Source organism: Nocardioides aurantiacus, from assembly GCF_003752505.1.
GTDB classification, from domain to species: Bacteria; Actinomycetota; Actinomycetes; order Propionibacteriales; family Nocardioidaceae; genus Marmoricola; species Marmoricola aurantiacus.
The window spans coordinates 2,216,044-2,272,857 of sequence record NZ_RKHO01000001.1; the positions used below are offsets into that span (position 1 = coordinate 2,216,044).

Genomic DNA, 56,814 nt, shown 5'->3' on the forward strand with positions numbered 1-56,814 from the left:
CCCCCCGCGGGATCACCGTGTCGGCCAGGCCCATCCCGACCAGCTCGACGGCGCTCTCGACGTCCTCGACCTCGATCCGGCTCTGCGGGTTGCGGCCGGTCTCGTGGAGCATCTGCCGCAGGATGATCCGCACCGAGTCGACCGCCCGGAAGGTCGTCTCGGGCATCACCAGGGTCGCCTCGGACAGGCGCTTGGCGGTCACGGGCTGGCGCAGCCGCTCGGGGTCGTTGCTGATGTAGACGAGCTCGTCCCTGGCCACCGGCGTGATGGTCAGCCCCTCGCTCTCCAGCTGCGGGACCGCGATCATCGCCGCCTCGAGCCGGCCGCGCCGCAGCTCGTCGGTCACCTCGGTGCTGTTGGTGCCGATCAGCTCCACACGTACGCCGGGGTGGCGGCGCAGCACGTCGGCGACCAGGTCCGCACCGGCGTACAGGCGCGCGATGCCGAACATCCCGAACCGGATCGTGCCGGTCTCCAGCCGCACCTGGCTGGCCACCGAGGACTGCGCGTCCTCGACCGCGGCCAGCACGCGCTCGGCGTGCGGACGCAGGTCGTCGGCCACCGTGGTGGCCACGACGCCGCGCCCCACGCGACGGAACAGCGGGGCGCCCAGCGTCTTCTCCAGGTTGCGGATCTGCTCGGAGACCGAGGGCTGGGCGTAGCCGAGCCGCTCGGCGGCGGCGGTCAGCGACCCCTCCTCGTAGGCGGCGAGGAAGCAGCGGAGCTGGTGCAGCGTCATCACAGGCTGAGCCTATAGGAAGTGAAGGAAAGCGAGGCTACCTCTATCAGTTGAATGTCGTCATACTGGGGGAACGAGCTCGATCCGCCGAGTCCCTGAGAGGGAGGCCCCCATGTTCGACCACTACTGCAGCGCCTGCGAGCAGCGTCAGCTCATCGCCCCCAGCCAGGTGACCTCGATCGACAACACCGACCAAGGCATCTTCGTCAGCTTCCGCTGCTGGTGCGGCGCCGAGGGCCACGTCCTCACCGGTCGCAAGGCCCACGACCTCGTCGCTGCCTGACCGGACCTAGCGCGCCTCGAGCACCCGCCGCAGGAACTGTCGGGTGCGTTCGTGCTGCGGGTCGCTGAGCACGGCGGGTCCGCCCTGCTCGGCGATCACGCCGCCGTCGAGGAAGAGCACCTGGTCGGCGACGTCGCGCGCGAACCGCACCTCGTGGGTGACGATGACGAGCGTCCACCCCTCCCCCGCCAGGTCTCGTACGACGGCCAGCACCTCGCCGACGAGCTCGGGGTCGAGCGCCGAGGTGGGCTCGTCGAGCAGCACCACCTGGGGGTTCAGCGCCAGGGCGCGGGCGATCCCCACGCGCTGCTGCTGACCGCCCGAGAGCTGTGAGGGGTACGCCGAGGCGCGGTCGCCCAGCCCCACCTGCTCGAGCAGCCGGTGGGCGTCGGCCTCCGCCTCGTCGGCGGGGCGCCCCTGCACCCGGACCGGGCCCTCGGTGAGGTTCTGCAGCACGGTCATGTGCGGGAACAGGTGGTGGGACTGGAAGACCATGCCGCTGCGACCCCGCAGCGCTGCCAGCTCGCGCTTCTGCTCGCCCTTGCCGAGGTCGTCGAAGGTCGCGAAGTCGATGCTCGCGTCGGCGATCCGGACCACGCCCGCGTCGGGCTGCTCGAGCACGTTGAGCGAGCGCAGCAGCGTCGACTTGCCCGACCCCGACGGGCCGAGCACGGCGGTGACCGTGCCCTCGTCGGCGGCGAAGGAGACGTCGCGCAGCACCTCGGTGCCGTCGAAGGCCTTGCGCAGGCCCTGGACCTCGATCAGTGGACCGGTCATGCGACGTACCTCCCGAGTCGGCGTTCGAGCGGCTCCTGCGCCAGGGAGACGAGGAAGCAGATGATCCAGTAGTAGAGCGCGGCCAGCAGGTAGAGCGGGAGGTACTCGAAGCTGGTCGAGGCCGCGGACACCGCCGCGCGGAAGAGGTCGGGGACGAGCACGACCGCGGCGAGCGAGGTGTCCTTGACCAACGACAGCAGCGTGTTGCCCAGCGGCGGCACCGCGATCCGGGCCGCCTGCGGGAGCACGACCCGGCGCATCGTCAGCCGGCGGTCCATGCCGATGGAGCTCGCGGCCTCGAACTGGCCGCGCGGCACCGAGAGGATCGCGCCCCGGATGATCTCGGCGGCGTAGCCCGCGACGTTGAGGGTGAAGGCCACCGTGGCCGCCACGAACGGGTCGAGCTTGAGCCCGATCTGGCCGAGGCCGAAGAAGACGATGAACAGCTGCACCAGTAGCGGCGTGCCCCGGATGACCGAGACGAAGACCCGGGCCGGGACGCTGGCCAGCGGCGAGGACGAGAGCCGGCCGAGGGCCACCACGAGCGCGAGGGCCAGGCCCAGCACGAAGCTGATCGCCGTCAGCGGGATGGTGCCCTTGACCGCGCCCCAGAGCATCGGCCCGGCCGCGCCGCGCACGACCTCCCACCGGCTCTGCCGGCGGTCGCCCTGCAGGTCGACCTCGGTCGAGGCCTCCGAGGAGACGTCGGTGCCGAAGTACTTCTCGGAGAGCCGCTCCAGGGTGCCGTCCTCCCGCAGCGTCTCCAGCGCCCGGTCGGCCTCGCGCTGCAGCTGGGCGCCGTCCTTGCGGAAGGTGAGGGCCTGCTCGCCGACGTCCTCGCCGGCGTACCCCGCGATCTTGACCTCGTCCGAGCCGCTGGTCTCGAGGTAGTCGAGCACCGCGATGTTGTCGTTGACGATCGCGTCGACGCGGCCCTGCGCGAGCAGGGTGGCGGCCTGGGAGAACTGCTCGACGTTCTCGACCTTCGCGCCCGCGTCCTTGGCGACCTGCGACCAGTTGCTGGTCTCGGACTGTGCGGTGGTCCTGCCCTCCAGGTCGGCCAGCGTGGTGATGCTGTCGTCGTCCGCGGCGGTGACGATGACGCCGCGGGAGTAGGTGTAGGGCTCGGAGAAGCGGTAACGCGCCTCGCGCTCGGGGTTGATGGTGATCTGGTTGGCGACGACGTCGATGCGGCCGCTGTCGAGGGAGCCGAAGATCGCGTCGAACGGCGAGGTCGCGAACTCCAGCCGCCAGCCGGCCTCCTGGGCCACCGCCTTGACGACGTCGACGTCGTAGCCGGTGAGGTCGCCGGTGTCCGGGTCCTCGAAGGTGAACGGCGGGTAGGTGCCCTCGGTGCCGACACGCACCACCCGGCCCTCGCCGGACCCGTCGGCGGCCGACGCGGGGCCGGAGCCGACCAGCACCGCCAGGGGGGCCAGCACCGCCATCGCGACCAGCAGCAGGACGAACCGGAGTTTGTGCACCCGGCAACCGTACTTTGCCCCACCGACCGGGAGCCCCGGCGTCCGTCGGCGACGCCGCTCAGACCGCCTGCGCCGGGGCGTCGGTCTCCTCGAGCTCGTCGTCGCGCTGGCCCCACGGGGCGCCGTACTCGGTGAGCAGGTCGAGGAACGGCACCGCGTCGAAGGCCTCGGGACCGAGCACCCCGGTGCCCTGCCAGGTGCCGCGGCTGAGCAGCTCGAGCGCCACCACGGGGTTGACCGCGGTCTGCCAGACCACGCACTGGTGGCCGTACTCCTGCATCGACCAGGCGTTGTCCACGACCTGGTAGAGGTACGTCGACCGCGGCCGGCCGTCGAGACCGGTGCCGGTCACGTGCAGCCCGGCGCAGGTCTTGCCGGTCATCCGGGGCCCGATCGTGGCCGGGTCGGGCAGCACCGCGGCCACGACGTCGCGCGGGGAGACCGTGACGCCCTTGACCCGGACCGGCTCGGTGCGGTCCAGCCCGAGGGTGTGCAGCGCGCGCAGGATCGAGATGAACTCCTCGCCGAGGCCGTACTTGAACGTCACCCGCTGGGCCTCGACCCAGCGCGGCATCAGCAGCACCTCCTCGTGCTCGACGTTGACGCACTCGACGGGACCGATGCCCTCGGGGAAGTCGAAGACCTCCGGCTCGCTGAACGGCGGCGTGGTGAACCAGCCGCGGTCGCGCTCCCACACCACCGGCGGGTTGAGGCACTCCTCGATCGTGGTCCACATCGAGAACGACGGCGCGAAGACCTCCCGACCCTCGTCGTCGGTCACCACCAGGTTGGCGCCGTCGCGGGTGCCGAGCTCGTCGATCTCGCGGAACAGGTGGTCCGCGGCGTAGCGCGCGAACACGTCGGAGAGACCGGGCTCGACCCCGATCCCGACCAGGGCCAGCCGGCCGTCGCGCTCCCACTGGTCGGCCACGGCGAACTGCTCGTCGCCGAGCTTGATCCCGGTCTGCTCGTGGGGGTGCTGCGGATGGGGGCGCGACAGGCTCATCGCCATGTCGAGGTAGTCGGCGCCGGCGGCGGCCGCCCCCTCGAAGACCGGCATGGTGAAGACCGGGTCGACGGCGTTCATCACGTGGGTGATCGCGTGCCGGCGTACGAGCTCGGCGACCTCGGCGGGGTCCGAGGCGTCCACCCGGTCGGCCACGAAGCGCGCGTCCCCCAGCGCGGCCACCGCCTTCTCGGCCCGCTCGGCGGCGTGGTCGCTGACCACGCACAGCTCGAAGAAGTCGCGCCGGGCCGCGATCGCGGTGAACGCCGACCCCACTCCCCCCGCTCCGACGAGCAGGATCCGCATCGGCGCGCGCTCACTCACCGGTGTAGCTCATGACGTGCTTGATCCGGGTGTAGTCCTCGAAGCCGTACATCGAGAGGTCCTTGCCGTAGCCGGAGTGCTTGAAGCCGCCGTGCGGCATCTCGCTGACGAACGGGATGTGGGTGTTGATCCAGACCGCCCCGAAGTCGAGGCGGCGCGAGACGCGCAGCGCGCGGGCGTGGTCGCGGGTCCAGACCGAGGAGGCCAGGCCGTACTTCACGTCGTTGGCCCACCGCAGCGCCTCGGCCTCGTCGGAGAACCGCTGCACGGTCATCACGGGCCCGAAGATCTCGCTCTGCACCTGCTCGTCGGTCTGTTGCAGCCCCGAGAGCACGGTCGGGTCGTAGAAGTAGCCGCGGTCGCCGTGGCGGGTGCCGCCGGTGACGACGCGGGCGTGGTCGGGCAGCCGGTCGACCATGCCGGTGACGTGGGCCAGCTGGTTCTCGTTGTTGAGCGGGCCGTAGTAGGTGCCCTCGGCGTCGGGCTGACCGGTCGGCATCCCCTGCGCGGCCTCGGCCAGCGCGGCCACGAACTCGTCGTGGATGCCGGCCTGCACCAGCACGCGGGTGGCGGCGGTGCAGTCCTGGCCGGCGTTGAAGAGTCCGGCGCCGGCGATGCCCTCGGCGGCCGCGGTGACGTCGGCGTCGTCGAAGACCACGACCGGGGCCTTGCCGCCGAGCTCGAGGTGCACCCGCTTGAGGTCGCGCGAGGCGGACTCCGCGACCTGCATGCCGGCTCGCACGGAGCCGGTGATGGCGACCATCTGCGGGGTCGGGTGCTCCACCAGCGCGCGGCCGGTGTCGCGGTCGCCGCAGACCACGTTGAGGACGCCGGGCGGCAGGATCCCGGCCGCGATCTCGGCGAGCAGCGTGGAGGAGGCCGGGGTGGTGTCCGAGGGCTTGAGCACGACGGTGTTGCCGGCGGCCAGCGCGGGGGCGACCTTCCAGATCATCATCAGCAGCGGGTAGTTCCACGGGGTGACCTGGCCGACGACGCCGATCGGCTCGCGGCGCACCCAGGAGGTGTGGTCGGGGAGGTACTCGCCGGCGGAGATGCCGTTGAGCGTCCGCGCGGCCCCGGCGAAGAACTTGAAGTGGTCCGAGGCGTAGGGCATCTCCTCCTCCATCGTGACCTGGAGCGGCTTGCCGGTGTCCTTGCACTCGACGGCGTTGATCTCCTCGATCCGGTCCTCGATGGCGCGGGCGAGGTCGAGCAGCCGGTGGGAGCGCTCCTGCGGGGTGGCGTACCCCCAGCCCTCGAAGGCCGCGTCCGCCGCGGCGTACGCCCGGTCGAGGTCCTCCGCACCCGACCTCGGTGCGGTCGCGTAGGTCTCGCCCGTGGTCGGGTCGACGACGTCGTAGGTCTCGCCGGACGCGGCGTCGACGAGCTCGCCGTTCACGACGTTGCGGAATCGGGTGCCGGGGTGGGTGTCAGCCATGGAGGCAGAGTAGTGACGGGACAACGGATTCGGTAGGTCTGGAGGCATCTTGGGCATGGATCCGGTCGAAAATACAGGCGTTCACCGTGATTTCGATTGCCAGCACCGGCGTACGGGAGGCAGACTGGAGCGATGGACCAGCCCCTGACCGACGCGGCGCGCCAGCAGGCTGCCAAGGACCACCTGTGGATGCACTTCACGCGCCACTCGACCTACGACACCCACGAGGTGCCGACGATCGTCCGCGGTGACGGCGCCTACGTCTGGGACGCCCACGGCAAGAAGTACCTCGACGGCCTCGCCGGCCTCTTCGTCGTGCAGGCCGGCCACGGCCGCACCGAGCTCGCGGAGGCCGCGGCCAAGCAGGCGGCCGAGCTGGCCTTCTTCCCGCTCTGGTCCTACGCCCACCCCAGCGCCATCGACCTGGCGGCGCGCGTGGCGGCGTACGCCCCGGGCGACCTCAACCGCGTCTTCTTCACCACCGGCGGCGGCGAAGCCGTGGAGTCGGCGTGGAAGCTGGCCAAGCAGTACTTCAAGCTGACCGGCAAGCCCACCAAGCACAAGGTGATCAGCCGGGCCATCGCCTACCACGGCACCCCGCAGGGCGCGCTGTCGATCACCGGCCTGCCGGGCATGAAGGCGCCCTTCGAGCCGCTGGTGCCCTCGACCTTCCGGGTGCCCAACACCAACCTCTACCGCGCCGAGGAGACCTCCTACCTCGGCGACCCGCACGACGCCGAGCGGTTCGGCCGCTGGTGCGCCGACCGGATCGCCGAGGCGATCGAGTTCGAGGGCCCCGACACCGTGGCCGCGGTGTTCCTGGAGCCGGTGCAGAACTCCGGCGGCTGCTTCCCGCCCCCGCCCGGCTACTTCCAGCGGGTGCGCGAGATCTGCGACGAGTACGACGTGCTGCTGGTCAGCGACGAGGTGATCTGCGCCTTCGGCCGCCTCGGCCACATGTTCGCGGCCGAGCGCTACGGCTACCAGCCCGACATCATCACCTGCGCCAAGGGCCTCACCTCGGGCTACTCCCCGCTCGGCGCGATGATCGCCACCGACCGGCTGTTCGAGCCGTTCGGCAAGGGCGACACCTCCTTCGCCCACGGCTACACCTTCGGGGGCCACCCCGTCTCGACCGCGGTCGCGATGGCCAACCTCGACATCTTCGAGCGCGAGCAGCTCAACGAGCACGTCCTCGCCACCGAGGGCGACCTGCGCGCGACGCTGGAGAAGCTGAACGACCTGCCGATCGTGGGCGACGTCCGCGGCGACGGGTTCTTCTACGGCATCGAGCTGGTCAAGGACAAGGCGACCAAGGAGACCTTCACCGACGCCGAGTCCGAGCGCCTGCTCCGCGGGTTCCTCTCCGGAGCGCTGTTCGAGGCCGGGCTCTACTGCCGCGCCGACGACCGCGGCGACCCGGTCGTGCAGCTCGCTCCCCCGCTGGTCTGCGACCAGTCGCACTTCGACGAGATCGAGTCGACGCTGCGCTCGGTGCTGACCGAGGCCTGGAGCCGGCTCTAGGTCTCGGTCGCCCAACGATCCGGCCGCCCCGGCCGGCGTACGACGTGACGACGGTCACCCGGCGTTACCCTGGCCCCGCTCACAGCGGTCCGCCACCGGGAGGCACCCCATGTCCACGTCCACCACCACGCGTCGCGCCGACGGGCCACCGCCCGAGCGCAGCCGCCGACCCTCGCCCAAGTCGATCGCGATCTGGACGGTCGTCGCCCTCGTCGGCGCCACCTGCTGGGCGGTCCTGGCCCTGAGCCGGGGCGAGGAGGTGTCGGCGCTCTGGATCCTGTTCGCGGCCCTGTCGTCGTACGCCATCGCCTACCGCTTCTACTCGCGGTTCATCGCCCGCCGGGTGCTGCGGCTCGACGACACCCGCGCCACGCCGGCCGAGCGGCTCGAGAACGGCACCGACTTCGAGGTGACCGACCGTCGGGTGCTCTACGGCCACCACTTCGCGGCCATCGCCGGCGCCGGTCCGCTCGTCGGCCCGGTCCTCGCGGCGCAGATGGGCTACCTGCCCGGCACGGTGTGGATCATCGTCGGCGTCATCTTCGCCGGCTGCGTCCAGGACATGGTCACGATGTTCTTCTCGATGCGTCGCGACGCCAAGAGCCTGGGTCAGATGATCCGCGAGGAGATCGGCCTGGTCGGCGGCGTCGCCGCCCTGATCGCGGTCTTCGCGATCATGATCATCCTGCTGGCGGTGCTCGCCCTGGTCGTGGTCAACGCGATGGCCGAGTCGCCCTGGGCGGTCACCTCGATCGGCCTCACCATCCCGATCGCGCTGTTCATGGGCTTCTACCTGCGCTTCATCCGCCCCGGCCGCGTCATGGAGGTCACCGCCGTCGGCGTCGTGCTGCTCCTGGCCGCGATCATCCTGGGCGGCGTCGTCGACGGCTCCGCGCTGGGCGAGACCCTGACGCTGTCCAAGGAGACCCTGACGATCCTGCTGGTGGCCTACGGCTTCGTCGCCTCGATCCTGCCCGTGTGGATGCTGCTCACCCCGCGTGACTACCTCTCGACCTTCATGAAGGTCGGCGTCATCGTGCTGCTCGCCGTGGGCATGATCCTGGCCCGCCCGGTGCTGCAGACCGACGCCGTGACGTCGTTCGCGATCGAGGGCAACGGCCCGGTCTTCGCCGGCTCGCTGTTCCCGTTCCTGTTCATCACCATCGCCTGCGGCGCGCTGTCGGGCTTCCACGCGCTGATCTCCTCGGGCACCACGCCCAAGATGCTGGCCAAGGAGAGCCACGTCCGGATGGTCGGCTACGGCGGCATGCTGATGGAGTCGTTCGTCGCCATCTCCGCGCTGATCGCGGCCTGCGTCATCGACCAGGGCCTCTACTTCGCGATGAACTCCCCCGCCGGCGTCACCGGCGGCACCGTCGAGGGCGCAGCCGAGTTCGTCGGCACCCTCGGCTACTCGATCACCCCCGACCAGCTCACCGCCTTCTCGGCGAGCGTCGAGGAGGAGCTGGTCTCGCGCACCGGTGGCGCCCCGACCCTGGCCTTCGGCATCTCGCAGATCTTCAGCAGCGCCTTCGGCGGCGGCCTGGCAGCGTTCTGGTACCACTTCGCGATCATGTTCGAGGCGCTGTTCATCCTCACCGCCGTCGACGCCGGCACCCGCGTGGGCCGCTTCATGCTGCAGGACACCATCGGCAACGTGTGGCCCAAGTTCGGTGACACCTCGTGGCGTCCCGCCGCCTGGATCGCCTCGGCCATCACGGTCGGCGCCTGGGGCTACATGCTCTACGTCGGCGTCACCGACCCGCTCGGCGGCATCAACCAGCTGTTCCCGCTGTTCGGCATCGCCAACCAGCTGCTCGCGGCGATCGCGCTGATCCTGTGCGTGACGCTGTTCTGCAAGCACGGCTGGTGGAAGTACGTCTGGGTTCCGGCCGTCCCGCTGGCCTGGGACCTCGTGGTCACGATGACCGCGAGCTACCAGAAGGTGTTCTCCGACAACCCCGCCATCGGCTACTTCGCCCAGGCCGACCGCTACCGCACCGCCCGCGAGGCGGGCGAGGTCCTGGCCCCGGCCACCGACGTCGCGCAGATGAACACCGTCATCACCAACTCCACGGTCAACGGCGTCCTGCAGGCGAGCTTCGCCCTGCTGGTGCTGGTGATCCTGGCCAACGCGGTCGTCATCTGGGTCAAGGCGGCCCGGGCCGGCACGCTGCCGACCACCGAGGTGCCGCACACGCCCTCCGAGGTCGTCGCGCCCGCCGACTTCTTCGCCACGGCGGAGGAGAAGAAGGCCGTCGCCGACTGGGAGGCCTCCCGCGGCGAGCCGGTCGGCGGAGGCCACCACCGGTGACCGCACCCCTCGCACCGTCCGGTCAGGGTCCGCTCCGGCGGGCCCTGGCCGGGGTGCGGTGGTACGCCCGCGAGCTCAGCGGCGAGGCCAAGTGGGACCAGTACGTCGCCCGCTGCGCCCGCGAGGGCACCGAGCCGATGAGCCGCCGGGCCTTCGAGCGTCACCGCGACGACCACCGCGAGAACGGCACGCAGCAGCGCTGCTGCTGAGGGGCGACGAGGGGCCCCTCAGCCTGGGTCGACGCCGCGGTAGGCGACGTCCTTCGGCCGCGACCCCGGACGGTCGCTCCCGTAGCACAGGCGCACCACGCCCTCGAGGTCCTCGGCGGACCCGCCCGCCTCCACGACCGGCCAGTAGCGGCAGTCCCCGTCGGCCGCGTCCCGCGTCGAGTCCTCCTCGCCGAGCGCCTCAGCCGCCCGGGCGTCGTAGCGGCGGACGATGGGGGCGAGGTCGTCGTTGCCGACGCCGTAGCGCTGGTCTGCCTCCCGGCGGGTGGGGGCCTCGCCCCCGACCCACCGGTCCGCTCGGGCCGGGCTGACCCAGACCGTCTCGCGGTCCTCGTCCTGGTTGGTGCTGATCACCTGGACCACCTCGTCCCCGATGTCCAGGTCGTCGTCAGGGGCGACCAGCCCGAAGACGAGGCTCCCGGCGCCGAGCGCCACGAACAGGGCGAGGGTGGACACGGCGAGTCGGCGCACCTCGGGATGCTCCCACGGAAGAGCGGTCAGGGGGCAGACTCGCGCCATGATCCGGGACGTCGTCGTCGGGTGGTCCGTGAAGGTGTCTCCCCGGAGCAGGTGGAGGCGACGCTCGGCGCGCTGCGCTCCTTCGAGATCGACGGTCGTCGGGTCGGCGTCGTGGCGGGGCAGGACCTCGGGCTGCTCGAGCGGTTCGCCCCGATCCCCACCTCGATCCAGCGGATCCAGTTCGAGCTGCCGGGTTGAGCCCGTACGCCGTAAGCCCTGCACGATGCGGTGTGACAGGCGTCCGACCCGCATACTGGAGGGGATGTCTCCTTCGCCCGCACGTCGCCGCCACCTGCCCAACAGCCCCTTCGCCGCTCCCGTGGAGCCGGTGATCGAGGTCTTCGAGCTCGACGACCGGGTCACCCACGACACCTACGGCCTGGGTCGCATCGTGAGCGTCGAGGCGGAGGCCGTCACGGTCGACTTCGCGGGGCGTCGGCTGCGGATCACCAGCCCGTACCCCAAGCTGACGGGTCTGTAGGCCCGACTCCGGCTCAGCCCTGAGGGCTGACCACTGCCCCGGTTCGCCGGTGTTGTCCCGGCCCCCTCCTGTGGACGAAACCGCAGGTCAGGGCGGTTCCTGACCTCCGCGGGTTGTCGGTGGTCGGTGCTTGGATGGATCCATGAGCACCTCCGGCGGCGAGACGACGACGGCCCACCCGGTCGCCGACTTCGTCGACCGGTTGCGCTCGCGGCTCGACGACCTCGACCGGCCCACCGCCCGGCCGGTGTGGGCAATGACCCCGGTCGAGCAGCGCAACGTCCTCACCGAGCTCGCCGTCGCCCAGGCCCAGCTCGACTCGCTGCGGCTGGCCGTCCTGGCCGAGGCCGACCGCTCCGGCGTCACCGCGGACACCGGCGCCCGCTCGGCCGCCGACTGGGTCGCGACCGAGACCCGGCAGACCCGCGCCGGGGCACGCTCCGAGCTGCGGCTCGCCCGCGCGCTGGAGGAGCACGGCCCGCTGCGCGACGCCTACGGCCACGGCTGGGTCACCACCGAGCAGGCCCGCGTCATCGTCGCGGCGGTGGACCTGCTGCCCACCACCGGCGACCTCGCCGTGACCGTCGAGGACCGCATCGACGCCGAGGTGTGGTTGATCATGCAGGCCCAGGAGCACGACGCCACGATGCTGCGGGTGCTCGGGCGGCGGCTGTTCGAGGTCGTCGCGCCCGACCGGGCCGAGGAGATCGAGGGCCGGCTGCTCGAGGCCGAGGAGCAGGCTGCGGCCCGGCGTACGACGTTGACGATGCGCGAGGACGACCAGGGCACCTGCCACGGCCGGTTCCGCATCCCCGCCCGTCACGGCCAGATGCTCGCCAAGATGATCCACACCCTCGCCTCGCCGGTCCGGCCCGACCCACCCGCAGCCGACGTCGACGACGCCCCGCTGTCGGTCCGCCACGGCGTGGCGTTCACCGAGCTGATCGAGCGCATCCCCGCCGACTCCCTGCCCACCGCCGGCGGGGTCGGCGCCACCGTCGTGGTGACGATGACGCTGGACCAGCTGCTGGGTCGCCTCGAGGACGCCGGCGTCGCCACCCTGGACACCGGTGGCCGCATCACCGCCGCCGAGGCCCGCCGCCTGGCCTGTGGCGCGGGCATCGTCCCGGCGGTGCTGGGCGGCACCTCGGTCCCGCTCGACCTCGGCCGCGAGCGCCGCTACGCCAGCAAGCACCAGCGCATCGCCGCCCAGCTGCGCGACGGCCACTGCACCGCCCAGGGCTGCGACGCCCCACCTGCGCTGTGCCACCTCCACCACGACGTCCCCTGGTCCGAGGGCGGCGCCACCGACCAGCACAACCTCCGCCTCCTCTGCGGCCACCACCACCGTCGCGTCCACGACCCGGCATTCCGTCACGAACGGATGCCCGACGGGTCGGTCAGGTTCCACCGGCGGGAGTGAGAGGCGCAGGGCAGTGCACGGCACTTAGGTGCGCTGCGGACAGTAGGACGGCACGAACGGGGCCCCCCGGGCAGAGCGAGAGGGACCAGCCCGCATCGGGACGGGTCCGTTCAGCAAAGCCCACGCACCCAGCGAGGAGGACACGTGTGGGATCGATGGTGCGCGACATCAGGAACACCGTGGAACGGACGCCGACCTGGAACGTCGCGCCGCCCGGGGTATCGGTGTGCCGCGTCGGTAGGTGATCGAACGCCTAGACCCAATACACCGGACGGGGCCCTAGCCGTCTTCCCCAGCAGTTCAGAGGGAAATTCATCTCGTGTATCTACTGGTAAGGCGCCTCTGGCCCGTGCGGAACTTCGTGTCTTGCCAAGTAGGACGGCCCACCAGGCCCAGGAGTGCCAGCCGAGTCAAAGACTCGACCCCGCAGGTCGGTGAGCAAGGGATGCCACCCAAACCCGACGAACCACAAGCCTGTCTTGTCGCTGGACCGGCATCGTCGCGCCGGGTGGGGCCCCATCGCACCCCACCCGTGCTCCTACGTCGTACGCGCGGGCCCCTGCGACCCGAGAAGCGGCCCCCCTCCCCGGCGCGACAACACCTCGCCCGACAGGCCCCTCACCCGAGTACGTTGCCATTTCAAGTCAAGACTGCGGCAGGAGCGACAGCAACTCATCGAACCGATCCAGCACCCGAGCAAGGCTGGCACTGCGCTCCCTTGCAAGCGCGAGGTCGATACGACTTGCCAACCGCGGCTGCCATGTTGGCTTTACGTACTTTTGCGGCTTGAGGGCACCCTTGATAGCGCCCTGCCCATTGACACCCTCAGAATACGTTAGGTCTAGTTGCAACGATTCAGCTGACGCATAGATCCACGACTCAAAATCGACGTCAGCGAGAGCGATTCTCACAGGCTTGCCGATCACCTCGGCCGCTCGGCTGAGCAAATTGGGGCCCAATTCGGCAACGCAATCACCCTCACCATCGAGAACCACCAGCACGCCGACGCAACCTGGCCGCAGCCCGGCCGTGACAACGTATCCTTCTAACCCACCTTCAGCGATCGCCTTCTCGCGTCCGTGAGCCGGAACAGGCTTCCCAAGGATGTCTCGGAAATCTGCGGCGCTAGCCAGATGCATACGCAGCAACACCGGCAGTGCGCCACGATCACCCGCCCCTTCCACGACCAGCCCAATGTGCGGGTCAGTAGGTTTCGCGGTCACGAGGTTTCCGCGACATCGAGCGAGTCGGTTCGAAGCAACTCCCCCTGCGTTATCAGCCCACTGCGGACCGTTGTCACTGAGTGATCCGCAACATGCCCGACATGGGACTCGCCGTTCTCACTCCAAACCACCCGTAGCGATTCAATGGGTACTGCGTCGACAATATCGGCGCTATGGGTTGTGATTACAATTTGTGATCCCTCACTCTCCTGGGTGAAGATATCGATCATGGTACGTAGAGCGCCGAGATGAATTGCTACCTCCGGCTCCTCGATCACAAAGAGGGCGGGATGTCGCGGCTGCTTAAGCGCAAGCAAGATGCTGAATGCACGCAGAGTCCCGTCTGACATCTGCTTGGCCGAGAACAGGCGGTCCTTGCCCTGACTGGTCTGAGCGAAGCGGAAGGTTTGTTTATCCGCCAGACGCTGAACGTCAATTTTGGCGATCCCAGGAACGATTGCTGCCAGCTCGTCGACCAGGTCGGAACGAACCGCTGGCGTCAGCAGTTCAAACACGCTGGTCGCGTTCGAACCATCAGGCTCGAACTCAGCGGTTGACGAAGGATCTTGCAGATCGCCGACTACGGCTGGGTTTATCTCAACCGTTTGCATACGCTGCAGCGTTTCGTACACGATGTAGCCCGCGTACCCGCCTGACGCTAGTGCGCTTTGACCAGGCGGGACAGGAAACTCTCTCACATTGGATGGACCATCGAGCAAGAATTCAGGCTCGGTGAACAAGACACGTTTGCCGTCGCTCTCGAAAGAGTACTTGCCGCCATCCACGCCGTAGAGTTCCGCCGATTCTTTCTTCACCCTATATGAACGAGGACTGACGGCTCCAAGGCGAATTTCGTAGAAAGATACTTCCGACTTGTCGGTTAAGCGGAATTCAACGCGGAGCGACGGATCGTTAGGTCGCCCCTGGCTACGGTGACGCAGTTGATCGAACCCGCCTCGACGCACTAGCGCGATGGGAAGACCATGAATCGGGATCTCCCGCAGCAGTTTGATCGCCGACACAAGGTTGGACTTTCCGCTTGCGTTCGGCCCAACCAGCGCGACCAACTCGCCAAACTCAAATCGGGCGTGCTTGTACGACAAGAAGTTCGTGATTTCTAGCGCTACGAAAGTCAGACGTGGCTCGCGATGCTCGATGGGTGCGTTACTCACGAAGGCAGCCTACGGCGAGGACTTGCGATTCCGCTGACCGTAACCCGCCCGTGAGGGCGGACTATCAACTGCAGAGGTTCCTCGCGCCCGTGCGACCTCAGCTGTCGAAGCCCAGCCCCAACGCCCCCGTGGCCCTGAGCCACAGGTTCTCCCGGCCGCCGTTGGCGTCGGCGGCAGCGAGCGAGCGGCGGGTGGCCTCGATGCCGGCCCAGCGGATGGGCTCTGGAGGGAACGGGACGGGCTTGGTGCGGACCATCTCGAGGCGGGTGCGGGGGGTGTCGAGGTCGCCGAGGAGGTCGAGGACGACGTCGCCGGCGAAGCGGGTGGCACCGACGCCGAGTCCGGTGAAGCCGGCGGCGTACGCGACCCGGCCCTTCATCGCGGTGCCGTAGAACGCCGCGAAGCGGGTGCAGGTGTCGATGACGCCGCCCCAGCGGTGGCTGAAGCGCACTCCCCCGTCGACGGCGTCGCGGCCGGCGAGCTGGGGGAAGACGGTGAAGAACCGCTCCGCGAGGGTCTCGTACGTCGCCGCGCGGTGCTCGTACGCCGGCCGGATGCCGCTCCCGTAGTGGTAGACCGCGTCGTAGCCGCCCCACAGGATCCGGCCGTCGCGGGTGGTGCGGGCGTAGATGAACTGGTTGCCCGCGTCGGAGTAGCCCTCGCGCCCGTGCCAGCCGATGGCGTCGCGCTGGGCGGTCGTGAGCGGCTCGGTCATCAGCACGTAGTCGTAGACCGGCACCGTCATCAGCCGCAGCCGCCGCAGCAGCGACGGGTAGGCGTTGGTCGCCAGCACCACGTGGCGCGCCGCGACCGGGCCGGCGGCGGTCGTCAGGGTGACGCCGGAGCCGGCGGAGGCGATGCCGTCGACGCGGGTGCCCTCGCAGATGCGTACGCCGCGCGCCAGGCAGGCCGCGCGCAGGCCCCACGCCAGCCGGGCCGGCTCGAGCATGGCCGACCCCGGGTCGTGGAAGGCCGCCAGGCCGGTGGCCGTGGCCACCCGGGCCCGCAGGGCGTCCTGGTCGAGCCAGGCGACGTCGAGTCCCATCGACTGCATCGCGGCGTGCTCGCCCTGCGCCCACTCCACCTGGTGGGGCTCGTTCGCGATGGCGAGCGAGCCGGTGCGGACGAAGTCGCAGTCGATGCCGTACGCCGCCACGGTGCGCTCGATGCCGTCGAGGTTCTCGTGGCCCAGCTCGAGCAGCTCCGACATCTCCCCGGGCCACCGCGACGTGCCGTTGCCGAAGCCGTGGGTCAGGCTGGCCTCGCAGAAGCCGCCGTTGCGGCCGCTCGCCGCGTGGCCGCAGGTCTCGGCCTCCAGCACCAGCACCGAGCGGCCCGGGTCGCGCTCGACGGCCCGCAGCGCGGTCCACAGGCCGAGGTAGCCGCCGCCGACGACGACGAGGTCGGCCGCCGCCGGGCCGTCGAGGCCGGGCAGCTGCTCGGGGCGGGCGGGGTCGTCGAGCCAGTAGGCCCCCGGCCGCGCGTCCCGCAGCGCGTCGGTGATCACCGCGTGGTGGGTCACCCGGCGAGCACCCGCTCCTGGCGGCGGCGGCGTACCTCCACCGCCACGACGATGACGACCGAGACCAGGAACATCACCGTGCCCACCACGTTGACCTGCATCGGTACGCCGCGCTGCGCCACGCCCCAGACGTACATCGGGAACGTGGTCGTGTTGCCGGCGTTGAGGTTGGTGATGATGAAGTCGTCGAAGGACAGCGAGAACGACAGCAGCGCGGCGCCCAGGATGCCCGGGAACACCAGCGGCAGCGTCACCCGCCGGAAGGTCTGCACCTCGGTGGCGTAGAGGTCCATCGCCGCCTGCTCGAGGTTGTCGTCGAGCCCGGCCAGCCGGGCTCGCACGGTGACCACCACGAAGGACAGGCAGAACATGATGTGGGCGATCAGGATCGTCCAGAAGCCGAGCCGGCCGCCGAAGCCCGCCGCGACGAACAGCGCCAGCAGCGAGGAGCCCATCACGATCTCGGGCGAGGCCATCGGCAGGAAGATGCCGAGGTTGGCGGCGCTGCGGCCGTGGAAGCGGTGGCGCACCAGGGCGAAGGCCATCAGCGTGCCGAGCAGCGTCGCCACGACGGTGGCCAGCAACCCGATCTGGATGCTGCGGCTCAGCGCGCCGCACATGCCGTCGGGAGCGCACGGGTCGGCCCAGTTCTTCAGCGTGAAGCCGTCGAAGCGGTAGATCAGCCGGCTGTCGGGGTCGTTGAAGCTCATCAGGACCACGACGAAGATCGGGACGAACATGTAGAGCAGCACGAGCAGGCCGCCGGCGAGCACGAGGTGCGAGCCGACCCACCGACCGAGTCGCTGGAGGGGTCCGTTCACAGCAGCTCCTCCGTCCCCGCGCGGCGTACGTAGACCAGGACCAGCACCAGGATGAGCAGCATCAGCATCACCGACAGCGCCCCCGCGACGGGGTAGTCACCGGCGTCGGTGAACAGGTTCTGGATGACGTTGCCGATCATCCGCTGGCCGGGGCTGCCGAGCAGCTGGGCGTTGATGTAGTCGCCCACCGCCGGGATGAAGGTGAGCAGCGTGCCCGACACGACGCCGGGCAGCGACAGCGGCCAGGTGACCTTGAAGAAGCCGACGAACGGGCGGGCGTAGAGGTCGCCGGCCGCCTCCACCAGGCGCGGGTCGATCTTGTCGATGCTGGCGTAGAGCGGCAGCACCATGAAGGGCAGGAAGTTGTAGACCAGGCCGGCGATGACCGCGACCGGGGTGGCGAGCAGCCGGCCGTCGGCGCCCAGCACGTGCAGGAACTGGAGCGTGTCCACCACGAAGCCGTCGTCGCGCAGCAGCAGCTTCCACGACAGCGTCCGCACCAGGAAGCTGGTGAAGAACGGCGCGATCACCAGGATCAGCATCAGGTTCTTCCAGCGGCCCGCCTTGAAGGCGATGGCGTAGGCCAGGACGTAGCCGAGCACGAGGCAGATGGCGGTCGCCACCGCGCCGTACCAGAGCGAGCGGACCAGCGGGCGCCAGTACTCCTGGACGGCGGTGACGTAGTTGCCGAACGCCCACGACATGTCGTAGCCCTCGAGCACCGAGCCGCCGGGGTCGTAGAGGCTGGTGGCGAGCAGCGAGTAGAACGGCACCACGAAGAAGACGGCGAGCCACAGCGCGCCCGGCAGCAGCAGCCAGTAGCCGGTCAGGTTGCGGCGGGGCGGCTTGGCGGGCGGGGCCGGCTCGGGGGCGGCGGCCGACGACCCGGCGGGCCGCGTCGCGGTCGCGGTCACGACGGCAGGTCCGACCGGTCGATCCCCGCCGAGGCGTCCTGCTCGTGGTCGAGCAGGAAGGCGTAGTCGGGTCGCCACGAGACGTCGACCGACTCACCGGTGCGGAACAGCCGGCGGCGGCCGGTGTTCTGCTCGAAGACCTGCAGCTCCTGGCCCCAGGGCATCCGGACGAGGTACTGCGTGGAGACGCCCACGAAGCTGACGTCACTGATCACGCCGCCCGGGATGCTGTTGCCCGGGGCGTCGATGACCTCGCCGACCTCGGCGATCAGCACCTTCTCGGGCCGGATGCCGACCCACGCGCGGTGGCCGGCGGTGGTCTCGAGGTGCGCCCGTGCGGTCGGCACCGAGACGACGGTGCCCTGCATGTCGACCGTGACCACGTCGCCCTCGCGGCCGACCACGGTGCCCTCGATGAGGTTGGACTGGCCCAGGAAGTTGGCCACGAAGGTGGTGCGGGGGTTCTCGTAGAGCTCGGCCGGGGCGCCCATCTGCTCGATCACGCCGGCGTTCATCACCGCGACGGTGTCGGCCATGGTCATGGCCTCCTCCTGGTCGTGGGTGACGTGGACGAAGGTCAGCCCGACCTCGGTCTGGATCCGCTTGATCTCGATCTGCATCGAGCGGCGCAGCTTGAGGTCGAGCGCACCGAGCGGCTCGTCGAGCAGCAGCACCTCAGGGTTGTTGATCAGCGCCCGGGCCAGCGCGACGCGCTGCTGCTGGCCGCCGGAGAGCTGCGCCGGCTTCTTGCGGGCCTGCGACTCCAGCTCGACCAGGGCGAGCATCTGCTCCACGGCCGGCTTCACGTCCGAGCGCTTGCGGCGCCGCAGCCCGAAGGCGATGTTCTCGAAGATGTCGAGGTGGGGGAAGAGCGCGTAGTTCTGGAACACGGTGTTGACCGGGCGCCGGTAGGGCTTCTCCCAGGTGATGTCGCGGTCCCCCAGCGTGATGGTGCCCGAGGTCGGGGTCTCCAGCCCCGCCACCATCCGCAGCGTGGTGGTCTTGCCGCAGCCCGAGGGACCGAGCAGCGCGAAGAACGAGCCGCTGGGGATGTCGAGGTCGAGCGACTTCACCGCGGTGAAGCTGGCGAACTCCTTGGTCAGGCTGCGCAGGTGCAGCCCGCCGCCCGTCCCGCGGTCGTCGCTCGCGTCTGCCTCCCGGGCCTCAACCGCCTGTGACATCGGACCACTCTCCTTCGTACTGCTGGTTCTGTCGCTCGTCGAGGGCCATGAAGTCGAAGGTGTCCTCGAGCTCCTCCTCGGTGGGGAAGATCAGCCGGTTGTCGACCAGCGAGTCGTCGATCTTCTCCATCTCCTCGCGGGCCCCCTCGACCGGACAGATGTAGTTGACCCACGCGGCGAGCTGGGCGGCGTTCTTGGGGTCGTAGTAGAAGTCGATCCAGGACTCGGCGTTCTCCTGGTGCTGGGCCTTGTTGGGCACCAGCATGTTGTCGCTCCAGAGGTTCAGCCCCTCCTCCGGCACCACGAACTTGATGTCGGGGTTCTCGAACTGGGCCTGGATGACGTCGCCGGACCACGCCTCGCAGGCCACGATGTTGCCGGCCGTGAGGTCCTGGATGTACTCGTTGCCGGTGAAGGCCCGGACGTGGCCGCCGCGCACGACCTTGCGCAGGTAGTCCAGCCCGTCCTGCCACTGGTCCTCGGTGAAGTCGTCGGGGTTGCCGCCGGTCACCTTGATGACGAAGGCCATCGTGTCGCGCATCTCCGAGAGCAGCGTGACCTTGCCCTTGAGGTCGGGCCGGGTGAGCAGCGCCTCGAAGCTGCCGACCTCCTTGGTCAGCTTGGCGTTGTAGGCGATGCCGGTCAGACCGCTCTGCCACGGCGCGGAGTAGGTGCGCTCGGGGTCCCAGGCCCGGTCGCGCAGCGCGGGGATCAGGTTGTCGTGGAGGTTCTGGACCTTGCTGCGCTCCAGCGGCTGCACCCAGCCCAGGTCGATCACGCGGGCGGCCATCCAGTCGGTGAGCACCATGATGTCGCGGTCGATCGCCTGGCAGTCGCCGAGCTGGTTGCGGACCTTGGCGAAGAACTCCGCGTTGTCGCTGACGTCGTCGGTGTAGTCGACCGTGATCCCGGTCTGCTTCTCGAACAGCTGCAGCGTGCTGACGTAGTCCTTCTCCGGCGGGTCGATGTAGGCTGGCCAGTTGGACACGATCAGGTCCTTGGCCCGGGCCGACATGTCGGCCGCCTTGCACGTGCGGGGGTCCTGCACCGCCGAGGGCGTGCCGAACAGCGGCAGCACCGCGACGCTGCCCAGCGCGAAGGCGCTCGCCCCCGCCCCCTTGAGGAACGTACGACGCGACAGCGGGCCCTGGGCCCCACCGCCTGCCAGTCGGTTGCCTGCCACCCGGTCCTCCTCGTCGTCCGCGGCACACCTTCACACGACAGCAGGCCCAGTGACAAGGGATTCCGTCGTGGCGACACATGATTGCCACGGAAACGTCACATTCGAGGCGCTCCGAGCACGGAATGAGGCGTCACGTGCTTGCCGTCGGCGCGACCGGACGACACCATGGCCCCATGACGGACAGGCCCGTGACCCGGGGGAACGGTCTCATCGACGACGTCTCCAAGTCGATCATCGAGCAGCTGCAGCAGGACGGCAGGCGCTCGTACGCCGCCATCGGCAAGGCCGTGGGGCTCTCCGAGGCCGCCGTGCGGCAGCGGGTGCAGCGGCTCACCGACGCCGGCGTGATGCAGATCGTCGCCGTCACCGACCCGCTCCAGCTCGGCTTCGGCCGCCAGGCCATGGTCGGCATCCACACCGACGGACCGGTGCAGCCGGTCGCGGACGCGCTCGCGGAGATGGACGAGATCATCTACGTGGTGATGACCGCCGGCGGCTACGACGTGCTGTGCGAGGTGGTCAGCGCCAGCGACGAGGAGCTGCTCGACCTCGTCGCGCGCCGGATGCGGGCGGTGCCGGGGGTGCGCTCGACGGAGACCTTCATGTATCTCAAGCTGGCCAAGCAGACCTACTCGTGGGGCGTCCGCTGAGGTGCCGACGACCCCGTCGTCCTACGCCGACCTCTCGCTGTGGCACGCGACCCTGGGCGAGCCGCTGGTGCCCCGGGCCTCCCTCCCCGGCAGCGGCGAGGCCGACGTCGTGGTGGTCGGCGCCGGCCTGACCGGGCTGTGGACCGCCTACTACCTCGTGCGGGCCGACCCGACGCTGCGCGTGGTGGTGCTGGAGCAGGAGATCGCCGGCTTCGGCGCGTCGGGCCGCAACGGCGGCTGGTGCAGCGCGCTGTTCCCCACCTCCTGGGACGCGCTCGTGGCCGCGGGCGGGCACGACGGCGCGCTGCGGCAGCACCGGGCGATGCAGGAGACGGTCCGTGAGGTGGGCCGGGTCGCCGCCGCGGAGGGCATCGGGGCCGACTACGTCCGGGGTGGCACGGTCACCCTGGCCCGCTCGGCGGTGCAGCTGGAGCGGCTCCGCGAGGCGGTCGGCACGGCCCACGCGCGCGGGTTCACCGAGGACGACGAGCGGCTGCTGGACGCCGGTGAGGCGCGGTCGCTGCTCGACGCCGACGGCGTCCTCGGCGGCACCTTCACGCCGCACACCGCCGCCGTGCACCCGGCCCGGCTGGTGCGTGGGCTGGCCCGCGTCGTCGAGGCCGCCGGTGTCCGCGTCCACGAACGGACCCGCGCCACCCGGATCGCCCCCGGGCGGGTCGAGACCGACCACGGCACCGTCCGCGCCGCCCACGTGGTGCGGGCCACCGAGGGCTGGACCGACCGGCTCGCGCCGCGCGCCGTGGTGCCGGTGTACTCCCTCATGGTCGCCACCGAGCCGCTCGACGAGGCCGCCTGGGCCCGGATCGGGCTCCACGACCGGCCCACCTTCACCGACGGCCGGCACCGCATCATCTACGGCCAGCGCACCGCCGACGGTCGGCTGGCCTTCGGCGGCCGCGGGGCGCCGTACCACTTCGGCAGCCGCGTCCACCCGTCGTACGACGCGGAGCCGCGGGTCTTCGACGACCTCGAGCGCACCCTGCGCGAGCTCCTCCCCCAGCTCGGCGACGCCGCGACCGGGGTGCGGTTCACGCACCGCTGGGGCGGACCGCTGGCCATCGCCCGCGACTGGGCCGCCTCGGTCGGGCTGGACCGGGCGACCGGGCTGGCCTGGGCGGGCGGGTACGTCGGCGACGGCGTCTCGACCACCAACCTGGCCGGCCGCACGCTGGCCGACCTGATCACCGGCACCGCCAGCGACCTGGTCGACCTGCCGTGGGTGCAGCACCGCAGCCGTCGCTGGGAGCCCGAGCCGTTGCGCTGGCTGGGCATCAACGCCGGGCTGATGGCGATGACGCTGGCCGACGCCGAGGAGGAGCGCACCGGACGCAGCAGCCGACTGGCCCGGCTGATGGCGCCCCTCACCGGCGGGCACTGACCGCCCGGAAACCTCGTCGGCCGGGCCCGGCGGGTGCGATCATCGCCAGGTGATCAAGGGCGAGCTCGTGCACGAGGGAGCAGCCGTGGCGACGACGACGCGACCGACGCAGGCCCGGATGGACCCCGCGACCAAGGCGATCATCGGGCTGCTCCAGCGTGACGGCCGGCGACCGTACGACGAGATCGCCGACGAGCTCGGGCTGACCGAGGCCGAGGTCGAGCAGCGCGTGGCCCGCCTCGAGGACGCCGGGCTGCTCCAGATCACCGCCGTCACCGACCCGCTGCAGATGGGGTTCGCCCGCCAGGCGATGCTCGGCGTCACCGTGAGCGGGGTGCCTCCCAAGGTCGTGGCGCAGGCGGTCTCGCAGATCCCCGAGGTCTCCTACGTCGTGCTCACCGCCGGCGGGTTCGACCTGCTGGTCGAGGTGATCGGCACCAGCGACGCCCACCTGCTCGAGCTGGTCACCCGGATCAAGCCCCTCGAGGGCGTGACCGCGGTCCAGCCCTTCCTCTACCTCGAGCTGCACAAGCAGACCTACACGTGGGGCGTGCGCTGAGCACGTCCTGGGCTCAGACCTGCTTCACCTCGACCTCGCCGTCGGCGTACCACTTGCGGATGACCTTCTTGTCGAACTTGCCGACGCTGGTGCGCGGCACCTGGTCAATGAAGGCCCAGGAGTCGGGCAGCTGCCACTTGGCGAAGTCCTTGGCCAGGAAGTCCCGCAACTGCTCCGGCGTCAGCGACGCGCCCTCGCGCACCACGACCGAGGCGAGCGGGCGCTCGTCCCACCTCTCGTCAGGGATCGCCACCACGGCGGCCTCGACGACGTCCTCGTGCGCCATCAGCGCGTTCTCGAGGTCGACCGAGCTGATCCACTCCCCGCCCGACTTGATGACGTCCTTGGAGCGGTCGGTGAGCGTGATGAAGCCGAGCTCGTCGAGCTTGCCGACGTCGCCGGTGCGCAGCCAGCCGTCGTGGAACTTCGCCTCCGCCTCCGGGTCGTCGGACGCGTAGTAGGCGCCCGTCACCCACGGCCCGCGGACCTCCAGCTCGCCGACCGCGGCGCCGTCGGTGGCCATCACCTCGCCGGCGTCGGAGACGATCCGACCCTCCACGCCGCACAGCAGTCGGCCCTGGGTGCCGCGGTAGTGCCACGCCGCGTCGGTCTCCTCCTCGACGCCGAGCGGCGGACGTCCGGCGGAGGCGACGGGCGAGGTCTCGGTCATGCCCCACGCCTGGCGCACCTCGATGCCGTGCTTCTCCCACAGCCCCTTCTGCAGCGACAGCGGCACCGCCGAGCCGCCGCACAGGATCAACCCCAGCGAGTCCGGCTTGGCCTCGGGGTGGGCGTCGAGGTAGCCGAGCACGTCGTTCCACACCGTCGGCACGGCGCCCGACACCGTCGGCCTCGAGGCCGCCATGAACCGGCACAACGGCTCGGCCTGCAGCCACCGGTCGGGCATGCACAACGAGGCGCCGCTCATCAGGGCGGCGTAGACCAGGCCCCAGGCGTTGGCGTGGAACTGCGGCACGATCGGCAGCACGCGGGAGTGGGCGTCGAGCCCGGCGACGGTGCCGGTCCAGATCGCCATCGAGTGCAGGTACGCCGACCGGTGGCTGTAGACCACGCCCTTGGGGTTGCCCGTCGTGCCGCTCGTGTAGCACATCGCCGCCGCGTCACGCTCGTCGATCTCGGGCCAGTCGAAGGTGTCCGGCTGGGCGTCCAGCAGCGCGTCGTACACGTGCACCTGCTTGCCGGACGCGCGCAGCGACTCGAGGTCGGCCTCGGCCGCCTCGGGGCCGGCGACCAGCACGTGCTCGACGGTGGTCATCTCCCCCAGGTGAGGCGCGAGCAGCGGGACCAGCGAGCCGTCGACGATGACGACGCGGTCCTCGGCGTGGTTGGCGATGTAGACGAGCTGGTCGGCGGGGAGCCGGATGTTGAGGGTGTGCAGCACCGCGCCCATCGAGGGCACCGCGAGGTAGGCCTGCAGGTGCTCGGCGTTGTTCCACATAAAGGTGCCCACGCGCTGGTCACCGTCGATGCCCAGGCCGCGCAGCGCCCCGGCCAGCTGCGCGACGCGCGTGCCGAGCTCGGCGTACGACATCGAGCGGGTGCCGTCGGCCGTCGCGGTCACCACCTCGGAGTCCCGGTGCACGGTGGTGCCGTGGCGGGTGATCATGCCGATGGTGAGCTGGACGTCCTGCATGGTGCTGCGCATCGTGGGTCCTTCCGGGGAACGGTGGGCGGGAGGGGTGGAGCGAAGCCTGTCCCACCGGCGACCCGATGACCAGACCCCGTCTCCTAGGGTCGTGCGGGTGACCCCCTTCACCACGCGCCCCACCCTGTCCGGCAGCTTCGGCATGGTCTCCTCCACCCACTGGCTGGCCTCCCAGGCCGCGATGCGGATGCTCGAGCTCGGCGGCAACGCCTTCGACGCCGCGGTCGCCGGCGGCTTCGTGCTGCACGTCGTGGAGCCGCACCTCAACGGACCCGGCGGCGACCTGCCCGCCATCGTCGCGACCGCCGCCGACCCGCGACCGCAGGTGCTGTGCGGACAGGGCCCGGCGCCCGCCGCGGCCACGCCCGAGGCGTTCGCGCGGATGGGCCTGGACCACGTGCCCGGGTCGGGCCCGGTCGCCTCGGCGGTGCCCGGGGCGGTCGACGCCTGGCTGCTGCTGCTGCGCGACCACGGCTCGTTGCCCCTGGCCACCGTGCTGGAGCCGGCCATCGGCTACGCCCGCGACGGCCACCCGCTGCTCCCCCGCGTCGCCGCCACCATCGAGCGGGTGCGCGAGCTGTTCGAACGGGACTGGCCGACCTCGGCCGAGGTCTGGCTGCCCGGCGGGGAGGTGCCGGTGGCGGGCGAGCTGTTCGCCAACCCGGCGTACGCCGCGGTGCTGCAGCGGCTCGCCGACGTCGCCACCGCGGCCGGCGACGAGGTCGCCGTGCAGGCGCAGGCCGCGCGCAGGGAGTGGGGCGAGGGCTTCGTCGCCGAGGCCGTCGAGGCGTTCGCCGACCGCGAGTTCCCCGCCGCCGACGGGCGGCTGCTCCCCGGTCTGGTGCGGGGCTCGGACCTGGCGGCGTACAGCGCCACCTGGGAGCCGGCGGCGGTGATGGAGTGGCACGGCGTGCAGGTCGCCAAGACCGGGCTCTGGGGCCAGGGCCCCGCGCTGCTGCAGGTGCTGGCCGTGCTCGACCGGCTGGCCGAGACCCACGGGCCCGACGTCCTCGACCCCGACACCGAGCTCGGCATGCACGCCGTGGTGGAGGCCTGGAAGCTGGCCATGGCCGACCGCGAGGCGTGGTTCGGCGAGGCGGCGCCGGTCACGGTCGCGCAGCTCCTCGACCCGGCGTACGTCGCCGAGCGGGCCGCCCTGGTGGGCACGCGCGCCGAGGCCGGGCTCCGACCCGGCTCCCCCGGCGGCCTGGAGCCGCGCCTGGCCGAGCACGTACGCCGGCTGCTGGCGGGCGAGGCCACCGACCGCGCCGCGGACGTCACCACCGGGGAGCCGACGGTCGAGCGCGACGGCACCACCCGCGGCGACACCTGCCACCTCGACGTCGTCGACCGCTGGGGCAACATGATCTCGGCGACCCCGAGCGGCGGCTGGCTGCAGTCCTCCCCGACCATCCCCGAGCTCGGGTTCTGCCTGGGCAGCCGGTCACAGATGTTCTGGCTCGACGAGGGCCTGCCCGCCTCGCTCGCCCCCGGCGCCCGGCCGCGCACCACGCTGACGCCGACGCTGGTGCTGCGCGACGGCGTGCCGGTGCTGGCGTGCGGCTCGCCCGGCGGCGACCAGCAGGACCAGTGGCAGTCGCTGTTCCTGCTGCGCCACGTCGTCGGCGGCCGGGAGCTGCAGGAGGCCATCGACGCGCCGATGTTCCACACCGACGGCTTCCCCGGCTCCTTCCACCCGCGCACGATGGCGCCGGCGTCGCTGTCGGTCGAGGACCGCGTCGACCCCGCGACGCTCGAGGCGCTGGAACGACGCGGCCACGTCGTCACCCGCGAGGGTCCGTGGTCGCTGGGCCGGATGTGCGCGGTCGCCCGCGACCCCCGCACGGGGCTGCTGACGGCCGCGGCGAACCCCCGCGGGATGCAGGGGTACGCCGTCGGCCGCTAGCCCGACGCAGCAGGGGCGGCCACCTCCGGAGGCCAGCTCCTGAGGTCGGCCCCGGAGGTCAGCCCCGGACGCTGCCGGGGGTGTCCTCGAGGGTGGTCGCGCCGGTCATGATCGCCACCGCCTCGCTCGGGGTGTGGGTCTTGGGCGTGATGATGCCGGCGCACCGGCCCAGCCGCTGGATGTGGATCCGGTCGGCCACCTCGAACACGTTGGGCATGTTGTGGCTGATCAGGATGACCGGCAGCCCGCTGTCGCGGACGCGCTCGATCATCTGCAGCACCTGGTTGGTCTCCTTGACGCCCAGCGCGGCGGTCGGCTCGTCGAGCACGATCAGCTTGGTCGCGAACGCCGCGGCGCGGGCCACGGCCACCGCCTGGCGCTGACCGCCCGAGAGCGTCTCGACGGGCTGCGCCATGTTCTGCAGGGTGCCGATGCCCAGGTCGGCCATCGACTTGCCGGCGCTCTCGCGCATGCCCTTGTGGTCGAGCATCCGGAACACCGAGCCGAGCGGCCCGGAGCGACGCATCTCGCGCCCCAGGAACATGTTGGCCGCGATGTCGAGCGCGGGGGCGACCGCGAGCGTCTGGTAGACGGTCTCGATGCCGGCCTCGCGGGCGTCCTGGGGACGCTTGAAGTTGACCAGCTCGCCGTCGAGGCGCACCTCGCCCGCGTCGGGCACGATCGCCCCGGTCGCGGCCTTGATCAGCGTCGACTTGCCGGCGCCGTTGTCGCCGATGATGGCCAGCACCTCACCGGGGTAGAGGTCGAAGTCGACCCCGTCGAGGCCGACGACGCGACCGAAGGTCTTGACCAGGCCTCGGGCGGAGAGCACCGGGGCGCGGCCGTCGTGCGAGGTGGTGCCGGTCTCGGGGGTGGTGGCGGTCATGACAGGGCCTCCGGGGTGGGGGTGACGGGTGCGGACGCGGGGCGGGCGCTCATGCGCGCACCTTGCGGATCCACTGGTCGATCGAGACGGCGATGATGACGAGCAGGCCGATGGACAGCACCCGCCACTGGTCGTCCACGCCGGCCAGCGAGAGCCCGGTGCGGAAGTAGCCGACGATGAGGGCGCCGAGCAGCGTCCCCAGCAGGGCACCGCGGCCACCGAACAGGCTGGTGCCGCCGATGACGACGGCGGTGATGGACTCCAGGTTGGCGTCGGCCGCGGCGTTGGGGCTGGCCGCCCCGGCTCGCCCGATCAGGATCCACGCGGTGATGCCGTAGATCAGGCCGGCGATCGTGTAGACGCTCAGCAGCACCCGGTTGACCGAGATGCCGACCAGGCGGGCGGACTCGGCGTCGTTGCCGACGGCGTACAGGTGACGGCCCCAGGTGGTCTGCTTGAGCACGAACCCGATCACGACGTAGAGAAGCACGACCATGAAGACGCCGGTGGTGATGCGCAGGCCGCCCAGGTTGACGATCTCGCCCGTCCAGACCATCAGGTCGGGCATGGCGCCGGCCTGGACGCTCTGGCCGCCGGAGTAGAGCAGCGCCATCGCGGTGAACACCGACAGCGTGCCGAGCGTGACGATGAAGGGTGGCAGCCGCAGCCGCGTCACCAGCAGGCCGTTGATCGCACCCGCTGCCGTCCCGACCGCGATGCCGACCAGCACCGCCAGCGGCCCGGGAAGGCCGCTGTCGGCGCTCAGCTTGGCGCTGAACAGCATGGCCAGGATCGCGATGGCGCCGACCGAGAGGTCGATGCCGGCGGTGAGGATGATCAGGGTCTGCCCCACCGCCAGGGCGGCGACGACCGCGACCTGCTGCAGGATCAGCGACTGCGTGCGCAGCGTGCCGAAGTTGGGGTTCAGGTAGGTGAAGACCAGGAAGGACACGACGAGCACCAGGAGCGGGCTGATCGCGGGGTAGGCGTGCAGCACGTGCTGCACCCGCTGGGCCGGCGAGCGCCGGCGCTTGGCGAACTGCTCCGCCGCGGTGTTGGCGGGCGGTGCGGGGGTCTCCGCGCCGGGTGTGGCGGGACTGGTGGTGCTCACGTGGCCTCCCTGGCCGAGTGGGGGTGATGGTCGGTGCCAGGGCTCAGCCCCAGCAGAGCTCCGTGCCCTTGGTGGTGTCGATGGAGTCCAGGCCCTCGGCCGGGTTGTCGGTCACCAGCTGCACGCCGGTGTCGTAGAAGTCCAGGCCCTCGGTGGGCTCGGGCGCCTTGCCACCGTCGGCGATCTTCTTGATCGCCTTCACGCCCAGCTCGGCCATCTGCACGGGGTACTGCTGCGAGGTCGCGCCGATGACGCCGTCCTTGACCGACTTCACGCCGTCGCAGCCGCCGTCGATCGAGACGATGAGCACGCCGTCCTCGGAGCCGGCCTGCTGCAGCGCGCCGTACGCCCCGACGGCCGCGGGCTCGTTGATCGTGTAGACGACGTTGATGTCGGGGTTCTTGGTCAGGCAGTTCTCCATCGCGGTGCGACCGCCGTCCTCGGCACCCGTCGTGGGCTCGTTGCAGACGATCTCGTAGTCGCCGCCGTCGTAGGAGCCGGTGGGGTCCTCGTCGCCGTTCTTCTTCTCGTCCTTGGTGTCGATCCCCATGCCGGTGAGGAAGCCCTGGTCGCGGTCGTAGTCGACCGAGATGATCTTGTCGTTGAACAGGTCGAGCATGGCGATGGTGGCCTTCTCGCCCTCGAGCTGCGACTTGGTCCACTCGCCGATCAGCTCGCCGGCCTTGAAGTTGTCGGTGGCGAAGGTGACGTCGACGGTGTCGGCCGGGTCGGGCGGGGTGTCGAGCGCGATCACGTAGAGGCCCTGGTCGCGGGCCTTCTCGATGGCGGGGTTCACGCCGGGGCCGTTGGGGGTGATCAGGATGCCCTGGTCACCGCGGGCGATGGCGTCCTCGATGGCGGCGATCTGGGTCTGCTCGTCGCCGTCCTCCTTGCCCGCGGCGGTGGTGATCTTGACGCCGTCGGCCTCGCCGGCCTTCTTCGCACCCTCCTGCATCGTGACGAAGAAGGGGTTGGAGGAGTTCTTGGTGATCAGGGTGACGCCGACGTCGTCCCCGCCGCCGGAGCCGCTGCCACCCCCGCTGCCGCAGGCGGCCATCGCGAGGCACGAGGCCCCGACCACGGCGGAGACGAGGGTGCGGCGGTGACGCAGGGAGTTGAGCATCGCGAGAAGTCCTTTCGGGTGGTCCTCGGTGGCGCTACGCCCGCTGCGTGCCGTCCAACCGATGACAACGTTGTCTACGAGGGGTTACATTGCGCCTGTCGCGACGTTGTGTCAAGCGTCACAACCGCGTCTGACAAAGTTGTCTACTCCCGGACAACGGCCCCCTAGCCCCTGGAGCCACCGTGACCCCCAGCACGCCCCCCGCCTCCGGGCGCGCCACGATGCACGACGTCGCGACCCACGCCGGGGTGTCGCTCAAGTCGGTCTCCCGCGTCGTCAACGACGAGCCGGGGGTCTCCGCGGCGTTGGGCGAGCGCGTACGCCGCGCGGTCGCCGAGCTCGGCTACCGGCACAACCTCGCCGCGAGCAACCTGCGCCGGGGGCGGGCCACCGGCGCCATCGGGATGCTCGTGCAGGACGTCTCCAACGGGTTCTGCGCCGAGGCACTGCGGGCCGTGGAGGACCGGGCCCGCGAGCGCGGCATCGTGGTGATGGCGGCCAGTAGCGACGAGGACGGCCCCCGCGAGCGCGAGGTCGTCGCCGGGCTAGTGGCCCGCCGCGTGGACGGCCTGCTGCTGATGCCCACCTCGCCCGACCTCGGCTGGCTGGCCGCCGAGATCGACGCCGGCCTCCCCGTGGTCGCCGTCGACCGCCGCCCGGCCGTGCCCGAGATCGACGCTGTGGTGGTCGACAACCGGGGCGCCAGCGCGGAGGCGGTCGGGCACCTCGTGGCCCACGGCCACCGCCGCGTGGCCCACCTCGGCGACGACTCGACCATCATCACCGCCGCGGAGCGGCTGGACGGCTACCGCTCCGCGCTCCGCGCCACCGGCGTGGTGCCCGACCCCGCCCTGGAGCTCACCGGGCTGCGCTCGCGCGAGGCGGCCCGCGACGCGGTGCTCGCGCTGCTCGACCTCCCCGACCCGCCCACCGCGCTGTTCGCGGCCCGCAACGTCATCTGCGAGGGCGCGGTGCTCGCGCTGCAGCAGCGCGGCCTCACGCACCGTGTCGCGCTTGTCGGCTTCGACGACCTGCCGGTGGCGGAGATGCTCGACCCCGGCATCACCGTGGTCACGCAGAACCCGCACGAGATCGGCACCCGGGCGATCGACCTGCTGCTGCGTCGCCTGGACGGCGACACCTCGACCCGCACCACCGAGGTGGTGCCCACCTCGCTGATCCGCCGCGGCTCCGGTGAGATCGCCGGACCCGACGGTGCGCGGGCGGTCGGCGCCTAGTCGATCGGGCCCCCCTAGCGGCGTACGGGCAGGTGGCGGCGCGGGGCCATCCTGGCCCCACGGCGCGGGCGCACCAGACCGGCCAGCTCGACGAGGCGCTGCACGCGGTGCCGGTGGCCGGCGTACGGCTCCAGGAGCTCGGCCAGGCGCTCGTCGGTGGTGCCGTCCTCACCGGTCAGCGCCCAGCCGACGTTCTCGGCCACGTGGTAGTCGCCGAAGCTGACCGAGTCGGCGTCGCCGAGCGCCCGCGAGCGCACCTCGGCACTGGTCCACACCCCGATGCCCGGCAGGGTGCGCAGCCGCCGGTCGAACTCCGTCGGGTGCTCGCGGCCGGCCCGCTCCAGCGCCGTCGCGACCCGGGCGGCGTGCATCAGCGGCCGTGACCGCGCTCCGTCGACGTGGCAGGCCAGCCACTCCCACGAGGGCACCGCGCGCAGCTGCGCGGGCGAGGGCTGCACCCACAGCCGCACCTCGGGCTCGGGCATCGACGGCGGCCCCGGCGCCCGCTCGCCGAACCGGTGGACCAGGCGCCGGAAGCCCGCGAACGCCTCCTGCCCGGTCACCTTCTGCTCGATCACGGCCGGCACCAGCGACTCCATCACCAGCCCGGTCGCCCCGAGCCGCCAGTGGCCGTAGCGACGCCAGGCGTGGGCCAGCGGCTCCGGCGGCACGAAGCCGGTCGGGTCGTCGTCGGCGCCGAGCATCCGGGGCACGGAGTCGAGCACCCAGTCGCTGCCGCTCCCCCACGCCGTCGCGTGCACCTCGCCGTCCCGTGGCCGGGGCAGCAGCCGCAGCGTGGCCGGGCCCTCGGGCGTGCGCACCCCGCGCCAGGTCGCGCCGTCGCCGGTGGTGCGGAAGGTCGGGTCGCCCGAGCCGCGCCGGTGCGTCGAGAGCACCAGCGGCACCGGGCAGGGCCACCCCGGGCGCCAGACCCGGGTCTGCCCCGGGTGCGGGACCGCGGTGCCGGGAGCCATGGGAGGAGCGTATGCCGGGCCGCTGTCAGGACCGACTGCCACGATGGCCCCATGCTGCTCGCCCGGATCGTCGAGGTCTCGACCGCCGTCGCCGCCACCCGGTCCCGGCTGGAGAAGCGCCGCCTGATCGCGGACCTGCTGCGCGAGGCCCGGGGTACCGACCACGACGCCGGCACCGACGAGGCCGGGGCGGCCGACGAGGTCGAGCTGGCGGCGACCTACCTCTCCGGCACGCTCCGGCAGCGGCGCACCGGGCTCGGCTGGCGCGCGCTGACCGACCTGCCCGATCCCGCCGCCGCGCCCTCGGTCGAGGTGACCGAGGTCGACGCGACACTGGAGGAGCTGTCCTCCTTGGCCGGCAGCGGCTCCAGCACCGCCCGACGCGCGGCCGCCGCGGCGCTCTTCGCCCGGCTGACCGCGCCCGAGCAGGAGTTCCTGCGGGCGGTGATGACGGGCAACGTGCGCCAGGGCGCCCTCGACTCGGTGATGCTCGACGCCGTCGCGGCGGCGGCCGAGGTCCCCCTGGAGGAGGTGCGTCGCGCCGCGATGTTCAGCGCCCCCACCGGCCCGATCGCCGCGGCGGCGCTGACCGGTGGCCCGGCGGCGCTGCGGCGCTTCGAGCTGCTCGTCGGCCGGCCGGTCCGCCCGATGCTGGCCGGTACCGCCCCCGACGTCACCGCCGGGGTCGAGAAGGTCGCCGCCGGGGAGGCGGTCGCGGTCGACACCAAGCTCGACGGCATCCGGATCCAGGTCCACCGCCGGGGCGACGACGTGGCGGTCTTCACCCGCAGCCTCGACGAGATCGGCGAGCGGCTGCCGGAGGTCGTCGAGGTCGCGCGGTCGCTGCCCGGGGGCGACCTCGTCCTCGACGGCGAGGCGCTGACCCTCGACGAGCAGGGCCGGCCCCGCCCCTTCCAGGAGACCGCCTCGACGACGGCCACGCACACCGGAGCGACCGGCATCCGCCCGTTCTTCTTCGACCTGCTGCTCGAGGGGTCCGACTCGTTCATCGAGCGCCCCACCCACGAGCGCCTCGCCCGCCTCGACGAGGTGGTCCCCGAGGAGCACCGCGTCGCCCGCCTGGTGACCGACTCCCCCGACGAGGCGCAGCGGTTCTTCGACGAGGCCGTCGCCGCGGGCCAGGAGGGCGTGATCCTCAAGCGCCTCGACGCGCCGTACGACGCCGGCCGCCGTGGCTCGGCCTGGGTCAAGGTCAAGCCCCGCCACACCCTCGACCTCGTCGTGCTCGGCGTCGAGTGGGGCAGCGGCCGTCGCGAGGGCTGGCTGTCCAACCTCCACCTCGGCGCCCGCGACGACCGCCCCGGCCACGACGGCTTCGTGATGCTCGGCAAGACCTTCAAGGGCATGACCGACGAGATGCTGGCCTGGCAGACCGAGCGCTTCCTCGGCCTGGAGACCCGACGCACGCGCGGCACGGTCTTCGTCGACCCGGTCCAGGTCGTCGAGATCGCCTTCGACGGCGTGCAGCGCTCCACCCGCTACCCCGGCGGCGTGGCGCTGCGGTTCGCCCGGGTGCTGCGCTACCGCGACGACAAGCCGGCCGCCGAGGTCGACCCGCTCTCGCGGCTGCTCGAGCTGCGCGACGGCTGAGCCGGACGGTCCCGGGCTGTCGCGGGGTCAGTGCTGGTAGGTCACCCGGTAGCCGTCACCGAGCTCGTCCTGCAGCCGTTGCCGGAGCGACTCGCCGAGCTCCCGGAGCGTCCGGTCCTCCGCCCTGGTCCGACGCCGCGTAGCAGGGCGGAGCCCCAGGAGCGTGTACCGGAGGCTGACCAGCTGCTGCATGACCGGGACACCGTCCCAGCGGTCGTCGAAGACCTCCGCGGGCACCGCCGCCTCCCACCGGTCGGCGAAGGCCGAGAGGTCAGCCAACAGCCCGTCGCTCAGGTCTAGCCCCTCACCGTCGGTGCCGCCGAGCTCGTCCCACAGCGGCGGGTCGCACCCGAACTCGTTCATCAACCGGAGGTGGACCCGCCCTGCGTCGCTCCCGCTCATGGCCGGAGTCTGGCACCCGGCGGCGGGCTGGGCCGAGCCCTTTCATTGCACCCCGGACCCGTTGCTGGAACGCTCCAGCAACGCCCCCGTTGGTGGAACGACCGTTCCAGCAACGCGCCCGTTGTCGGCACGTTCCAGCAACGCCGACGTGGTCCGGCGGCGACGAGGGGCGCGTCAGGCGCCGACCGTCGCCGAGGCCGCCACCGAGCGGCGGCGCTGCAGCGTCAGGTAGATGCTCAGCACGACGTAGTAGGCGACGTAGACGAGCGAGACCGCGAGCCAGATCGGCGAGGGATCGGGGAGCTGGGCCAGCAGGACGGCGTAGGCCACCAGCCAGATCGTGGTGAGGAGCAGCGTCAGGGCCTGGAGGGTGCCGGTGCGGGAGGGGTAGACGTAGCCGACGGGCACGAACACCAGCACCGTGCAGACCAGGATGAGCACGGTCACGGCGGTGAGGCCGAGGTCCATGACGACGACGTAGAAGGCCAGGATGTTCCAGTAGCTGGGGAAGCCGGTGAACAGGTGGTCCTCGGTCTTGGCGTCGGTGCGGCAGAACTGGAAGGCCGAGGCCACCAGCGGCACGATCGCCAGGACCTGGGCCCAGGGGCCGGCGCCGAGATAGCCCGCGCTCCAGAGCAGCACCATCGGGGTGAAGGCGTAGGTCAGGTAGTCGACGATGTTGTCGAGCAGGGCGCCGTCGAACCACGGCACCACCTCCTTGACCCGCACGTGGCGCGCCAGCATGCCGTCGGTGCCGTCGATGACCATCGCGACCAGGCCCAGCCACAGCGCGCGGACGGTGTCGCCCTCGATCACCGCGATGACGGTCAGCAGCGCGAAGGCGACGCCCGACATCGTGTAGACGTGCACGGACCAGGCCGCGGCGACCGCGCCGGGTCCCGGACGCGCCGCGTGATGGTCGTGCTGCGTGGCGTTCACACGTCTCCTCGGTCGGCCCTGATGGCGCCCGAGGGTATCGCGGGCCCCGGGCCGTGCACCGGACACACCCGCCCGCGGGTCGGTCACTACGCTCCTCCGGGTGGACGACGGGTCGAGGCAGCAGCGACGCCACCCGCTCGTGCAGCTGGTGGTGTTCGCCTGCGTCGGCGGCGCCTTCAACGTCCTGTACGCCGGCCTCTACCTGCTGCTGCGCCAGGTCTGGGAGGCGCAACCGGCCAACGCGGTCGCGCTGGTGCTCTCCACGCTGGCCGGCACGTGGGGCCACCGGCGGATCAGCTTCGGGGTCCGCGACCCCGCCCACGCCGTGCGCCACCAGGCGCTCGGGCTGGCATTGCTCGGGTTCAGCCTCGCGGTGACCGCAGGTTCCCTGGCGCTGCTGGAGGCACTGGTGGACGAGCCGTCGCAGACGGCCGAGGCGGCGGTGCTGGTGGCGGCCAACCTCGGCTGCGGACTGGTGCGGTTCGTGACCTTCCGGGTGGCGATGCTCCCCCGCGACGTACGCCGGCGACGCGCTGCCGCTGCGTGAACAGCTGTGTAAACAACAGTTGCACTACCATCGCCGGATGACCACCTCCCGCACCTCGACGCGGCAGCCGGCTGCTGCGCGGCGCCGGGCCCGCGAGCGGGAGATCCTGGCCGCCACGCGCGAGCTCTTCGACGAGTCCGGCGTCCGTGACGCCCAGATCGAGGACATCGCCCGGGCGGTCGGGGTCAACCGGGCGATCATCTACCGCCACTTCAGCGGCAAGGAGGAGCTCTTCGCGCTCACCCTGGTCAGCTACCTCGAGGACCTCGAGGCCCGCCTGCGCGAGGCGGTCGAGGCCCGGAGCACGGCCGAGACCCGGCTGGTCGCGGCGGTCGAGGCGTTCGTCGACTTCGGGGTCGAGTTCCCCGCCTTCGTGGACTGCGCGCAGACGCTGATGCGTCGCCGCGGGCCGGAGCTGCTCGAGGAGATCAGCGAGAGCGCACTGTTCCGGCTCGGCCGGGGCATCTCCTCGTGCCTGTCGGTGCTGCGCGAGGTGCTCGCCGAGGGCACCGCGTCGGGCGCGTTCGCGGTCGAGGACCCGACGCTGCTCGCCAACCACATGTACGCCAGCGGCCTCGGCGCCCTGCAGCTCGCACGGGTCGGGATGCTGGTGCGCGAGTCCGCCCCCGGGGTGCCCGCCATCGCCCCGGTCTCGACCGACGACGTCAAGGCCTACGTCGTGGCCACCGCACAGGCACTCGCCGCCCGCCCCTGACGGGACGGACGGCGAGGACGCTGCTGCGGAGCGGGAACATCGGTCCCCGCGGGCCCTACTTCTCCAGGATGGCGGTGACGCCCTGGCCGCCCGCGGCGCAGATCGAGATCAGGCCGCGGCCCGAGCCCTTCTGGTGCAGCAGCTTGGCCAGGTTGGCCACGATCCGGCCGCCGGTCGCGGCGAACGGGTGGCCCGCGGCGAGCGAGGAGCCGTTGACGTTCAGCTTGGCGCGGTCGATGGAGCCCAGCGGGGCGTCCAGGCCGAGACGCTCCTTGCAGAACACCGGGTCCTCCCACGCCTTGAGGGTGGAGAGCACCTGCGAGGCGAACGCCTCGTGGACCTCGTAGAAGTCGAAGTCCTGCAGGGTCAGGCCGTTGCGCTCGAGCAGCCGCGGCACGGCGTACGCCGGGGCCATGAGCAGGCCCTCGCCGCCGTGCACGAAGTCGACGGCCGCGGTCTCGGCGTCGACGAAGTACGCCTGCACGGTCAGGCCGTGCTCGGCGGCCCACTCCTCGGTGCCGAGCAGCACCGCGGAGGCGCCGTCGGTGAGCGGGGTGGAGTTGGCGGCCGTCATCGTGGCCGCCTCCCCCTTGCCGAAGACCGGCTTGAGCTTCGCGAGCTTCTCCAGCGAGGAGTCGGGACGCAGGTTCTGGTCGCGCTCGAGGCCGTTGAAGGGGGTGATCAGGTCGTCCTGGAAGCCCGAGTCGTAGGACGCCGCGAGCCGGTGGTGCGAGGTGGCCGCGAGCTCGTCCTGCGACTCGCGGGTGACCTGCCACTCCAGCGCGGTCAGGGCGGCGTGCTCGCCCATCGACAGCCGGGTCCGGGGCTCGCCGTTCTGCGGGACCTCGATGCCGATGTCACCGGGACGGATGGCGCCGAGCGCCTTGACGCGACCGACGTTGTCCTTCTGCTGGTTGACCTTGATCAGCTTCTTGCGCAGCTTCTCCGAGATCGCGATCGGGGCGTCGGAGGTGGTGTCGGTGCCGCCGGCGATGCCGGAGTCGATCTGGCCCAGGGCGATCTTGTTGGCGACGTAGATCGCGGCCTGGAGCCCGGTGCCGCAGGCCTGCTGGAGGTCGTCGGCGGCGGTCTCGGGGGCCAGCCGCGAGCCGAGCACCGACTCCCGGGTGAGGTTGAAGTCGCGGCTGTGCTTGAGCACGGCTCCGGCGACCACCTCGCCCAGGCGCTGGCCCTGCAGGCCGTAGCGCGTGACCAGACCGTCAATGGCCGCGGTCAGCATCTCCTGGTTGGAGGCCGAGGCGTAGACCGAGTTCGAGCGGGCGAAGGGGATCCGGTTGCCGCCGAGAACGGCGACGCGGCGCGTCTGGGACTGCATCAGGTGTGCTCCTAGGTCGAGGCGAACGCCTTCATCCTGCCCTCCCGGTGAGTCAGGATGAACGTCGTGAGTGCCACGTCACGAAAAGTGGACGGCGAGTTACACCCGTCGTTACATTTGTGCCGTACTGACGAGTAGTAAGCCCTCCCACCCTAGAGGATCGTGATGTCGGACCGGTACCAGTTCTTCACCTCCACCCCCATCGGCAAGCTGGTCGTCAAGAACCTCGGCCTGCCCGCCCCCACCCCGCTCGAGCGGTGGAGCGAAGGTGCGCCCCTGGTGGACGGCACCGTCGTCACCGGCGGGGAGGGCCGGCTGTCCAAGGCCCTCGTCGTGGCCCTGGACGACCTGGGCATCACCAACGTCGGCGTGAGCGCGGAGGGTCAGCGCTACAAGGGTCTGGTCTTCGACGCCACCGGCCTCACCTCGGCCGACCAGCTGGTCGCGCTGCAGCAGTTCTTCACCCCGCTGATGCGCAGCCTCACCAGCTGCGCCCGCGTCGTGGTGCTCGGCACCGTCCCGGACCAGACCTCCGGCGCCGGCGAGCGGATCGCCCAGCGCGCGCTCGAGGGCTTCACCCGCTCGCTCGGCAAGGAGATCGGCAAGGGCAGCACCGTCAACCTGGTCTACGTCGCCCCGGGTGCGGAGCAGGCGCTGGAGTCGACGCTGGCCTTCTTCCTCTCCCCCAAGAGCGCCTACGTCTCGGGCCAGGTCGTCCGGATCGGCGCGACGGGTGCCGTCGAGGCCGAGCCCGTCGCCGACCAGGCCCGGCCGCTGGCCGGCCAGGTCGCGATCGTGACCGGCGCCTCGCGCGGCATCGGCGAGCAGATCGCCCGGGTGCTGCACCGCGACGGCGCGAAGGTCCTCGGCATCGACGTGCCCCAGGCGGCGAGCGAGCTGCAGGGCGTGATGCGCGAGATCGACGGCGACCACCTCGTCCTCGACATCACCGCCAAGGACGCGCCGCAGCGCATCGCCCAGCACGTCAAGAACACCTACGGCCAGGTCAACGGCGTGGTGCACAACGCCGGCATCACGCGCGACAAGAAGCTGGCCAACATGGCCGAGGACCGCTGGTCCTCGGTGATCGCGGTCAACCTCACCGCACCCGAGCGGATCTCGCGCGAGCTGCTCGAGCAGGGCCTGGTGGCGGCCAACGGCCGCATCGTCGGGGTCTCCTCGATCGCCGGCATCGCGGGCAACGTGGGCCAGACCAACTACGCCGCCTCCAAGGCCGGCGTGATCGGCCTGGTCGACAGCCTCGCCCCCGAGCTCGAGGGCGGCATCACCGTCAACGCCGTCGCCCCCGGCTTCATCGTCACCCAGATGACCGCGGCCGTGCCGTTCGCGACCCGCGAGGTCGGTCAGCGCATGAACGCGATGTCGCAGGGCGGGCTGCCGGTCGACGTCGCCGAGGCGATCGCGTGGTACCTCTCCCCCGGCTCGACGGGCGTCAACGGCAACGTCGTGCGCGTCTGCGGCCAGATGATGCTGGGCGCCTGATGACGGACCGGACGATCCAGGGCCAGCCCGGCGGGCTCGGCACCATGCTCAAGGCGGCACTGCCGGTGCTGCCCGGGGTCAACCTGGTGCCCGGCGTGGCCAAGAAGGGCGGCGCGCTGCCGGACCTGCGGCTGCACCGGCGCGACGTGGCCGTCGACCCCGCGCACGTGGCGGCGTACGCCCGGGTCTGCGGGTTCGAGCCGCGCCAGGCGCTGCCGTTCACCTACCCGCACATGCTGGCCTTCGGCCTGCACATGGGGATCATGACCGACGCCTCGTTCCCGTTCCCCGCGATCGGCACCGTGCACCTGGGCAACCGGATCACCGCCCACCGGCCGCTGGCACCGACCGAGCGGCTCGACGTCGACGCCGAGGCCCGCGACCTGCGGCCCCACCCCAAGGGCCGCGTCTTCGACCTGGTCACCACCGTCAGCTCCGGCGGCGAGGTGGTCTGGGACTCGACCTCGACCTACCTGCGCGTCGGCCGCGGTGACGACACGGCGAGGCCCACGGGCGAGCCGTTCGACGTGGTGCGCGGCACCGGCCTGGTCTGGAGGCTCCCCGGTGACCTGGGCCGTCGGTACGCCGCGGTCTCGGGCGACCACAACCCGATCCACCTCTACCCGCTGACGGCCAAGGCCTTCGGGTTCAAGCGCCAGATCGCCCACGGCATGTGGACCAAGGCGCGCTGCGTCGCGGCCTTCGCCAACCGGCTGGGTGACGCCGGCACGGTCGAGGTGGAGTTCAAGAAGCCGGTCTTCCTGCCCGGCACGGTCGCCTTCGGCTCGCGCACCGTCGACGGGGGGCTCGACTTCTCCCTCACCGACCCGCGCAGCGACAAGCCGCACCTGGTCGGCCGGGCCCGCCGCGGCTGATCAGCCGCGGGCCAGCCCGTACCTTGACGCCCGGGTGACGAAGCCCGCGCCCTCCGGCACGCGCTGGTGGAAGGTCCGGGTGCTGGGTCGCCAGGTGCCGAGGTCGTCGGTGCCGTCCCCGTCCCAGTCGCCGACGACCGGGACGTCACCGGGGGCACCGAAGGTGACCGTGCGGGTGACGTACGACGAGCCGCTGGGCACCCGCAGGCGCCAGGTCGCGGTGCTGGACCGGAAGGCCCCCACGTCGCTCGCGCGGTTGCCGTTCCAGTCGCCCACGACCGGCTGCTCACCGGTGGTGCCCCACACGACGCTGCGCACCGAGAGGTCGGCGGCGCGGAGGTAGAAGGTGCGGTTGGACCAGCGGTACCAGCCCAGCTCGGCCAGCCGGTTGCCGTCCCAGTCGCCCGCGAGCGGCACGTCGGTCGCGCCGCCCGCCGTGACGGTGGCCGTCGCTCCCGTGCCGCCGCGCAGCTTCCAGGTCGACGAGCCGAGCCCCTTGGTCGCGACCTGGCTGATCCCGTCACCGTTGAAGTCGGCGGCCAGCGGGGTGTCGCCCGCCCGGCCCCAGTCGACGACCTGCCGCGTCGGCAGGGTCCGCAGGTAGAAGCGGCCGGTGGTCGCACCGGGTCGCCAGACGGCCATGTCGTCGCGACCGTCGCCGTCGAAGTCGCCGGCGAGCGGCCGGTCACCACAGCTCTTCGAGGCGCTGGTCGACCCGAAGGCGAACAGGGTGCGGGAGAACCACGGGTGGAAGTAGCCCCCGTCGCGCCGCTCCTCGAAGTGCAGGTGCGGGCCGGTCGAGCCGCCGCTGGTGCCGACGTAGCCGATCAGGTCGCCCTGGTCGACCACCTGGCCGACGGTGGCCGCGATGGAGTTGAGGTGGGCGTAGAGCGTGGTGTAGCCGCCCCCGTGGTCGACGACGACGTAGCGGCCGTAGCTCGTGGTGAGCGACCGGGTCAGGGTGACCACCCCGGGCGCCGACGCGAGCGCGGGCTTGCCGAGGTCGTCGGGGGTGTTGAAGTCGACCGTCCACGAGCTCGGCGAGTGCGAGGAGCGGGTGCCGCCGGTCCAGGTCTGGCCGCACGGGAACGGCATCTCGAAGTCGGGCCCGCTCGAGGGCGACGCGCTGACCGTGCGCGCCGAGCTCGGCCCCATCCGGCCCTCGCCGTGGGCGCGGGCGTCGGTGGCGCCGTCGGCTCCGACCGCGGCCGGGGTGGCGGCGAGGCCGCTCCCCAGCGCCAGGGCCGTCACCAGGCCGAGGCCCAGGAGGCGACGGGCAGCCTGACGGCTACGTCGGGGGTCTGACATCGGGAACCACATCCGTCACTCGAGCCGCATGGAGGCCCAGAAAGTAACTCACGTCACGGCGTGTCGTCTTGCCTGTGACCGAATTGATGTCATTCAACAACGACGTCAGTCGCGGCGGAGGCGGATCAGGCCTTCCTGTGCCACCGAGGCGACGAGGGTGCCGTCCTCGGTGAACACCCGCGCGGTGGCCAGTCCGCGGCCCCCGGACGCCGACGGCGAGACCTGGTCGTAGAGCCACCAGCGGTCCGCCCGGAACGGCCGGTGGAACCAGATGCTGTGGTCCAGCGAGGCCGCCTGCATCCCCGGGCTGGCGATCTGGAGGTCGTGCGGGACGAGCGAGGCGGCGAGCAGGGTCAGGTCGCTGGCGTAGGTGAACGCGACCACCTGCGTCAGCGGGTCGTCGGGCAGCTCGCCGCTGGTGCGGATCCACAGCCGGGACCGGGCCGCGACGTCACCGGCCTCGACGCTCCCGCCGGAGCGGGAGTCGCCGGCGTGGCGGATCTCCAGGGCGTCCCACTCGCGCTTCCAGTGGTCGGCGATCTTCTCCGAGCCGGGGGTGGCCTCGAGCAGCGTCGGGCAGTCCTCGGGCCGCGGCACCACCGGCGCCGGGTCCTGGTGGTCCAGTCCCTCCTCGGGGATCTGGTAGTTGGCCGTCATCGCGAAGATCGGCCGACCGTGCTGGCGGGCGAGGATCCGCCGGGTGGCGAAGCTGCGGCCCTCGCGCAGCGTGTCGACGTCGTAGACGATCGGGACGGAGGTGTCGCCCGGGCGCAGGAAGTAGGAGTGCAGGCTGTGCACGACGTACTGCTCGGGCACGGTGCGCGTCGAGGCGGCCAGCGCCTGCGCGGCGACCTGGCCGCCGAAGACGCGCTGCAGCCCGGTGCTGGGCTGCTGCCCACGGAACAGGTTGTCCTCGATGGCCTCGAGCTCCAGGAGCTCGACGAGCTCCTCCACCGAACGTGGCACGGCTAGTCCTCCGGGTCCTCGAGGCGGGCGAGGAACTGCTCGAACTGCTCGCCGAGCTCCTCGCCGCTGGGCAGGGGCTGGTCCTCGGCCAGCAGGTTGGCCGAGGCGGTGTGGAACGCGTCGTACTGCTGCTCCAGGCCGGTGACCACCTCGCGGACCTCGTCGGAGTCGGCGATCTGGGTGGCCAGCTCGACCTGCCGGGCCTCGCCGGCCAGGCGCAGCGGCTCGCTGTCCCACTGCAGGCCGGTGACGTCCTCGACGCCCTCGAGCAGCGCGAGCGAGGCCTGCGGGTAGGGGAACTGCGCGACGTAGTGGGGGATGTGGGCGACGAAGCCCATGGCGTCGTGGCCCCACTCCCCCAGCCGCAGCTCGAGCAGCGACTGGGCGCTGGCCGGCACCCGGATCTCGCCCTTCCAGACGTTCTCCTGCACCAGCAGCCGCGACGAGGTCGCGTGGTTGGTCAGCTGCACCGGGCGGGTGTGCGGCACCGCCATCGGCACCGAGCCCAGCGAGACCACCAGGCGTACGTCGAAGTGCTGCACCACCAGCCGCACCGCGCGGGCGAAGCCCTCCCAGCGGGTGTCGGGCTCGGGCCCGCTCAGCAGCAGGTACGGCGCACCGAGCTCGTCCTCGAGCAGCCGCACCACCAGGCGCGGGGCGACGTAGTCGGAGTAGTGGTCCTCGGAGAACGTCATCGGGGGCCGACGGGCCCGGTAGTCGTAGAGCTCGTCGACCTCGAAGCTGGCCACGACGCGACCGCGGTCCTCGCCGAGCAGGTGCTCGACCGCCGTCGCGGAGGCGTTGCCGGCGTCGAGGAACCCCTCGAGCGCCACGAGCAGCACGGGCCCGTCGCTGCGTCCCTCGAGCTCCGGGACCTCGTCGACGATGTGCACGAACCGTGCGTCGCTCACCCTGTGCTCCTCGTCGCGCCTCGCCGTGCGTCCTCGCCGTGCCGGACCACCAGCCTAGTGCGCGCGGTCGGCCGTCCCGCGGGCCGCCTCGTCACCCGCCCGCTGGGCGAGGCCCACCCGGCTGTGGCGGTAGCCGTAGAGGAAGTAGACCGCGAAGCCGAGTGCCATCCAGACCACGAACCGCAGCCAGGTCTCGATGGAGAGGTTGAGCGCGAGGTAGAGGCAGACCAGCGCGGCCAGGACCGGGAGCACCGGGCTGAACGGCACCTTGAACGAGCGCGGCAGGTCCGGGCGGGTGCGGCGCAGCACCGGCACCGCGAGCGAGACGAGCGCGAAGGCGGTCAGCGTGCCGATGTTGACCATCTCCTCGAGGTCGCCGATCGGCGTCACCGCCGCCACGACCGCCACGACGGCGCCGATCGTGACCGTGATCCGGATCGGGGTGCCGGTGCGGGGCGCGACCTTGGCGAAGCCGCGCGGCAGCAGCCCGTCGCGGCTCATCGCGAACAGCACCCGGATGGCGCCGATCATCAGCGTCATCACAACCGTGGTGAGACCGGCGACCGCGCCCGCGGAGATCAGCGTGGCGAAGCCCTGCCTGCCCACGTCGGTGAAGGCCGAGGCCAGCGCCGCCTCGGGGTTGATGCGGTCGTAGCGCACCATGCCGGTGATGACGAGCGCGACGGCGACGTAGAGGACCGTGCAGATCACCAGCGAGCCGATGATGCCGCGGGGCAGGTCCTTCTGCGGGTCGCGCGCCTCCTCGGCGGTGGTGGCGACGACGTCGAAGCCGATGTAGGCGAAGAACACGATCGAGGCGCCGGAGACGATGCCGAGCACGCCGTAGGTCTGCGCCTCGATCCCGAACATCCACTGCAGCAGCGGCTGGGTGATGCCGCTGGCCCCCGCCGACCCGGCGGACTCCGGCACGAACGGCACGTAGTTGGCGCCGTCGATGAAGAACAGCCCGGCGACGATGACGAAGAGGACCACGAACAGCTTCAGCCCGACCAGCACCAGGTTGACCCGCAGCGACTCCTTGATGCCGAAGGCGACCAGCGCGGTGAGCACGGCGACCAGTAGGAACGCGGCGAGGTCGACGTGGCCCCAGCCGGCGCCGGAGGCCGGGCCGATGGCCTCGGGCCACCCCAGGCCGATCGCGTCGAGCAGGCTGACGAAGTACTGGCTCCACCCCTGCGCGACCACGCTCGCCCCGAGCATCAGCTCCAGGATCAGGTCCCAGCCGATGATCCAGGCCACCAGCTCGCCCAGCGTCGCGTAGGAGAAGGTGTACGCCGACCCGCTGACCGGCAGCGTCGAGGCGAACTCGGCATAGCACAGCGCCGCCAGCCCGCAGCAGATCGCGGCGATCACGAACGAGAAGACGATGGCCGGTCCGGCGTACTCCGCGGCGGCACGGCCGGTGAGCGTGAAGATGCCGGCGCCGATGATGACGCCGATGCCGAACACGGTGAGGTCGAGCGCGCTGAGGCTGCGCTTGAGCTTGAACTCGGGGTCCTGGGTGTCCTCGAGCGACTGCTCGACGGACTTGGTGCGCGAGAGGTTCACGAGGAGCCAACCTACGCCGCGCCGACCGGCGGCCGCCCGTGGCTCACCCGTAGAGGTTGCGGATGCGGGCAGCCGCCCGCCGGGCCAGCTCGGCGGCGTCCATGCCGACCACCCGCCGCAGCACGGCGTCCTGCTCGTCGTCGGTGGTGCCGCGGCCCGCGTCGTGCATCGCCTCCACCAGCCGCCACAGCACCTCCTCGCCCTGGGCGGCGGCGAGGTAGTCGCAGGCCATCCAGCTCAGCGCGTAGTGCCACTCCTGCTCGGGGCCGTTGAACTCGCGCGAGGCGGGCAGCGCGGCGTCGGCGCTCCGGGCCCGGTCGACCGCGCTGGTGGGGATGATGCGCTGGTCGATCGGGATGGTGCGCGCCCCGACGTACTCCGCCAGGCCCTCGGAGAGCCACACCGGCGCCCCGTCGTCGCGGGTGCCGAGGGCGACGTGGGTCAGCTCGTGGCGCACGATCCGGCCCAGGAACGGCTGGCCGGCCGCGACGGAGCCCTCGAGCACGAGCATCCGGGTCGAGGCCACGGGCGAGACCGTCGGCTGGGAGTACGTCGGGAAGGTCATCGCCCCGAGCAGGTCGATCGAGCCGCCGGGGACGTCGGTGAAGGAGTCGAGCACCGCGGCGTCGCGCACGTGGTAGACGACCACCTGGCCGGGCCACGTGAACGGCACCGTCGCGTCGACCTCGCCGATCCCCCGGCTGACCGCCCCCATCACCGTGGGGGCGACGTCAACGGTGCTGGTGTCGAAGACGCCGAGCACGCCGGGCCGCTCGCGCACCCGGATCGAGGTGAGGTCCCACGGGGCGGGCGCGCCGTCGAACAGCGGCCGGCCGGTGCCGTCGCGGTCGGAGACGATGCGGGCGCGGTCGCCTCGCCAGGCGAAGACGAACCCGACGGTGCGGTCGACGGGGCGGGTGTCGAAGTCCTGCAGCTGCATCCGCAGCCGCACCTGCGGGACCTGCGCGTCGCGCCCCCAGCGGGGCAGCAGCCGCGCGTCCCAGTCACGGTCCTGGACGACGTACTCGAACCGCGCGAGCGGCAGCTGCACCAGGTTGCGGAAGTAGCGCGTCTGCCGCGCGACCAGCTCGGGGTCGCTGCGGTCGACCCGGCGCAGGAACAGGCCCAGGTCGCCCTCGCGCACCGCGCGCGCCCGCTGGTCGAGGATGCGCTGCTCCTGCGCGCGCTGCTGCTCCCGGGTGAGCGCCGGGTCCGAGGGTGCGGCCGGGGCGCCGACGACGTCCTGGGACGGCCCGTCGTCGGAGCAGGCCGTCAGCGGCAGCAGCAGGGCGAGGAGCACGGCCGCCACCCGGGCGCGGGACCGGCGTCGCACCTGCGCGTCCCGTCCCGTGCTCGGCGAGGGGTCAGTCGCGCGGACCGCGGCCCGCGGCCGGGTCGTGGAGGTCGGCGTCGCGGGTGGCGTGCTCCCCGTCGAGCGCGGTGACCTCCTCCACGATGCCTCGTGCGAGCGACTGGGCGGTGAGCCCGATCCGCTCGAGGATGACGTCGCGCTTGGCATGGTCGAGGAACTCCTGGGGGATGCCGTGCTGGCGGAACGGGGTCGGGACCCGCTCGTCGTTCAGCAGCTGCAGCAGCGTCGAGCCGCAGCCACCGACCCTGCCGTTGTCCTCCACGCAGACCACCAGGCGGTGCTCGCGGGCGAGCGGGACGATCGCAGGATCCCACGGCTTGACCCAGCGCGGGTCGACAACGGTGACGCCGATGCCCTGGTCGGCCAGCCGGGCGGCGACGTCGACGCCGACCGCCGCCATCGAGCCGACGCCGACGATGAGCACGTCGCGCGCGCCGTCACGGACCAGGACGTCCATCGACCCGACCCGGTCGACCGCCTCGAGGTCGGTCGCCGGCGGCGCACCCTTGGGCAGCCGCAGCACCGTGGGGGCGTCGTCGACCTCGACGCACTCGCGCAGCAGCTCGGCCACGCGGGCGCCGTCGCGGGGCGAGCACATCCGCAGCGACGGCACGACCTGGAGCACCGACATGTCCCACATGCCGTTGTGGCTGGCACCGTCGTCGCCGGTCACCCCGGCCCGGTCAAGGACGAAGGTGACGCCGCACCCGTGCAGCGCGACGTCCATCAGCACCTGGTCGAAGGCACGGTTGAGGAAGGTGGCGTAGATCGCGACGACAGGGTGGAAGCCACCCAGCGCGAGGCCGGCGGCGCTGGTCACCGCGTGCTGCTCGGCGATGCCCACGTCGAAGGTGCGCTCGGGGTACGCCGCGGCGAAGCGGTCGAGCCCGACGGGGTAGAGCATCGCGGCGGTGATGCCGACGACGTCGCTGCGGTCCGCGCCGAGCGCGACCATCTCCTCGGCGAAGTAGTCGGTCCAGATCCGGCCCTTGGGGGTGCCCACGCCGGTCTCGACGTCGAACGGCCCGATCTGGTGGAACTGGTCGGCCTCGTTGCGCTCCGCCGGGTCGTAGCCGAAGCCCTTGCGGGTGATGGCGTGCACGATCACCGGGCCGCCGAACCGCTTGGCCTGGGTCAGCGCGATCTCCATCGCGGCCCGGTCGTGGCCGTCGACCGGCCCGACGTACTTCAGGCCGAGGTCCTCGAAGAGGCCCTGCGGCGCGAGGGCGTCCTTCATGCCCTTCTTCATCGCGTGCAGCGCGTCGTAGACGGCCGGGCCGACCCCGCGGACGCCGTTGAGCTTGCGCTTGACCACGTCGAGGAGCTGCTCGTAGCGCGGGCTGGTGCGCAGCGCGGTCAGGTGGTTGGCCAGGCCGCCGACGGTCGGCATGTAGGAGCGACCGTTGTCGTTGACGATGATCACCAGTCGCTTGTCCGCACCGTGGCGGGGCGTCTCGGCGATGTTGTTGAGCGCCTCCCAGGCCATGCCGCCGGTCAGCGCGCCGTCGCCGATCACCGCGACCACGTGACGGTCCTCGCCGCGCAGGGCGTAGGCCTTGGCCAGCCCGTCGGCGTAGGACAGCGAGGTGGAGGCGTGGGAGTTCTCGACCACGTCGTGGGCCGACTCCTTGCTGCTCGGGTAGCCGCTGAGGCCGCCCTCCTGGCGCAGCGTGTCGAACGCGGGGGCGCGGCCCGTGAGCATCTTGTGGACGTAGGCCTGGTGGCCGGTGTCGAAGACGACGCGGTCGCGCGGCGACTCGAAGACGCGGTGCACCGCCATGGTGAGCTCGACCACGCCCAGGTTGGGGCCGAGGTGACCGCCGCGCGGGGCGCAGGTGCGGATCAGCTCGTCGCGGATCTCCGAGGCGAGCTCGTCGAGCTCGCGGTCGTCGAGGTCGTGGAGGTCGGCGGGGCCGGTGAGCTGCTGCAGGTGACCCATGGGCGGCGTGGCCTCCTTCGTGGTGCGGTCGGGCGGGGGTTCCGGACGCACCGAGTCTAGACGGGGGCGCCCGGGACGCGGCCCGTGGCGAGCTCGACCGTGGCGAGCGCGGCCTCCTCGAGGCTCGACAGCCACAGCCGGCCCTCGTGCTCGCGCACCCCGGTGACCATGTGGAAGTCGGTCGCGGGCAGGCGCAGGTCGTGCACCAGCGTGCCGTCGGGCCGGTAGGCCTGCACGTGGACGCTGCGCACCGGCCCGGGCAGCAGGGCCGGCGGCACGCGGCGGCCCAGGCGGCGCACGGCGGCCGGGGCGTGGGCACGCAGCCGCTCCAGCGCGGCCACCGGCGGGGAGGCGATGGTCACCCAGACCAGGCCGTCGCTGCCGGTGGACAGGTTGTCGGGATAGCCCGGGAGGTCGGCGGCGAACAGGTCGCGGGTCCCGGCGCGCGGCCCCGTCAGCCACAGCCGCACGACGGTCCGCGCACCCGACTCGGCGACGTGGACCGCCGACCCGTCGGGCGAGAGGGCGACCCCGTTGGCGAAGTCGAGACCGGTGAGGTGCTCCTCGACCGCGCCGTCGGGGGCCCGGCGCAGCAGCCGCCCGGTGCAGGTCGCCTCGAGGAGGTCGGCGCGCCACCGCGACAGCGGGTGGACGGCGCTGGAGTCGCTGAACCAGATCGACCCGTCGGCGGCCACGGCGGCGTTGTTGCACACCCGCAGCGGGCGGCCCGCCACCTCGGTCACCAGCACCTCGACCGCGCCGGTGCGGCGGTGCACGGTCAGCAGCCCGCGCTCGGCATCGGCGACGAGCAGCCGGTCCTCGTCCAGCAGCTCGATGCCGAGCGGCCGACCGCGGGTGTGGCCCACGCGCGTCACCGACCCGTCGGGCGCGACGCGCAGCAGGGCGCCGTCCTCGGTGCCGGTGATGCCGTGGCCCTGCTCGTCGACCACCACGTCCTCGGCACCGTGGCCGGGCACCGCGAGGCGGCGCAGCAGCGCGCGGCGGGCGGCGGGGGCGGGGGCGCTCATGCGGTCGCCCCCGGGCGGTCGAGGAGCAGGACGACGGCGAGGCGGGGCATGCGGCCCAGCCTAGGGACCACTCACAGCCGGGCCCGGAACCGCCGGCCGCGCAGCGCCTCCTCGACCAGGCCCACCGCTCGTCGTACGCCCAGCAGGCGCGCGCCCTCACGGTGCCAGGTCTGCACCGCGGCCTCGACCACGTCGGGCGGGGCGACGTCGCGCAGCCCGCCGCGGGCCTCGCTCAACCCGCGCTCGACGGCCTGGCGCGAGGCCTCCACGTGCAGCACGGCGAACCGCGCCAGCACCACCACGTGACGGCGCAGCGCGGGGTAGGAGCGGTACTCCGGCGGGCACAGGTCGAGCAGCCAGGCCGCGGCGGTCGCCTCCCAGTCGGGGGCGTCGGGCGGCCTCACCTCGGCCGGCCACCCCGGCGGGGTCACGAGCGACGTCATGGCTCCACCCTAGCCGGTCGTTCGAACACCTGTTCGAGCAGCCGGTGGCACCGTCAGCCTGGGCGGCCCTCGCGCATCGGCCCACCGCGGCGGCCGTGGGACTCGGCCACGATCTCGGCGACCACCGACAGGGCGATCTCCCCCGGTGCCCGGCCACCGGTGTCGAGGCCGGCCGGCACGTGCAGCTTGTCCAGCCCGGGTGCGCCCTCGGCCTCGAGCTCGGCGAGCAGCCCCTCGGCCCGTCGACGGCTGGCCATCATCGCGACGTACGACGCGGGCGAGGCCAGCGCCTCGCGCAGCACCCGGGGCGCGTCCGGCGCGTCGTGGTCGCACAGCACGACGGCGTCGCCCGCGGCGGGCGTCAGCGCGGCGACCGCCTCGGCCCCGCGGCCGTCGGCGTCCTCGTCGACCACCACGGCCTCGCGGCCGACCGCGGTGACGATGGCGGCGATCGCCTCGGAGACGGGGTTGCGGGTGAGCACCAGGACACGGCCGGGGCCGGCGCCGTCGTCGGTCCAGGACTGCTCGCGTCCGGGCGGGCGGGGCGTCGGGGTGCTCATGGCCTCACCCTGCCAGGAACGAGAACCGCACGGTGCGGACCGCGTTGTCCACGTTGAGGTCGACCAGGCAGACGCTCTGCCAGGTGCCCAGCGCCAGCCGGCCGCCGACGACCGGGAGGCTGGCGTACGGCGGCACCAGGGCCGGCATCACGTGCGACCGACCGTGGCCGGGCGTGCCGTGGCGGTGCCGCCAGCGGTCGTCGGCCGGCAGCAGGTCGGCCAGTGCGGCCAGCAGGTCGTCGTCGGACCCGGCGCCGGTCTCGAGCACGGCGAGCCCGGCGGTGGCGTGCGGCACGAACAGGTGCAGCAGTCCGTCGCCCTCGCCCGCGACGAAGTCCACGCAGTCGTCGGTCAGGTCGAGCACCACGTCGGTGTCGCCGGTGCGGTAGGTGCGTTCCTCGGACCTCATCGCAGCCGCTCCTCCACCCGCTCGACCTTGGCGGTGAGCTGGCCGTCCCATCCCGGTCGCACGTCGGCCTTGAGCACGAGCCCGACGCGGGGGTAGCGCTCGCCGACGACCTCGACGGCGCGCTTGACCACGGCCATCACCTCGTCCCACTCGCCCTCGATGTTGGTGAACATCGCGTTGAGCTCGTGCGGGAGGCCGGAGTCGCGGACCACCTGCAGGGCGGCGGCGACGGCGTCGCTGACGCCGCCGTCGGGGGCCGGGCTGCCCGCGAGGGGCGTGCCGGAGGGACTGATGCTGATGGCGACGAGCATGCCCCCACTGTGGCACCCCGCTCCTGCCCCTCGGGCGACGAGGTTGCCACGGGAGGGACGCCTCAGGGCACCATGTCCCCCACGGCAGCGACCTCCTGCTGCCGGTCACGGGGAGGAGCGGTGGATGCGCGTCCACGGGGTGCCCGCGCGCACGGTCGTGCTGACCGTGGTGCTGCTCGTGCTGCTCGCCGCGCCCGGGGTCTTCGACCTCTCCCGCGCCTACGCCGGGTGGCCGGCCTTCGGGCTGGCCGTGGCGGTGCTGCTCGACGTGCCGCGGGGCCGACGCCGGTGGGCGGCGACCGCGCTGGTCGTGCTGAGCGCCCTGCCGATCTCCTTCAGCTATGGCGCCCCGCTCCTCCTGGGCGCGGTGGGCGCCCTGGCGCTCGCGCTGCCCGCCCTGCTCGTCGCGACCCACCTGCTGCGGGGCGAGCACACCCGCCCCGGCGCGCTGGTCGAGGTCGACTCGCTCCGCTTCCTCGTCGTCGTCCTGTCGGGGGCGGCCCTCAACAGCGTGCTGCCGACGGTGGTGGGCATCGGGGACGGCATCCCTTCCGGCCTCGAGGCCCTGGTCGTCAGCTTCGTGGCTGCGACCACCGCCCAGCTCGTGGTGCTGCCCCAGCTCGTGCTGACCAGCGACCGGCCCCCGTCCGCCGGCACTCTGGAGCTCTGGTCGCAGCGCCTGGTCCTCACGGTGGTCTTCCTGGCGGTGTTCTGGCCGCGCAGCGCCGTCGGGCTCGCCTTCCTGGTGCTGCCCGCCATCGGCTGGGCCGCCGTGCGCGCGACGCAGCGCGAGACCCACGTCCAGACCTTCCTGGTCTGCGTGGGCGCCTTCGCCCTCAACCTGCTCGGCCGCGGCCCCTACGCCGACCCGGCCCCGGACGGCCTGGCCGCGGCGGCGAGTGCCTCGCTCGTCTACGCCTTCGTCCTCGCCGTCTGCTTCGGCACGGTCCCGCTGGCGCTCGTGGTCAGCCGGCTGTCGTCGATGACGACGTACGCCGAGCGCTCGAGCAGCGCGATCGAGCTGATGCTCGAGTCGGCGACCGGCACGCTGTTCATCGCGGTCGACGAGACCGGTCGCACCACGCACTGGAGCGCGGGCGCCGCACGGACGCTGGGGTGGACCTCGGCGGAGATGCTCGGCCGCAGCCCCGCGGAGCTCAACCCCCAGGAGGAGGTCGACCGCCACGCGGCGTACTTCGGGGTCCCACCCACCCACGCGGCGGCGCTCCACGCCATGGTCGACACCGGCGAGCGCCGCGACTGGGCCTACCGGCACCGCGACGGCGGCACCGTGATGGTCTCGCTGACGATCAGCCAGATCACCGAGCCGTCGGGACGGGTGGCGGGCTACATCGCCTCGGGCGAGGACGCCACCGAGCGCATCGAGACCCAGCGGACCCTCGAGGCGGCCCTCGAGCGCGAGCGCGAGTCGGTGCTGCGGCTGCAGGAGGTCGACCACGTCAAGCAGGAGCTGGTCTCCAACGTCAGCCACGAGCTGCGCACCCCGATCACGAGCATCTCGGGCTACTCCGAGCTGCTCTCCGACGGCAGCCTCGGCGAGCTCAACCGGCAGCAGCTCGACGCGCTCGCGCGGATCGAGCGCAACACCACCCGCCTCGGGCTGCTGGTGGAGGACCTGCTGCTGCTCTCCCGCGCGGAGGCCGGGCACCTCCAGCTCGAGCGCCGCCCGACCGACCTGCGCCACGTCGCCCAGGAGTCCTACGACCTCGTCTCCCCCACCGTGGCCCAGCGCGACCTGCAGCTGGACCTGGACGTGCCCGACGCTCCCGTCACCGTGCTGGGCGACCCCGACGCGCTGGAGCGGGTGGTGACCAACCTGACCGGCAACGCGATCAAGTTCACCCCCGACGGCGGCCGGGTGACGGTGACCGTGTCCCGGTCGGGACGCGACGCCCTGCTCCTGGTCAGCGACACCGGGATCGGCATCTCCGAGGAGGAGCAGGCGCAGCTGTTCACCCGCTTCTTCCGCTCCTCGCGGGTGGTCGAGGAGGCGATCCAGGGCACCGGCCTGGGCCTGTCGATCGTGGACGCCATCGTCACCCGCCACGGCGGCACCGTCCGGGTGACCTCGGCGATCGACCGCGGCACCCGGGTGACGGTGACGCTGCCGCTCGCGTGAGCCCCCGGGGAGCCGGCCTCAGCCCTCCCGGTCGCGCAGCTCGCGGCGCAGGATCTTGCCCGTCGTGGTCTTGGGCAGCTCCGCGACGAGCTCCACGGTGCGGGGGTACTTGTACGCCGCCATCCGCTCCTTGCAGAACGCCACGACCTCCTCGGCGGTGACCTCCACCCCGGGCTTGAGCGAGACGAACGCCTTCACCGACTCGCCGCGGTAGGCGTCGGGGACGCCGACGACCGCGGCCTCGCGCACGGCGGGGTGGCCGTAGAGCACGTCCTCGACCTCGCGGGGCCAGACCTTGTAGCCGGCCGCGTTGATCATGTCCTTCTTGCGGTCGACGATGTAGAACCAGCCGCGCTCGTCCATGAAGCCGACGTCGCCGGTCCGCAGCTCGCCGCCGGGCAGGCTCTCGGCCGTGGCCTCGGGCTTGTTCCAGTAGCCGGGCACCACCTGCGGGCCCGACGTCGCGATCTCGCCCACCTCGCCGGGCGGCAGCTCCTCGCCGTCCTCGCCCAGGATGCGCACCACCGTGCTCGGGACCGGCACCCCGACCGACAGCGCCCCCGAGTCGGGGTCGACCGGGGCACGCACGCCCAGCGGCACGGCGTGCGAGGGCGAGCTGGTCTCGGTCAGGCCGTAGATGTTGTGGACGTAGAGGCCGGTGCGCTCCTCGAGCTGGTCGGTGACCGCGGGGGCGATGGGCGCACCGCCGGAGTACAGGCACCGGAACGACGCCCAGTCCTCGCGGGTCGCGTCGGGGTGCTGGGACAGCGCGATGAAGACCGTGATCGAGCCGATGGTGAAGCGGGGCCGGTGCTCGCGGACGGCGTCGAGGACGACGCCGGGCTCGAAGCGGTGGGCCAGCACCAGCGGGGCGCCGGTGAGCAGCGTGAGCGCCACGTGGGCGACCAGCCCGGTGATGTGGAACAGCGGCGCGACGCCGAGCACGGCGTCGTCGGCTCCCAGGCCCATCCAGTCGCGGTAGGTCTGGGCGTTGAAGGCCAGGTTGGCGTGGGTGTTCATCGCCCCCTTCGGCACGCCCGTGGTGCCCGAGGTGTAGGTCAGCACGGCGACGTCGCCGGCATCGGGCCGCGGGGCCTCGGCGGTGCGGCCCGCGTGGTCCTCGAGCAGCCGCGCGAGGTCGACCGCCCCCTCGGGCGCGGGCCGCCGGGGAGCGGTGAGCACCCGGGCGTCGTCACGGGTCTGCTCGTCGAGCGCCGAGCAGGTGATGACCGAGCGCACCACGACCTCCCCGGCGCCGGCCACGACCTCGCGGGCGACGTCCTCGTAGAGCTCGTCGAGGCACAGCAGCACCCCGGCCCCGGAGTCGCTGAGCAGGTAGGTCAGCTCCCGCTGCTTGTTCATCGGGTTGATCGCGACGGCCGACCCACCCGCCTTCCACGCGGCCAGCAGGCCGATCAGGAAGGCCGGGTTGTTCTGCAGGTAGAGCGCGAGCCGGTCCCCCGGCGCGAACCCGTCCTCGACCAGGGCCGAGGCGAGCGCGCCTGCACGGGCGTCGAGCTCGCCGAAGCTCAGCGTCCCGTCGAAGTAGCGGATCGCGGGCGCGTCCGGCGTGGCCGCGACCGTGGCGTCGACGAGGTCGAGCATGGTGACGTGCTCCTGCTCGAGCTCGTGCGGCACGCCCGCGGCGTAGAGGTCCAGCCAGGGACGCGACGACGAGGGACCGGCCTGCGTCACTTGATCACCACGGGGTTGACCGGCGACCCGCTGCCCTTGGCGACCTTGAGCGGCGCCGCGGTGTAGAGGAAGGTGTAGCGGCCGTCGGCCGCGCAGGACGCCGCGAGCTCCTCGAGGTCGCAGATCTCGGTGAAGACCACCCCGAGGTTGCGCATCAGGGCGCAGTGCAGCGGCAGTGCGGCCCCGCTCGCGGGGTCGAAGGTGACCTCGTTGGCGATGGTGTCGGTGACCAGGTTGGGGATCTCCATGTCCTGGAACCACTGCACCAGCTCGGGCGAGTAGGTCAGGCCCGGCTCGGCGAAGCCCTCGTAGAAGGCGTCGCCCTGCTCGAAGAAGAGCTTGAGGAAGTTGGTGCGGATGATGAGGATGTCGTTCTTCTCGATCGGGGTGCCCTGCGCCTCGGCGCACGCGACCAGGTCCTCGTGGCTGTAGACCTCGCCCTTCTCGAGGTTGTCCTTGCCGCGGAAGCGAGCCATGTCGAGCAGGATGCCGCGACCCACCACGCCCCGCTCGGCGATCGGCTGCACGCTGGCCTTGTCGAGCCCGCCGGTCGAGGTGCGGGCGTCGTAGCCGTTGTAGAGCTGGCCGCCGTACCAGACGTGGCCGAGGGCGTCGTACTGCGTGGAGCCCTGGAGGAAGGCGTCGATCTTGTCGTCGGCGTAGTGCAGGCCGCCGGGGAACGCGGGTGCGTCGGGGCCGTCCCAGGAGGACTCGTCGAGGATCTGGGTGCGCACCGCGGGCGAGCGGCCGGGCCAGACGGGGTCGCCCTTCGGGTCGCCGATGAGCCGCTGCAGCGTGAAGACCTCGCCGCTGCTGACCTGCTGCACGGCGGCGAGCACCTGGGCCGGACCGAGGTAGTTCAGCGAGCCGACCTCGTCGTCCTCGCCCCACTTGCCCCAGTTGCTGGGAGCGTCCTTCAAGATCTCGTCCATGCTGGGGACCTCGGCCATGTCGCACCTTCTCGTCTCGCGGTCGTCCCCGGACCGACCTCGCACGTGCTCGACGGCGCCCGGGATGGTGTGACCAGCCTCACAGCGAGGCCACCCCGCGTCAACGCCGGTCCCGGACGCCGACGGGCCCCCCACCGCGGGTGCGGTGGAGGGTCCGTCGTGGGACGTGCGGGTCGGGCTCAGGCGCCGCGCAGGCTGCGCAGGACGTACTGCATGATCCCGCCGTTGCGGTAGTAGTTCGCCTCGCCGGGGGTGTCGATGCGCACGGTCGCGTCGAACTCGACGTCGCCCGCCGTGACCTTGACCGTCTTGGGGATCCGGCCCTCGTTGAGCTCCGTGACGCCGGTGAAGGAGAACTCCTCCTCGCCGGTGAGGCCGAGGGACTCGGCGCTCTCGCCCTGGGGGTACTGCAGGGGCAGCACACCCATCCCGATCAGGTTGGAGCGGTGGATCCGCTCGTAGGACTCGGCGATGACGGCCTTGACGCCGAGCAGCGCCGTGCCCTTGGCGGCCCAGTCGCGCGAGGACCCGGAGCCGTACTCCTTGCCCGCCAGCACGACCAGCGGGGTGCCCGCGGCCAGGTAGTTCTCGCTGGCCTCGAAGACCGTGCTCTCCGCGCCGTCGGCGGTGAAGTCGCGCGTGAAGCCGCCCTCGGTGCCCGGGGCCAGCTGGTTGCGCAGCCGGATGTTGGCGAACGTGCCCCGGATCATCACCTCGTGGTTGCCGCGGCGCGAGCCGTAGGAGTTGAAGTCGCGCTGGCCCACGCCGTGCTCGGCGAGGTACTTGCCCGCCGGGCTGTCCTTCTTGATGGCACCGGCCGGGCTGATGTGGTCGGTGGTCACCGAGTCGCCCAGCTTGAGCAGGACGCGCGCGCCCGTGATGTCCTCGACCGCCTCCGGCTCGGCCGGCATGCCCTCGAAGTAGGGGGGCTTGCGGACGTAGGTGGACTCGGGGTCCCACGCGAAGGTGTCGCCCTCGGGCGTGGGCAGCGAGCGCCACTGCTCGTCGCCGGCGAAGACGTCGGCGTAGTCCTCGGTGAACATCTCCGAGGTGATCGCCGAGGCGATCACCGTCTCAACCTCGGACGCACTGGGCCAGATGTCGCGCATGAAGACGTCGTTGCCGTCCTCGTCGGTGCCCAGCGGGTCGTTGAACAGGTCGACGTCCATCGAGCCGGCCAGCGCGTAGGCGACCACCAGCGGCGGGGAGGCCAGGTAG

Annotated in this window: 53 protein-coding genes (2 of these 53 cut by a window edge); 18 read left to right on the top strand and 35 right to left on the bottom strand. The window is 72.0% G+C overall.

Annotated elements, in window-relative coordinates:
• Positions 1–739 carry the 5' portion of a LysR family transcriptional regulator gene (locus tag EDD33_RS10655; protein ID WP_246003462.1) on the bottom strand. 194 nt of this gene lie to the left of the window's left edge, so the window shows 739 of its 933 coding nt (coding positions 1–739); its start codon is at positions 737–739; the stop codon falls past the left edge of the window.
• A gap of 112 nt (positions 740–851) precedes the next feature.
• Here EDD33_RS10655 and EDD33_RS19995 point away from each other — a divergent pair, with 112 nt between their 5' ends.
• Entirely contained in the window at positions 852–1,022 is a 171-nt protein-coding gene (locus EDD33_RS19995; protein ID WP_156384375.1) for a hypothetical protein, read from the top strand.
• Between the two features lie 6 nt (positions 1,023–1,028).
• Here the strand turns inward: EDD33_RS19995 and EDD33_RS10660 are convergent, their stop codons facing one another.
• The 4 genes from EDD33_RS10660 to EDD33_RS10675 are packed head-to-tail and all read right to left on the bottom strand — an operon-like array spanning position 1,029 to position 6,051.
• Positions 1,029–1,799, bottom strand: a complete 771-nt coding sequence (locus EDD33_RS10660; protein ID WP_123390733.1) for an amino acid ABC transporter ATP-binding protein — start codon at positions 1,797–1,799, stop codon at positions 1,029–1,031.
• Positions 1,796–3,283 (bottom strand): ABC transporter substrate-binding protein/permease, encoded by a 1,488-nt coding sequence (locus tag EDD33_RS10665; RefSeq protein ID WP_246003463.1) that lies wholly within the window; start codon positions 3,281–3,283, stop codon positions 1,796–1,798. The genes EDD33_RS10660 and EDD33_RS10665 overlap by 4 nt, the downstream gene beginning before the upstream one ends.
• A 58-nt stretch (positions 3,284–3,341) precedes the next feature.
• Entirely contained in the window at positions 3,342–4,613 is a 1,272-nt protein-coding gene (locus tag EDD33_RS10670) for a saccharopine dehydrogenase family protein (RefSeq protein ID WP_246003464.1), read from the bottom strand.
• Positions 4,606–6,051 carry a gamma-aminobutyraldehyde dehydrogenase gene (locus EDD33_RS10675; RefSeq protein WP_123390737.1) on the bottom strand — a complete coding sequence of 482 codons (1,446 nt, stop codon included), beginning with the start codon at positions 6,049–6,051 and terminating at the stop codon, positions 4,606–4,608. The genes EDD33_RS10670 and EDD33_RS10675 overlap by 8 nt, the downstream gene beginning before the upstream one ends.
• 132 nt (positions 6,052–6,183) lie before the next feature.
• Here EDD33_RS10675 and EDD33_RS10680 point away from each other — a divergent pair, with 132 nt between their 5' ends.
• The 3 genes from EDD33_RS10680 (at position 6,184) to EDD33_RS10690 (ending at position 10,098) form a co-directional block, all read left to right on the top strand.
• Positions 6,184–7,575, top strand: a complete 1,392-nt coding sequence (locus EDD33_RS10680) for an aspartate aminotransferase family protein (RefSeq protein ID WP_123390739.1) — start codon at positions 6,184–6,186, stop codon at positions 7,573–7,575.
• Between the two features lie 109 nt (positions 7,576–7,684).
• A complete protein-coding gene (locus EDD33_RS10685) occupies positions 7,685–9,889 on the top strand; it encodes a carbon starvation CstA family protein (RefSeq protein WP_123390740.1) in 2,205 nt (734 codons plus the stop codon).
• Positions 9,886–10,098 (top strand): YbdD/YjiX family protein, encoded by a 213-nt coding sequence (locus EDD33_RS10690; RefSeq protein ID WP_123390742.1) that lies wholly within the window; start codon positions 9,886–9,888, stop codon positions 10,096–10,098. The genes EDD33_RS10685 and EDD33_RS10690 overlap by 4 nt, the downstream gene beginning before the upstream one ends.
• 18 nt (positions 10,099–10,116) lie before the next feature.
• On the opposite strand, the gene EDD33_RS10695 is transcribed toward EDD33_RS10690, so the two are convergent.
• Positions 10,117–10,587, bottom strand: coding sequence for a hypothetical protein (locus tag EDD33_RS10695; protein ID WP_148077053.1), 471 nt, complete (start codon positions 10,585–10,587; stop codon positions 10,117–10,119).
• 69 nt (positions 10,588–10,656) lie between these two features.
• Here EDD33_RS10695 and EDD33_RS20000 point away from each other — a divergent pair, with 69 nt between their 5' ends.
• The 3 genes from EDD33_RS20000 (at position 10,657) to EDD33_RS10705 (ending at position 12,539) form a co-directional block, all read left to right on the top strand.
• On the top strand, positions 10,657–10,833 hold the full coding sequence (locus EDD33_RS20000) for a hypothetical protein (protein WP_170169784.1): 177 nt from the start codon (positions 10,657–10,659) through the stop codon (positions 10,831–10,833).
• A gap of 64 nt (positions 10,834–10,897) precedes the next feature.
• A complete protein-coding gene (locus EDD33_RS10700) occupies positions 10,898–11,116 on the top strand; it encodes a hypothetical protein (protein ID WP_123390745.1) in 219 nt (72 codons plus the stop codon).
• A 142-nt stretch (positions 11,117–11,258) separates the two neighbouring features.
• Complete coding sequence (locus EDD33_RS10705) at positions 11,259–12,539, top strand: HNH endonuclease signature motif containing protein (RefSeq protein ID WP_123390747.1); 1,281 nt, start codon at positions 11,259–11,261, stop codon at positions 12,537–12,539.
• Between the two features lie 644 nt (positions 12,540–13,183).
• On the opposite strand, the gene EDD33_RS19775 is transcribed toward EDD33_RS10705, so the two are convergent.
• The 7 genes from EDD33_RS19775 to EDD33_RS10735 all read right to left on the bottom strand — a co-directional run bounded on the left by EDD33_RS19775 (position 13,184) and on the right by EDD33_RS10735 (position 20,555).
• Positions 13,184–13,762 carry a hypothetical protein gene (locus EDD33_RS19775; protein ID WP_148077054.1) on the bottom strand — a complete coding sequence of 193 codons (579 nt, stop codon included), beginning with the start codon at positions 13,760–13,762 and terminating at the stop codon, positions 13,184–13,186.
• Positions 13,759–14,934 carry an AAA family ATPase gene (locus tag EDD33_RS10710; protein ID WP_123390749.1) on the bottom strand — a complete coding sequence of 392 codons (1,176 nt, stop codon included), beginning with the start codon at positions 14,932–14,934 and terminating at the stop codon, positions 13,759–13,761. The genes EDD33_RS19775 and EDD33_RS10710 overlap by 4 nt, the downstream gene beginning before the upstream one ends.
• Before the next feature lie 97 nt (positions 14,935–15,031).
• Positions 15,032–16,456, bottom strand: coding sequence for an NAD(P)/FAD-dependent oxidoreductase (locus EDD33_RS10715; RefSeq protein ID WP_123390750.1), 1,425 nt, complete (start codon positions 16,454–16,456; stop codon positions 15,032–15,034).
• Positions 16,453–17,277, bottom strand: coding sequence for an ABC transporter permease (locus EDD33_RS10720; RefSeq protein WP_246003465.1), 825 nt, complete (start codon positions 17,275–17,277; stop codon positions 16,453–16,455). The genes EDD33_RS10715 and EDD33_RS10720 overlap by 4 nt, the downstream gene beginning before the upstream one ends.
• Positions 17,274–18,191, bottom strand: a complete 918-nt coding sequence (locus EDD33_RS10725; protein ID WP_123390752.1) for an ABC transporter permease — start codon at positions 18,189–18,191, stop codon at positions 17,274–17,276. Before EDD33_RS10725 ends, EDD33_RS10720 begins: the two co-directional genes overlap by 4 nt.
• Positions 18,188–19,372: an ABC transporter ATP-binding protein gene (locus tag EDD33_RS10730; RefSeq protein WP_123390754.1), complete on the bottom strand. Its 1,185-nt coding sequence runs from the start codon at positions 19,370–19,372 to the stop codon at positions 18,188–18,190. Before EDD33_RS10730 ends, EDD33_RS10725 begins: the two co-directional genes overlap by 4 nt.
• Positions 19,356–20,555, bottom strand: coding sequence for an ABC transporter substrate-binding protein (locus EDD33_RS10735; protein WP_246003466.1), 1,200 nt, complete (start codon positions 20,553–20,555; stop codon positions 19,356–19,358). The genes EDD33_RS10730 and EDD33_RS10735 overlap by 17 nt, the downstream gene beginning before the upstream one ends.
• A gap of 173 nt (positions 20,556–20,728) precedes the next feature.
• On the opposite strand from EDD33_RS10735, the gene EDD33_RS10740 reads away from it, so the two are divergent.
• From EDD33_RS10740 to EDD33_RS10750, 3 genes are read left to right on the top strand one after another with little or no spacing between them, the layout of a single operon-like run.
• On the top strand, positions 20,729–21,205 hold the full coding sequence (locus tag EDD33_RS10740; protein ID WP_123390755.1) for an Lrp/AsnC family transcriptional regulator: 477 nt from the start codon (positions 20,729–20,731) through the stop codon (positions 21,203–21,205).
• A 1-nt stretch (position 21,206) separates the two neighbouring features.
• Positions 21,207–22,604, top strand: coding sequence for an NAD(P)/FAD-dependent oxidoreductase (locus tag EDD33_RS10745; protein ID WP_123390757.1), 1,398 nt, complete (start codon positions 21,207–21,209; stop codon positions 22,602–22,604).
• 49 nt (positions 22,605–22,653) lie between these two features.
• Positions 22,654–23,163, top strand: coding sequence for an Lrp/AsnC family transcriptional regulator (locus EDD33_RS10750; RefSeq protein WP_246003467.1), 510 nt, complete (start codon positions 22,654–22,656; stop codon positions 23,161–23,163).
• A gap of 13 nt (positions 23,164–23,176) precedes the next feature.
• Here EDD33_RS10750 and EDD33_RS10755 read toward each other — a convergent pair whose 3' ends face one another.
• Positions 23,177–24,829 (bottom strand): fatty acid--CoA ligase, encoded by a 1,653-nt coding sequence (locus EDD33_RS10755; RefSeq protein ID WP_123390759.1) that lies wholly within the window; start codon positions 24,827–24,829, stop codon positions 23,177–23,179.
• A gap of 97 nt (positions 24,830–24,926) precedes the next feature.
• On the opposite strand from EDD33_RS10755, the gene EDD33_RS10760 reads away from it, so the two are divergent.
• Complete coding sequence (locus tag EDD33_RS10760; protein ID WP_342773613.1) at positions 24,927–26,735, top strand: gamma-glutamyltransferase family protein; 1,809 nt, start codon at positions 24,927–24,929, stop codon at positions 26,733–26,735.
• Between the two features lie 58 nt (positions 26,736–26,793).
• On the opposite strand, the gene EDD33_RS10765 is transcribed toward EDD33_RS10760, so the two are convergent.
• From EDD33_RS10765 to EDD33_RS10775, 3 genes are read right to left on the bottom strand one after another with little or no spacing between them, the layout of a single operon-like run.
• Positions 26,794–27,621: an ATP-binding cassette domain-containing protein gene (locus EDD33_RS10765; RefSeq protein WP_123390760.1), complete on the bottom strand. Its 828-nt coding sequence runs from the start codon at positions 27,619–27,621 to the stop codon at positions 26,794–26,796.
• Positions 27,622–27,670: 49 nt separating this feature from the next.
• Positions 27,671–28,732 (bottom strand): ABC transporter permease, encoded by a 1,062-nt coding sequence (locus EDD33_RS10770; protein WP_123390762.1) that lies wholly within the window; start codon positions 28,730–28,732, stop codon positions 27,671–27,673.
• 43 nt (positions 28,733–28,775) lie between these two features.
• Entirely contained in the window at positions 28,776–29,855 is a 1,080-nt protein-coding gene (locus tag EDD33_RS10775; RefSeq protein WP_123390764.1) for a substrate-binding domain-containing protein, read from the bottom strand.
• 182 nt (positions 29,856–30,037) lie between these two features.
• Here EDD33_RS10775 and EDD33_RS10780 point away from each other — a divergent pair, with 182 nt between their 5' ends.
• Entirely contained in the window at positions 30,038–31,093 is a 1,056-nt protein-coding gene (locus EDD33_RS10780; RefSeq protein ID WP_211332512.1) for a LacI family DNA-binding transcriptional regulator, read from the top strand.
• A gap of 14 nt (positions 31,094–31,107) precedes the next feature.
• Here EDD33_RS10780 and EDD33_RS10785 read toward each other — a convergent pair whose 3' ends face one another.
• Positions 31,108–32,067: a DNA-3-methyladenine glycosylase family protein gene (locus EDD33_RS10785; RefSeq protein WP_123390766.1), complete on the bottom strand. Its 960-nt coding sequence runs from the start codon at positions 32,065–32,067 to the stop codon at positions 31,108–31,110.
• Between the two features lie 51 nt (positions 32,068–32,118).
• Between EDD33_RS10785 and EDD33_RS10790 the strand changes: the two genes are divergently transcribed.
• A complete protein-coding gene (locus tag EDD33_RS10790; protein ID WP_123390768.1) occupies positions 32,119–33,678 on the top strand; it encodes an ATP-dependent DNA ligase in 1,560 nt (519 codons plus the stop codon).
• Positions 33,679–33,705: 27 nt separating this feature from the next.
• Here the strand turns inward: EDD33_RS10790 and EDD33_RS10795 are convergent, their stop codons facing one another.
• Positions 33,706–34,080, bottom strand: coding sequence for a hypothetical protein (locus tag EDD33_RS10795; RefSeq protein ID WP_123390769.1), 375 nt, complete (start codon positions 34,078–34,080; stop codon positions 33,706–33,708).
• A 174-nt stretch (positions 34,081–34,254) separates the two neighbouring features.
• Positions 34,255–35,019 carry a CDP-alcohol phosphatidyltransferase family protein gene (locus EDD33_RS10800; protein WP_246003468.1) on the bottom strand — a complete coding sequence of 255 codons (765 nt, stop codon included), beginning with the start codon at positions 35,017–35,019 and terminating at the stop codon, positions 34,255–34,257.
• 100 nt (positions 35,020–35,119) lie between these two features.
• Between EDD33_RS10800 and EDD33_RS10805 the strand changes: the two genes are divergently transcribed.
• Both EDD33_RS10805 and EDD33_RS10810 read left to right on the top strand, forming a co-directional pair.
• Complete coding sequence (locus EDD33_RS10805) at positions 35,120–35,566, top strand: GtrA family protein (RefSeq protein WP_123390771.1); 447 nt, start codon at positions 35,120–35,122, stop codon at positions 35,564–35,566.
• Between the two features lie 37 nt (positions 35,567–35,603).
• Positions 35,604–36,281, top strand: a complete 678-nt coding sequence (locus EDD33_RS10810; protein WP_123390773.1) for a TetR/AcrR family transcriptional regulator — start codon at positions 35,604–35,606, stop codon at positions 36,279–36,281.
• Positions 36,282–36,336: 55 nt separating this feature from the next.
• Here the strand turns inward: EDD33_RS10810 and EDD33_RS10815 are convergent, their stop codons facing one another.
• Positions 36,337–37,617, bottom strand: coding sequence for an acetyl-CoA C-acetyltransferase (locus tag EDD33_RS10815; RefSeq protein ID WP_123390774.1), 1,281 nt, complete (start codon positions 37,615–37,617; stop codon positions 36,337–36,339).
• A 165-nt stretch (positions 37,618–37,782) separates the two neighbouring features.
• Here EDD33_RS10815 and EDD33_RS10820 point away from each other — a divergent pair, with 165 nt between their 5' ends.
• Positions 37,783–39,120: a 3-oxoacyl-ACP reductase gene (locus tag EDD33_RS10820; RefSeq protein ID WP_123390776.1), complete on the top strand. Its 1,338-nt coding sequence runs from the start codon at positions 37,783–37,785 to the stop codon at positions 39,118–39,120.
• Positions 39,120–39,995 (top strand): MaoC family dehydratase, encoded by an 876-nt coding sequence (locus tag EDD33_RS10825; protein ID WP_211332513.1) that lies wholly within the window; start codon positions 39,120–39,122, stop codon positions 39,993–39,995. The genes EDD33_RS10820 and EDD33_RS10825 overlap by 1 nt, the downstream gene beginning before the upstream one ends.
• Here EDD33_RS10825 and EDD33_RS10830 read toward each other — a convergent pair whose 3' ends face one another.
• The 11 genes from EDD33_RS10830 to EDD33_RS10880 form a co-directional block, all read right to left on the bottom strand.
• A complete protein-coding gene (locus EDD33_RS10830; RefSeq protein WP_170169785.1) occupies positions 39,996–41,303 on the bottom strand; it encodes a M23 family metallopeptidase in 1,308 nt (435 codons plus the stop codon).
• Between the two features lie 105 nt (positions 41,304–41,408).
• The gene (locus tag EDD33_RS10835) at positions 41,409–42,269 is read right to left on the bottom strand and encodes an acyl-CoA thioesterase (protein ID WP_123390780.1); all 861 of its coding nucleotides are present in this window, start codon (positions 42,267–42,269) and stop codon (positions 41,409–41,411) included.
• A 2-nt stretch (positions 42,270–42,271) separates the two neighbouring features.
• Positions 42,272–43,180: a proteasome assembly chaperone family protein gene (locus tag EDD33_RS10840; RefSeq protein WP_123390782.1), complete on the bottom strand. Its 909-nt coding sequence runs from the start codon at positions 43,178–43,180 to the stop codon at positions 42,272–42,274.
• 54 nt (positions 43,181–43,234) lie between these two features.
• Positions 43,235–44,749, bottom strand: coding sequence for an amino acid permease (locus tag EDD33_RS10845; protein ID WP_123390784.1), 1,515 nt, complete (start codon positions 44,747–44,749; stop codon positions 43,235–43,237).
• 43 nt (positions 44,750–44,792) lie between these two features.
• Complete coding sequence (locus EDD33_RS10850) at positions 44,793–46,082, bottom strand: gluzincin family metallopeptidase (protein WP_148077055.1); 1,290 nt, start codon at positions 46,080–46,082, stop codon at positions 44,793–44,795.
• A gap of 31 nt (positions 46,083–46,113) precedes the next feature.
• Complete coding sequence (dxs, locus tag EDD33_RS10855; protein ID WP_123390787.1) at positions 46,114–48,060, bottom strand: 1-deoxy-D-xylulose-5-phosphate synthase; 1,947 nt, start codon at positions 48,058–48,060, stop codon at positions 46,114–46,116.
• A gap of 56 nt (positions 48,061–48,116) precedes the next feature.
• A complete protein-coding gene (locus EDD33_RS10860) occupies positions 48,117–49,088 on the bottom strand; it encodes an SMP-30/gluconolactonase/LRE family protein (protein WP_123390789.1) in 972 nt (323 codons plus the stop codon).
• 71 nt (positions 49,089–49,159) lie between these two features.
• A complete protein-coding gene (locus EDD33_RS10865; protein WP_123390790.1) occupies positions 49,160–49,531 on the bottom strand; it encodes a hypothetical protein in 372 nt (123 codons plus the stop codon).
• A gap of 53 nt (positions 49,532–49,584) precedes the next feature.
• A complete protein-coding gene (locus EDD33_RS10870; RefSeq protein WP_123390792.1) occupies positions 49,585–50,091 on the bottom strand; it encodes an XdhC family protein in 507 nt (168 codons plus the stop codon).
• Positions 50,092–50,095: 4 nt separating this feature from the next.
• Positions 50,096–50,500, bottom strand: coding sequence for a YjbQ family protein (locus EDD33_RS10875; protein WP_123390794.1), 405 nt, complete (start codon positions 50,498–50,500; stop codon positions 50,096–50,098).
• Entirely contained in the window at positions 50,497–50,811 is a 315-nt protein-coding gene (locus EDD33_RS10880; protein WP_123390796.1) for a thiamine-binding protein, read from the bottom strand. Before EDD33_RS10880 ends, EDD33_RS10875 begins: the two co-directional genes overlap by 4 nt.
• A gap of 124 nt (positions 50,812–50,935) precedes the next feature.
• Between EDD33_RS10880 and EDD33_RS10885 the strand changes: the two genes are divergently transcribed.
• A complete protein-coding gene (locus EDD33_RS10885) occupies positions 50,936–52,951 on the top strand; it encodes an ATP-binding protein (RefSeq protein ID WP_123390797.1) in 2,016 nt (671 codons plus the stop codon).
• An 18-nt stretch (positions 52,952–52,969) separates the two neighbouring features.
• Here EDD33_RS10885 and EDD33_RS10890 read toward each other — a convergent pair whose 3' ends face one another.
• The 3 genes from EDD33_RS10890 to EDD33_RS10900 all read right to left on the bottom strand — a co-directional run.
• The gene (locus tag EDD33_RS10890) at positions 52,970–54,646 is read right to left on the bottom strand and encodes a class I adenylate-forming enzyme family protein (protein WP_246003469.1); all 1,677 of its coding nucleotides are present in this window, start codon (positions 54,644–54,646) and stop codon (positions 52,970–52,972) included.
• Positions 54,643–55,596, bottom strand: coding sequence for a cyclase family protein (locus EDD33_RS10895; RefSeq protein WP_123390799.1), 954 nt, complete (start codon positions 55,594–55,596; stop codon positions 54,643–54,645). Before EDD33_RS10895 ends, EDD33_RS10890 begins: the two co-directional genes overlap by 4 nt.
• A 179-nt stretch (positions 55,597–55,775) precedes the next feature.
• A protein-coding gene (locus EDD33_RS10900) for an aconitate hydratase (protein WP_123390801.1) crosses the window boundary here: on the bottom strand, positions 55,776–56,814 show its 3' portion. 1,796 nt of this gene lie beyond the right edge of the window; the window shows 1,039 of its 2,835 coding nt (coding positions 1,797–2,835); the start codon falls outside the window, past its right edge; its stop codon occupies positions 55,776–55,778.

What these genes read in the sequence shown, in the direction of transcription:
- EDD33_RS10730 (WP_123390754.1), bottom strand. Translation starts at nt 19,372, where the DNA reads ATGTCACAGGCGGTTGAGGCCCGGGAGGCAGACGCGAGCGACGACCGC.
- dxs (WP_123390787.1), bottom strand. Translation starts at nt 48,060, where the DNA reads ATGGGTCACCTGCAGCAGCTCACCGGCCCCGCCGACCTCCACGACCTC.
- EDD33_RS10810 (WP_123390773.1), top strand. Translation starts at nt 35,604, where the DNA reads ATGACCACCTCCCGCACCTCGACGCGGCAGCCGGCTGCTGCGCGGCGC.
- EDD33_RS10885 (WP_123390797.1), top strand. Translation starts at nt 50,936, where the DNA reads ATGCGCGTCCACGGGGTGCCCGCGCGCACGGTCGTGCTGACCGTGGTG.
- EDD33_RS10740 (WP_123390755.1), top strand. Translation starts at nt 20,729, where the DNA reads ATGACGGACAGGCCCGTGACCCGGGGGAACGGTCTCATCGACGACGTC.
- EDD33_RS10660 (WP_123390733.1), bottom strand. Translation starts at nt 1,799, where the DNA reads ATGACCGGTCCACTGATCGAGGTCCAGGGCCTGCGCAAGGCCTTCGAC.
- EDD33_RS10755 (WP_123390759.1), bottom strand. Translation starts at nt 24,829, where the DNA reads ATGCGCAGCACCATGCAGGACGTCCAGCTCACCATCGGCATGATCACC.
- EDD33_RS10700 (WP_123390745.1), top strand. Translation starts at nt 10,898, where the DNA reads ATGTCTCCTTCGCCCGCACGTCGCCGCCACCTGCCCAACAGCCCCTTC.
- EDD33_RS10775 (WP_123390764.1), bottom strand. Translation starts at nt 29,855, where the DNA reads ATGCTCAACTCCCTGCGTCACCGCCGCACCCTCGTCTCCGCCGTGGTC.
- EDD33_RS10825 (WP_211332513.1), top strand. Translation starts at nt 39,120, where the DNA reads ATGACGGACCGGACGATCCAGGGCCAGCCCGGCGGGCTCGGCACCATG.
- EDD33_RS10785 (WP_123390766.1), bottom strand. Translation starts at nt 32,067, where the DNA reads ATGGCTCCCGGCACCGCGGTCCCGCACCCGGGGCAGACCCGGGTCTGG.
- EDD33_RS10765 (WP_123390760.1), bottom strand. Translation starts at nt 27,621, where the DNA reads ATGACCGCCACCACCCCCGAGACCGGCACCACCTCGCACGACGGCCGC.
- EDD33_RS10675 (WP_123390737.1), bottom strand. Translation starts at nt 6,051, where the DNA reads ATGGCTGACACCCACCCCGGCACCCGATTCCGCAACGTCGTGAACGGC.
- EDD33_RS10860 (WP_123390789.1), bottom strand. Translation starts at nt 49,088, where the DNA reads ATGAGCGCCCCCGCCCCCGCCGCCCGCCGCGCGCTGCTGCGCCGCCTC.
- EDD33_RS10865 (WP_123390790.1), bottom strand. Translation starts at nt 49,531, where the DNA reads ATGACGTCGCTCGTGACCCCGCCGGGGTGGCCGGCCGAGGTGAGGCCG.
- EDD33_RS10875 (WP_123390794.1), bottom strand. Translation starts at nt 50,500, where the DNA reads ATGAGGTCCGAGGAACGCACCTACCGCACCGGCGACACCGACGTGGTG.
- EDD33_RS10880 (WP_123390796.1), bottom strand. Translation starts at nt 50,811, where the DNA reads ATGCTCGTCGCCATCAGCATCAGTCCCTCCGGCACGCCCCTCGCGGGC.
- EDD33_RS19995 (WP_156384375.1), top strand. Translation starts at nt 852, where the DNA reads ATGTTCGACCACTACTGCAGCGCCTGCGAGCAGCGTCAGCTCATCGCC.
- EDD33_RS10870 (WP_123390792.1), bottom strand. Translation starts at nt 50,091, where the DNA reads ATGAGCACCCCGACGCCCCGCCCGCCCGGACGCGAGCAGTCCTGGACC.
- EDD33_RS10795 (WP_123390769.1), bottom strand. Translation starts at nt 34,080, where the DNA reads ATGAGCGGGAGCGACGCAGGGCGGGTCCACCTCCGGTTGATGAACGAG.
- EDD33_RS10820 (WP_123390776.1), top strand. Translation starts at nt 37,783, where the DNA reads ATGTCGGACCGGTACCAGTTCTTCACCTCCACCCCCATCGGCAAGCTG.
- EDD33_RS10680 (WP_123390739.1), top strand. Translation starts at nt 6,184, where the DNA reads ATGGACCAGCCCCTGACCGACGCGGCGCGCCAGCAGGCTGCCAAGGAC.
- EDD33_RS10895 (WP_123390799.1), bottom strand. Translation starts at nt 55,596, where the DNA reads ATGGCCGAGGTCCCCAGCATGGACGAGATCTTGAAGGACGCTCCCAGC.
- EDD33_RS10685 (WP_123390740.1), top strand. Translation starts at nt 7,685, where the DNA reads ATGTCCACGTCCACCACCACGCGTCGCGCCGACGGGCCACCGCCCGAG.
- EDD33_RS10815 (WP_123390774.1), bottom strand. Translation starts at nt 37,617, where the DNA reads ATGCAGTCCCAGACGCGCCGCGTCGCCGTTCTCGGCGGCAACCGGATC.
- EDD33_RS10830 (WP_170169785.1), bottom strand. Translation starts at nt 41,303, where the DNA reads ATGTCAGACCCCCGACGTAGCCGTCAGGCTGCCCGTCGCCTCCTGGGC.
- EDD33_RS10705 (WP_123390747.1), top strand. Translation starts at nt 11,259, where the DNA reads ATGAGCACCTCCGGCGGCGAGACGACGACGGCCCACCCGGTCGCCGAC.
- EDD33_RS10790 (WP_123390768.1), top strand. Translation starts at nt 32,119, where the DNA reads ATGCTGCTCGCCCGGATCGTCGAGGTCTCGACCGCCGTCGCCGCCACC.